49 protein-coding genes (1 of these 49 cut by a window edge) are annotated in these 55,857 nt (G+C 59.4%); 23 read left to right on the top strand and 26 right to left on the bottom strand.

Features of this window, described 5'->3' with window-relative positions; translation table 11 throughout:
- Positions 1–1,488 (top strand): RHS repeat-associated core domain-containing protein (locus AF70_RS29780; protein WP_231508972.1); only part of this gene is annotated, 1,488 nt, incomplete at its 5' end.
- 93 nt (positions 1,489–1,581) lie between these two features.
- Here AF70_RS29780 and AF70_RS06915 read toward each other — a convergent pair.
- The 13 genes from AF70_RS06915 to yaaA form a co-directional block, all read right to left on the bottom strand.
- The gene (locus AF70_RS06915; protein ID WP_028940349.1) at positions 1,582–3,033 is read right to left on the bottom strand and encodes a mannose-1-phosphate guanylyltransferase/mannose-6-phosphate isomerase; all 1,452 of its coding nucleotides are present in this window, start codon (positions 3,031–3,033) and stop codon (positions 1,582–1,584) included.
- A 146-nt stretch (positions 3,034–3,179) separates the two neighbouring features.
- Positions 3,180–3,836 carry an alginate O-acetyltransferase AlgF gene (locus tag AF70_RS06910; protein ID WP_019581115.1) on the bottom strand — a complete coding sequence of 219 codons (657 nt, stop codon included), beginning with the start codon at positions 3,834–3,836 and terminating at the stop codon, positions 3,180–3,182.
- Positions 3,837–3,851: 15 nt separating this feature from the next.
- Complete coding sequence (locus tag AF70_RS06905) at positions 3,852–5,027, bottom strand: alginate O-acetyltransferase (RefSeq protein WP_019581114.1); 1,176 nt, start codon at positions 5,025–5,027, stop codon at positions 3,852–3,854.
- An 11-nt stretch (positions 5,028–5,038) separates the two neighbouring features.
- Positions 5,039–6,604: an MBOAT family protein gene (locus AF70_RS06900; protein WP_028940348.1), complete on the bottom strand. Its 1,566-nt coding sequence runs from the start codon at positions 6,602–6,604 to the stop codon at positions 5,039–5,041.
- Between the two features lie 254 nt (positions 6,605–6,858).
- Positions 6,859–7,992, bottom strand: coding sequence for a mannuronate-specific alginate lyase (locus AF70_RS06895; RefSeq protein WP_019581112.1), 1,134 nt, complete (start codon positions 7,990–7,992; stop codon positions 6,859–6,861).
- 11 nt (positions 7,993–8,003) lie between these two features.
- On the bottom strand, positions 8,004–9,455 hold the full coding sequence (locus tag AF70_RS06890) for an alginate O-acetyltransferase (RefSeq protein ID WP_028940347.1): 1,452 nt from the start codon (positions 9,453–9,455) through the stop codon (positions 8,004–8,006).
- A 10-nt stretch (positions 9,456–9,465) separates the two neighbouring features.
- On the bottom strand, positions 9,466–11,055 hold the full coding sequence (algG, locus tag AF70_RS06885; RefSeq protein ID WP_028940346.1) for a mannuronan 5-epimerase AlgG: 1,590 nt from the start codon (positions 11,053–11,055) through the stop codon (positions 9,466–9,468).
- Positions 11,056–11,081: 26 nt separating this feature from the next.
- The gene (locus AF70_RS06880; RefSeq protein WP_019647721.1) at positions 11,082–12,569 is read right to left on the bottom strand and encodes an alginate export family protein; all 1,488 of its coding nucleotides are present in this window, start codon (positions 12,567–12,569) and stop codon (positions 11,082–11,084) included.
- Positions 12,566–13,990: an alginate biosynthesis TPR repeat lipoprotein AlgK gene (gene algK, locus AF70_RS06875; RefSeq protein ID WP_019581108.1), complete on the bottom strand. Its 1,425-nt coding sequence runs from the start codon at positions 13,988–13,990 to the stop codon at positions 12,566–12,568. Before algK ends, AF70_RS06880 begins: the two co-directional genes overlap by 4 nt.
- Before the next feature lie 9 nt (positions 13,991–13,999).
- On the bottom strand, positions 14,000–15,169 hold the full coding sequence (locus AF70_RS06870) for an alginate biosynthesis protein Alg44 (RefSeq protein ID WP_019581107.1): 1,170 nt from the start codon (positions 15,167–15,169) through the stop codon (positions 14,000–14,002).
- A gap of 35 nt (positions 15,170–15,204) precedes the next feature.
- Complete coding sequence (alg8, locus tag AF70_RS06865) at positions 15,205–16,686, bottom strand: mannuronan synthase (protein ID WP_371929186.1); 1,482 nt, start codon at positions 16,684–16,686, stop codon at positions 15,205–15,207.
- Positions 16,687–16,885: 199 nt separating this feature from the next.
- Entirely contained in the window at positions 16,886–18,202 is a 1,317-nt protein-coding gene (locus tag AF70_RS06860) for a nucleotide sugar dehydrogenase (RefSeq protein WP_028940345.1), read from the bottom strand.
- 835 nt (positions 18,203–19,037) lie between these two features.
- Positions 19,038–19,817 carry a peroxide stress protein YaaA gene (yaaA, locus tag AF70_RS06855; protein ID WP_019647726.1) on the bottom strand — a complete coding sequence of 260 codons (780 nt, stop codon included), beginning with the start codon at positions 19,815–19,817 and terminating at the stop codon, positions 19,038–19,040.
- A 343-nt stretch (positions 19,818–20,160) separates the two neighbouring features.
- Here yaaA and AF70_RS06850 point away from each other — a divergent pair, with 343 nt between their 5' ends.
- The 6 genes from AF70_RS06850 (at position 20,161) to AF70_RS06825 (ending at position 25,252) form a co-directional block, all read left to right on the top strand.
- Entirely contained in the window at positions 20,161–21,237 is a 1,077-nt protein-coding gene (locus tag AF70_RS06850; protein ID WP_371929190.1) for a polysaccharide deacetylase family protein, read from the top strand.
- Positions 21,238–21,572: 335 nt separating this feature from the next.
- Entirely contained in the window at positions 21,573–22,964 is a 1,392-nt protein-coding gene (locus AF70_RS06845; RefSeq protein ID WP_018927120.1) for a PhoH family protein, read from the top strand.
- 103 nt (positions 22,965–23,067) lie between these two features.
- The gene (moaC, locus tag AF70_RS06840) at positions 23,068–23,541 is read left to right on the top strand and encodes a cyclic pyranopterin monophosphate synthase MoaC (protein WP_028940343.1); all 474 of its coding nucleotides are present in this window, start codon (positions 23,068–23,070) and stop codon (positions 23,539–23,541) included.
- Positions 23,538–23,780, top strand: a complete 243-nt coding sequence (moaD, locus tag AF70_RS06835; RefSeq protein WP_018927118.1) for a molybdopterin converting factor subunit 1 — start codon at positions 23,538–23,540, stop codon at positions 23,778–23,780. The genes moaC and moaD overlap by 4 nt, the downstream gene beginning before the upstream one ends.
- A gap of 3 nt (positions 23,781–23,783) precedes the next feature.
- The gene (gene moaE / locus AF70_RS06830) at positions 23,784–24,236 is read left to right on the top strand and encodes a molybdopterin synthase catalytic subunit MoaE (protein WP_019581100.1); all 453 of its coding nucleotides are present in this window, start codon (positions 23,784–23,786) and stop codon (positions 24,234–24,236) included.
- A 239-nt stretch (positions 24,237–24,475) separates the two neighbouring features.
- Positions 24,476–25,252, top strand: a complete 777-nt coding sequence (locus AF70_RS06825; protein WP_019581099.1) for an ABC transporter substrate-binding protein — start codon at positions 24,476–24,478, stop codon at positions 25,250–25,252.
- Positions 25,253–25,338: 86 nt separating this feature from the next.
- On the opposite strand, the gene AF70_RS06820 is transcribed toward AF70_RS06825, so the two are convergent.
- The 5 genes from AF70_RS06820 to AF70_RS06800 form a co-directional block, all read right to left on the bottom strand.
- On the bottom strand, positions 25,339–25,980 hold the full coding sequence (locus AF70_RS06820) for a transcriptional regulator (protein WP_018927115.1): 642 nt from the start codon (positions 25,978–25,980) through the stop codon (positions 25,339–25,341).
- Positions 25,981–26,073: 93 nt separating this feature from the next.
- Entirely contained in the window at positions 26,074–27,201 is a 1,128-nt protein-coding gene (locus AF70_RS06815; protein WP_028940342.1) for an FAD-binding oxidoreductase, read from the bottom strand.
- A gap of 60 nt (positions 27,202–27,261) precedes the next feature.
- Positions 27,262–28,209, bottom strand: coding sequence for an ornithine cyclodeaminase family protein (locus AF70_RS06810; RefSeq protein ID WP_028940341.1), 948 nt, complete (start codon positions 28,207–28,209; stop codon positions 27,262–27,264).
- Between the two features lie 139 nt (positions 28,210–28,348).
- A complete protein-coding gene (gene rhlB, locus AF70_RS06805; RefSeq protein WP_019581096.1) occupies positions 28,349–29,836 on the bottom strand; it encodes an ATP-dependent RNA helicase RhlB in 1,488 nt (495 codons plus the stop codon).
- Between the two features lie 85 nt (positions 29,837–29,921).
- A complete protein-coding gene (locus AF70_RS06800; RefSeq protein ID WP_019581095.1) occupies positions 29,922–30,578 on the bottom strand; it encodes an alpha/beta hydrolase in 657 nt (218 codons plus the stop codon).
- Between the two features lie 469 nt (positions 30,579–31,047).
- Here AF70_RS06800 and AF70_RS06795 point away from each other — a divergent pair, with 469 nt between their 5' ends.
- From AF70_RS06795 to AF70_RS06780, 4 genes are all read left to right on the top strand, one after another.
- Entirely contained in the window at positions 31,048–32,079 is a 1,032-nt protein-coding gene (locus AF70_RS06795) for an amino acid ABC transporter substrate-binding protein (RefSeq protein WP_019581094.1), read from the top strand.
- 65 nt (positions 32,080–32,144) lie between these two features.
- Positions 32,145–33,326, top strand: coding sequence for an amino acid ABC transporter permease (locus AF70_RS06790; RefSeq protein ID WP_028940340.1), 1,182 nt, complete (start codon positions 32,145–32,147; stop codon positions 33,324–33,326).
- A 10-nt stretch (positions 33,327–33,336) separates the two neighbouring features.
- Positions 33,337–34,434, top strand: a complete 1,098-nt coding sequence (locus AF70_RS06785; protein ID WP_019581092.1) for an amino acid ABC transporter permease — start codon at positions 33,337–33,339, stop codon at positions 34,432–34,434.
- 11 nt (positions 34,435–34,445) lie between these two features.
- On the top strand, positions 34,446–35,210 hold the full coding sequence (locus AF70_RS06780) for an amino acid ABC transporter ATP-binding protein (RefSeq protein ID WP_007936266.1): 765 nt from the start codon (positions 34,446–34,448) through the stop codon (positions 35,208–35,210).
- Positions 35,211–35,352: 142 nt separating this feature from the next.
- On the opposite strand, the gene AF70_RS06775 is transcribed toward AF70_RS06780, so the two are convergent.
- Positions 35,353–35,811 carry a transposase gene (locus tag AF70_RS06775; RefSeq protein ID WP_018927107.1) on the bottom strand — a complete coding sequence of 153 codons (459 nt, stop codon included), beginning with the start codon at positions 35,809–35,811 and terminating at the stop codon, positions 35,353–35,355.
- A gap of 210 nt (positions 35,812–36,021) precedes the next feature.
- On the opposite strand from AF70_RS06775, the gene AF70_RS06770 reads away from it, so the two are divergent.
- From AF70_RS06770 to AF70_RS06750, 5 genes are all read left to right on the top strand, one after another.
- Complete coding sequence (locus AF70_RS06770; protein ID WP_028940339.1) at positions 36,022–36,681, top strand: FadR/GntR family transcriptional regulator; 660 nt, start codon at positions 36,022–36,024, stop codon at positions 36,679–36,681.
- Positions 36,671–37,987 carry a CynX/NimT family MFS transporter gene (locus AF70_RS06765; protein WP_028940338.1) on the top strand — a complete coding sequence of 439 codons (1,317 nt, stop codon included), beginning with the start codon at positions 36,671–36,673 and terminating at the stop codon, positions 37,985–37,987. Before AF70_RS06770 ends, AF70_RS06765 begins: the two co-directional genes overlap by 11 nt.
- A gap of 100 nt (positions 37,988–38,087) precedes the next feature.
- Positions 38,088–38,558: a nuclear transport factor 2 family protein gene (locus tag AF70_RS06760; RefSeq protein WP_019581088.1), complete on the top strand. Its 471-nt coding sequence runs from the start codon at positions 38,088–38,090 to the stop codon at positions 38,556–38,558.
- Between the two features lie 40 nt (positions 38,559–38,598).
- Complete coding sequence (locus AF70_RS06755) at positions 38,599–38,919, top strand: GIY-YIG nuclease family protein (protein WP_028940337.1); 321 nt, start codon at positions 38,599–38,601, stop codon at positions 38,917–38,919.
- Between the two features lie 88 nt (positions 38,920–39,007).
- Positions 39,008–39,943, top strand: a complete 936-nt coding sequence (locus tag AF70_RS06750) for a glutathione S-transferase family protein (RefSeq protein WP_028940336.1) — start codon at positions 39,008–39,010, stop codon at positions 39,941–39,943.
- A gap of 152 nt (positions 39,944–40,095) precedes the next feature.
- Here the strand turns inward: AF70_RS06750 and AF70_RS06745 are convergent, their stop codons facing one another.
- Together AF70_RS06745 and yejK are read right to left on the bottom strand one after the other, a co-directional pair.
- Complete coding sequence (locus tag AF70_RS06745) at positions 40,096–40,446, bottom strand: glutaredoxin family protein (protein ID WP_028940335.1); 351 nt, start codon at positions 40,444–40,446, stop codon at positions 40,096–40,098.
- Positions 40,446–41,450, bottom strand: coding sequence for a nucleoid-associated protein YejK (gene yejK / locus AF70_RS06740; RefSeq protein WP_019581084.1), 1,005 nt, complete (start codon positions 41,448–41,450; stop codon positions 40,446–40,448). Before yejK ends, AF70_RS06745 begins: the two co-directional genes overlap by 1 nt.
- A 397-nt stretch (positions 41,451–41,847) precedes the next feature.
- On the opposite strand from yejK, the gene AF70_RS06735 reads away from it, so the two are divergent.
- The gene (locus tag AF70_RS06735) at positions 41,848–42,129 is read left to right on the top strand and encodes an HU family DNA-binding protein (RefSeq protein WP_007905514.1); all 282 of its coding nucleotides are present in this window, start codon (positions 41,848–41,850) and stop codon (positions 42,127–42,129) included.
- 100 nt (positions 42,130–42,229) lie between these two features.
- On the opposite strand, the gene rlmF is transcribed toward AF70_RS06735, so the two are convergent.
- The 5 genes from rlmF to AF70_RS06710 all read right to left on the bottom strand — a co-directional run bounded on the left by rlmF (position 42,230) and on the right by AF70_RS06710 (position 48,882).
- Positions 42,230–43,252: a 23S rRNA (adenine(1618)-N(6))-methyltransferase RlmF gene (gene rlmF / locus AF70_RS06730; protein WP_028940334.1), complete on the bottom strand. Its 1,023-nt coding sequence runs from the start codon at positions 43,250–43,252 to the stop codon at positions 42,230–42,232.
- 175 nt (positions 43,253–43,427) lie between these two features.
- Positions 43,428–46,274 (bottom strand): valine--tRNA ligase, encoded by a 2,847-nt coding sequence (locus AF70_RS06725; RefSeq protein WP_028940333.1) that lies wholly within the window; start codon positions 46,272–46,274, stop codon positions 43,428–43,430.
- Between the two features lie 236 nt (positions 46,275–46,510).
- Positions 46,511–46,894 carry a hypothetical protein gene (locus AF70_RS06720; RefSeq protein ID WP_028940332.1) on the bottom strand — a complete coding sequence of 128 codons (384 nt, stop codon included), beginning with the start codon at positions 46,892–46,894 and terminating at the stop codon, positions 46,511–46,513.
- Between the two features lie 8 nt (positions 46,895–46,902).
- On the bottom strand, positions 46,903–47,331 hold the full coding sequence (locus AF70_RS06715; protein ID WP_018927096.1) for a DNA polymerase III subunit chi: 429 nt from the start codon (positions 47,329–47,331) through the stop codon (positions 46,903–46,905).
- A gap of 60 nt (positions 47,332–47,391) precedes the next feature.
- A complete protein-coding gene (locus AF70_RS06710; protein WP_018927095.1) occupies positions 47,392–48,882 on the bottom strand; it encodes a leucyl aminopeptidase in 1,491 nt (496 codons plus the stop codon).
- Between the two features lie 294 nt (positions 48,883–49,176).
- On the opposite strand from AF70_RS06710, the gene lptF reads away from it, so the two are divergent.
- The 6 genes from lptF to era form a co-directional block, all read left to right on the top strand.
- Positions 49,177–50,295, top strand: coding sequence for an LPS export ABC transporter permease LptF (gene lptF, locus AF70_RS06705; protein WP_028940331.1), 1,119 nt, complete (start codon positions 49,177–49,179; stop codon positions 50,293–50,295).
- Positions 50,288–51,349, top strand: coding sequence for an LPS export ABC transporter permease LptG (gene lptG / locus AF70_RS06700; protein ID WP_018927093.1), 1,062 nt, complete (start codon positions 50,288–50,290; stop codon positions 51,347–51,349). The genes lptF and lptG overlap by 8 nt, the downstream gene beginning before the upstream one ends.
- A gap of 237 nt (positions 51,350–51,586) precedes the next feature.
- Entirely contained in the window at positions 51,587–53,386 is a 1,800-nt protein-coding gene (gene lepA / locus AF70_RS06695) for a translation elongation factor 4 (protein WP_018927092.1), read from the top strand.
- Between the two features lie 5 nt (positions 53,387–53,391).
- Complete coding sequence (gene lepB, locus AF70_RS06690; RefSeq protein ID WP_018927091.1) at positions 53,392–54,246, top strand: signal peptidase I; 855 nt, start codon at positions 53,392–53,394, stop codon at positions 54,244–54,246.
- A 184-nt stretch (positions 54,247–54,430) separates the two neighbouring features.
- Entirely contained in the window at positions 54,431–55,120 is a 690-nt protein-coding gene (rnc, locus tag AF70_RS06685) for a ribonuclease III (RefSeq protein ID WP_018927089.1), read from the top strand.
- Positions 55,113–55,857: the 5' portion of a GTPase Era gene (gene era / locus AF70_RS06680; protein ID WP_007936226.1), read on the top strand. Its footprint extends 158 nt past the window's final position; only the first 745 of its 903 coding nucleotides appear in the window; the start codon lies at positions 55,113–55,115; its stop codon lies off the right edge, out of view. Before rnc ends, era begins: the two co-directional genes overlap by 8 nt.

Raw genomic sequence — 55,857 nt, 5'->3', positions numbered from 1 at the left:
GCTGCCCGGTACAGCAATCGTTGCTTGCCATACCGCAACGGGGTGCCGCCGACCGAAAATGAAATCGCCGCGGCATTCGATGCCAAGGGCAACTTGCTGGAGCTGGATCAGGGGCGGTTGTTGACGTGGGACCTGCGCAATCAATTGCAGTCGGTCAGCCCGGTGGAGCGCGCCTCCGGGCGCAATGACAGCGAATGCTATTGTTATGTTGGCACTGGTCAACGGGTGCGCAAGATTCGTTCATTGCAGACCAATGCCCGAACCGTGAAAGCCGAAGTGCGTTACATGCCAGGGCTGGAAATGCGCACTGACAGTGGCACTGGAGAAGTGCTNCACGTCATCACCGCGCAGGCCGGACTCAATACGGTTCGGGTGTTGCACTGGGTAAGCGACCCACCGTCCGGGGTCAACGATCAATACCGGTACAACCTGGTCGATCACCTGAAGTCTTGCACGGTGGAATTGGCCGATGACGCACACATCATCAGCCAGGAAGTCTTCTATCCCTTCGGCGGAACTGCATGGTTTACCGGTTCGGACGTCGACTATAAAACCATTCGCTATTCGGGCAAGGAACGCGATGCGACAGGTCTTTATTACTACGGTTTTCGATACTACATATCGTGGTTGCAGCGTTGGCTCAGTCCCGATCCGGCCTTGGCCATTGATGGTCTCAATCTTTACTGCATGGTTCGAAACAATCCGACAGGGTTGGTCGATCCGGATGGGCTCGCACCCAATAACGATAAGCCCCGGGTCCCCGCATGGCCTCCTCAATCGTCTGTTAATGCGCCGGTTGCAGTCAAGCCGGTGGGGCCATTGCGGCCGTTTCGGCCCAATTCGGCACTGACGGTTCAGCCCGCGAGTGCAGCGGCCGCACCTAAAAGACCGCCACCGATATCGTTGCCAACCGCGGCCAAGTCAAATAGAGCGCTTCCTGCCTATGCCGGTGGTTCAATGAATGTGGGCTCACATCAATTGTCGCTTGGCCCATCAGGCGCCGTCATCGTCATGAGGGGGGACAATCGTCCCCCCGGGGAAATCCGTAATGCGGGTGGCTTTTTCCCCAGGGATAACAGGGGACCCGAAATCAAGGATGAGTTCAGACAGACCGTGGTGGTCAAATCCATGAACACTTTGTCCCAGGAACACGTTAGAAGTCCTGTTGCTGGGTACGTATCCACTGGCATGGATGAAGATTCAGGGGGGTACGGTGACACAAGGGCCTACCTGTACCGGATGGAAATTCCGGGTCTTGAGGAGCGAGCCATCAATGATCAGACGCTGGGGCTCAATACGTCCTTCGAATTCATTCCCAAAGGCCGAATGCATGCGAGACTTTTGATGAGCAGTGAAACCCTTGACCAGTCGAAATTCGTGGCGATGATTCCGCCGATGACAGTGGAAATTACCTTTATTACTCCGATTCCGAGTGCCTACATCGTTGCCTACAGGGAGGCGAAAAGCACTGAGTGGACACCTTTTTAACGATGACGACCCAGATGTAAAAAAGCCCCCGACCAACCCGCTGCGGATAGGGAACGCAGCGGGCTGGACGGGGGCTTCTTGTATTACCGGCGCTTACTGCGCGATGGTTTTCACCGACACGCCGCGTTCGACCGGGGTGGAACGACCGTAGATATCTTCAAAGCGCTCGATATCGTCTTCACCCAGATAGCTGCCCGATTGCACTTCGATGATCTCGAGTGGAATCTTGCCCGGGTTGCGCAGGCGATGAACCGACGCGATAGGGATATAGGTCGACTGGTTTTCGCAAAGCAGGAACACGTTGTCGTCGCAGGTCACTTCAGCGGTGCCGCTGACCACGATCCAGTGTTCGGCGCGGTGGTGGTGCATTTGCAGCGACAGGCATGCGCCCGGTTTGACCGAGATGTGCTTGACCTGGAAACGACCGCCCATGTCCACCGAGTCGTAGGAACCCCACGGACGATAGACTTCGCAGTGGTTCTGGGTTTCGCTGCGGCCCTGTTCGTTGAGGGTGTTGACCATCTGTTTGACGCCTTGGACCTTGTCCTTGTGGACGATCATCATGGCGTCCTTGGTTTCGACCACCACGATGTTTTCCAGGCCGATCACCGACACCAGTTTGCCGTTGCCATGGATCATGCAGTTTTTGCTGTCCTGGATGACCACATCGCCTTTGGTGACGTTGCCGTTGGCGTCTTTTTCATTCACTTCCCACAGCGACGACCAGCAACCGACATCGCTCCAGCCCGCGGTCAGCGGTACGACGCAGGCGCGCTGGGTTTTTTCCATCACCGAATAGTCAATGGAATTGTCCGGGCAGCAAGCGAAGGTGGCGGGGTCGATGTCGATGGTGTCGGCATCCTGCGCGCTACGTTCCAGTGTCAGTACGCAGGTGTCGTAGATGTCCGGATCATGTTTTTTCAGCTCTTCGAGGAAGCGGCTGGCGCGGAACAGGAACATGCCGCTGTTCCAGAAATAACCGCCGGACTGGACGAACTCGGTGGCGCGTTTCACGTCGGGTTTTTCGACGAAGTGCGAGACACGGCTGACGCCTTCCGGCAGCAGGGCATCGTTGGTGGATTTGATGTAGCCGTAACCGGTTTCCGGTTTGGTCGCCGGCACGCCGAACAGCACCATCTCGCCACGCTCGGCCGCCACGGTGGCCAGGGCCAGGGCGCGTTGCAGGGCTTTCTGGTCTTCCAGGACGTGGTCGGCCGGCAGCACCAGCATCAACTCGTCGCGACCTTCATTGACCAGCATCATCGCGGTCAGGGCCACTGCTGGCGAGGTGTTGCGGCCGAAGGGTTCCATCAGCACGCGCTGCACGTCCAGGTTGCGGGCGCCCAACTGCTCGTTGACGATGAAACGGTGTTCCTTGTTGCAGACCACGATCGGAGTGTCCATGCCTTCGAACACCAGGCGTTCGAGGGTTTGCTGGAACAGCGTTTGCTCGCCGGTCAGGGCGAGGAATTGCTTGGGGAACTGCTTACGGGAAAGCGGCCAAAGACGTGAGCCACTACCACCTGACAAGATCACCGGAATCATGTTGTTACTCCTTTAAAATCGATTGGTTAGAGCCACGAACGTTCTGTCGTTTCACTCTTGTTTTTGTTCCGTACCGGACGGTTGACTCTCCCTGTGCAGGGGCCCGTTTCAAGGCCCCATTGGGGGTCAGCTGTTCGGAAAAATTATTAGCGCGTCGACACTGGGCGCTTGACCCAGACTGGCGACAGGCTGCTGCCGTTGCCGGTGACGTACAGCACCGCCGCTTCACCGCGCTCCAGGGCAACCGGCTTCACGTCGCCGACTTTCTTGTCGCCTTCGTACAGCGCCAGGCTGACTTTCACCGGGTTGATTTCACGCTCGCCACGGCCCTTCGCAGCCACGTTCGGCACCACATCGGTCTTGCCGTCGGCGGTTTTCAGGGTCAGGGCCTTGTCGCTCAGGTTCTGAACGCGTACCAGGGATTTCTGCTTGTTCTTGAACGGCGGTTCTTCGATCAGTTGCGGTGCGCCGCTGGCGTTGTTGACCAGGGTGTAATAGTGATCGCCGGCCAGTTTCACCGGCAGGGTCTGGCTACCGACCTTGGCGCTGTAGTCGCCGCCCGGCATGAAGCTGAAGTCAGTGCTGGACAGCGGCGCGACTTCGTTCAGGTTGGTGGTGCCGACTGTAGCACTGACTTCAGCGTTACCGGCGTTGTAGACCCGCACGAAGGTGGAGCCTTTCGGTGCGGTCGGGCCGTAGAGGGCTGCGTCGCCACCGGCGAAGGCTTGCATCGAGAGCACGCTCATGCCGGCAACGAGAGCAAAGGTCTTGGCGAGACGGCGAGGAGTAGTAGTGAAAGTCATGGGTGTACCTCTCTTTCAGTTTTGCGCCCGGTCGGGCGTCTCGGATTTGGTGTTTACAGCTACGTTTTGTTGGCGCGCGCCGGCTTGTTTAAGCTCTGCGACCCACTGCGGGTCGGCGTCACCGATTTCGTTGTTCACAGGCAGATATCGTTCAGGGAATTCCCAGATCAGCACTTGTGGCGGGCTGTTCTTGAAGGCATCGCTTTTCAGGTAGCTGAGCATCGGCAGAATCGGGCCATGGCCGTCTTCGGCGTAATTGACCACGTCGCTGTGCAGCGCTTCTTTCAGCGCACCGACGAAGTTCCAGTTAGGGTTGGCGCTGTAGCTGGTGCCGATCAGGGCCACCGGCACTTCCGTGTTGGCGAACAACGCGTCATCACCGGCCGGTTGATCCTGGGCCGCCACGGTGTTGCGCTTCTGCAAAGGTTCTGGCGCCGGCATCAGGTTCTCGAACAGCGGGTCCAGCGGGAGGAACAACCGCAAGTCACCCTTGTGCGTCACCTTCTCCGCCGGTTCGGTGACGAAGTTTTGCGGTTCGCCACTGAGCGGAGCCTTGTCGGCAATGGTCTTGGCCAGAGTCTGGGCAGCGACCTGTGCGCCTTCCGGGGTCCAGTGGGTGTCGGTGCGCAGGAACACTTGCTGACCGTCGTGCTTGGCTTGTTGCAGCGGGCCGAGCAGGTCAGGGGCGAGGATCTTGTCGGCCGCCACGCGAGCGTGGAAGTCCTTGTACAGATTGGTGTGGATACTCGCCGGCTTCACTTCACCCAGGTGTTCCGGGTACAGACGCGTCTTGGCCGGAACAATCGCCATCACCAGTTGCACGCCTCGCTTTTTCAGTTCCTGGCGCACGCCCTCTACCAGCGCGTAGTTGCCTTGCAGGTTCAACTCTTCGTTGACGATCGGGTGGAACTCTTCATCGCTGTAGAGCCACTGATCGCGACCGAGCACCACGCCCGGACGACCTTCGTTGAACAGTTTGAAATCCAGCGCGGCCCAAAGGTTGGTGCCCAGGCGCTTGATTGGGAACTCGTCGTCGTAGTGCGTCTCGACGGCTTTGGTCCAGCGTCCGTTGAGCACGGTGGCATCGGCGTTGGTACTGAAGCCGAAGAAGCTGCGTACCGACCACACGCCCAGGACCAGCAAGGTCACCAGGAACAGGGCGATGTAGAAGATGCGTAATGAGCGGGTCATGGTCAGATCCCTCAGAACTGGAAGTAAAGGAACGGCGAGAAGCTTTGCGCCGAGAGTTTGAGAATCGAGGCGATGAACAGCAGCAGTACCAGGGCGCGCATCACGTAACGGGACCAATCGGCGGTCCAGTAGGCCGGTTGCACAGTCGCTTCAACGCCGACGGTGTAACCCGGTTGGTGGATGCTGGCCGGGTTATCGCCCGGTACGGCCTTGATCGTTCCGGGTGTCGCCGCGGCCGGGCCGTCGGTTTCGATGTTCACTGCAGGCTTGGTCTTGACTGGCGGCTGGTTGGTGTAGAAATCACGCAGGCCGAAGAACGCCAGGGTCACGTAAGCCACCACCAGGGTTGCCACTTGCAGACCGGTGAGGCTGGCCTGGTTGAGTTCCGACAGCGACCATTCGCCGAAGCTGAACATTGCGCCGTACATGCGACCGGCGACGTGCAGGTTCTCTGCGCGGAAGATCACCCAGCCCATCACCACCAGCAGGAAGGTCAGGACCCAGCGGATCGGGTTGAAGCTGCGCGGCGAGGTGTTCAGGCCGATGGCTTTTTCGATTGCCAGCCACATGCCGTGCCAGGCGCCCCAGACGATGTAGGTGATGTTCGCGCCGTGCCACAGACCACCGAGCAGCATGGTCAGGAACAGGTTGCGATAGGTCATCAGCGTGCCTTTACGGTTACCGCCGAGGGTGATGTACAGGTAGTCACGCAGCCAGGTGGAGAGGCTGATGTGCCAGCGCCGCCAGAACTCGGTGATCGACTGGCTGACGTACGGCTGTTTGAAGTTTTCCATGAAGCGGAAACCCATCATCAAGCCCAGGCCAATCGCCATGTCGCTGTAGCCGGAGAAGTCGAAGTACAGCTGCGCGGTGTAGGCCAGGGCGCCGAGCCAGGCATCGCCCGTGGTCGGGTTCTGCAAGGCGAAGCAATGGTCGGCGACCACCGCCAGGGTGTCGGCGATGAACACCTTCTTGATGAAACCCTGCATGAACCGCGTGGCACCTTCGGAGAACTTGTCGAGGGTGTGGGTACGGTTGTTGAACTGGTCGGCCAGGTCGCGGAAACGCAGCACCGGGCCCGCGATCAAGTGCGGGAAGATCGCTACGAATGCGGCAAAGTCGATCAGGTTGCGGGTGGCCGGGGTATCGCCGCGGTAAACGTCGATGATGTAGCTGATGGACTCGAAGATGTAGAACGAGATCCCGATCGGCAACAGTACGTGGGTCAGGATGAACGGCGACAGACCGACCGAGGTCATCATCGCGTTGATGCTCTCCACGCCGAAGTTGGCGTACTTGAAGTAGCCCAGGATGCACAAGTCCACCGCGACGCCGAGCAGCAGCCAGCGTTGGGCCGGTTTGGTCCGGACACCGGCGGCGCCAACTTTCAGGCCGATCCAGTAGTTCCACAGCGTGACGGCTGCGAACAGCGCAAGGAAGTCCACACGCCACCAGGCGTAGAACACGTAGCTGGCGATCAGCAGCAGCAAGTTGCGATAGCGTTGCCCGCTCAAGTAGTACAAGCCGAGAAAGATCGGCAAGAACAGAAACAGGAACACGTTGGATGAAAATACCATCCCGATCTCTCCATGTTTAACCAACAGTCAAGGGCCAACGGCCCCCCCAAACCCCCCACGAAAATCCGGGGATGTATTACTCAATTCATGCCTGACACTGACCCTGTGGCGAGGGGGCTTGCCCCCGTTCGGCTGCGAAGCAGTCTTAAAACCGGTAAACGCGTTATGCCTGAGTCACCGCGCTGTCAGGTTTTGGGGGCGCTACGCACCCCAACGGGGGCAAGCCCCCTCGCCACAATGGATAGCGCTGAGCTTTAAGAGCCCTTGTTGCCTTTTTCATTGGCCGGGTCGTAGACCTTGGTCAAGTCCCCGCCGAGGCGGAAAGACTTGAACGGCTGCATCTTGTGCTTGAGTTCCAGCACATTCGGCGCGCAGGTGTAGAGCGAGCAGAACGGTTCGAGCCAGGCGAATTTCGAGTCGATCTTGAGATCGGTCATGTCCTGATCCTTGCCGTTTTTCTGCTCGAATTGATCCGGGTCTTTCACCCCGGCCAGCACGCGATCACCCAGGCGTTTCAAGGCGCCGTTGTTTTCCTGACGCAAATCCACACCGTTGGCCTGGGCGAAACTGGCGATCATCGCCAGCGGCGGCAGGGCGTAGTTGTGGTAGGCGAGGGCGCGTTGCTGGCGCTTGAGTTCGTTAGGCAGGAAGCCTTGGGCGTCGATTTGATTGGCGCCGACCTTGAATTCCTTCACGGCCCAGTCGAACAGGTCGCGGCGGTTGGTGGCGACCGACGTCGCCATCACCGACCAGGCGGCCCAATACGAGTGGTTGTTGGTCTGTTCGAGCGGCAGGTTGTCCCAATCGCTGACCACCTGGTCGGCCATTTTGCTGAACCAGGCTTCAATCACCTGCGCCTCTTCCTGGTGGGTGGCCAGTGGGTGCGAGTCAGAGAATTTCAGGCGGATATAGGACGACGCCATGCTGCCCAGCGCCCATTTGCGCATGGACTTGCCAGTGTGGTTGAAGTCCCTGGACATCAACGCGTCGGCCTTGGCCCAGGCGGTCAACCAGTCGAGGGTGCATTCCAGTTGTTCCGGGCGACCGTCACGCATGAACTGCATCACTCGCTTGCTGGTGCCACGCTCGATCTTGGTGATGTCGGCGGTGGTGTCGCGGAAGGCTTTTTCCGATGCTTCGTTCAGGGTCGAACGGGACTTGTCGGAGCCTTCGTATTTGCTGCGAAACTGCAGGGCGCCGGTGTAGGGCGTCGGCATTGCATCGCAGCCTTCGCTCTTGTCGCCGGTCTTGAATTTATCCACAGGCGCGAAGTAACCCTGGGGCGGGTGCAGTGGCGCGGCGGCCTGGGTGGCGCCAGCGAACATCGCCAGAGCCAGCAGGGAAGGCGCGAGTAACTGTTTCAAAGTTCGGGTTTGCATGCAGTTCATAAGAGGTAGCCTCATTGCCCGGCTTGAGCAGTACGCTGCCCGGTGCCGGAGAACACGTTGCGTTTGCAGATTTTCGCTTCGACTTTCTGCGGCGCGGCGCCTGGTGTTTCAGGCCCCTGGACTTCAACGGCCAGCAGATTCTGCGAGGCCCAGTCTTCGTCCGTGCGCAACTCGAAAGCGAAACGCCCGTCGGTTTCGGAGGTTTCCGGCTTCTCGATCTTGATGTCCTCATGACGCCCATTCATGTACCAGAGGGTGGCATGCAAGGTTTTCACCGACGTATCGGCGAAGCGGATGTCGACCTGGTGATCGCTGTTGCGCAGGTCCAGGTTCTTGCTGTTGACCATCAGTTCGTTTTTGCCCGGCTTCAGTGCGGCGCTGCCGCTCATCTGTGCATCCTTGCCTTCGCAACCGTTATCCAGCAGCGCCATCATCTGGCGGTAGATGGTTTCCTGGTCGAGGCGATAAAGCGGCGAGAACTCCCAGATGAGAATCTTCGGTGGCTTGGTCTGGAACTCTTCGCTGCCCAGGTACTGCAGCATCGAACCTTCCAGGCCACCGCCGGGGAATGCCACGTTGAGGATGTCGGCGCCGATGGCCTCTTCGAGGAAACCGGCGAAGTTGTAGTTCTTGCCGCTGTGGCTGGTGCCGACCAGGGTGATTTGCGGGTTGCCGGATTCACCGAACAGATCGCCATCCGCCGCTTCGCCCTTGGGCTCGGTGGTGAACTGATCCATGTACTGGATCGCGTAGCTGGTGCCACAGAGTTGACCCGCCATGTTGTGCAACGTTCCGGTCTTGCCCATGCGACCCGACTTATGGGTCTCGAATTCACGTTTGGGAATGTCGGCGAAGGCCGGCATTTGCTTGACCTTCTCGGCGACGATCTTCGCGGTGCGCTGGGCGCCATACGGGGTCCAGTGCTGGTCACCGCGGAAGTAGAAATCGTGGGCGGGCAGGGTGTCGGGCAGCGATTCGTTGGTCAGCGGTGACAGGTCAGGGACCACGTAGCCCATCTGCGCAAAACGCCCGAGCATGGTTTTGTAGTTGGTCAGTGCCTTGTCGAAATCGTATTTGGCTTTTTCTTCCGGGTTCAGCTTGTTGCGGTTCACCAGGCCACGGGTCGGCTGGTAAACGATGACCAGTTCCACGCCTTTGCTCTTGAACGCATCGTGCAGCTGCTTCATGCGTTTGTAGCCGGCGAGCGTGGTGTCGAATTCGGTGCGCAAGTCTTCTTGTGTACGGAACAGCCAATCGCCCTGGGCCTGCACCAGTGTGGTGAAGTTCTGCTGATAGCGGGTGGTGTAGTTCTTCGGGTCGTGGGCTGCCGGGCACAGGCTGCAGCACGGCTCGGCGCTGAAGCTCGGTGCCTTGGCGTCTTCGGCACGCACGCCAGTGCTGGCCGCGAGAATGCCCGCAGTCAGGGCCGACAGGCTGAGTAATTTGATCAAGTGTGGGTGCATAAAATTATCCTCAGTCCCGCATTTCGGTCTGGCGTTCGACAGGGTCGATCAGCACGGCTTTCTGCTGGCGCACCAGCAGGTCGAGAATTTCATCCTGACGCTCGCCGAGAATTCCCGAGAAGCTGATGCCGCTGGTTTTGGTCGGTGCGAGCATCGACACGCGATACAACTCCACGCTCAGCGGCGAGTCGATCGACAGCGGTCCGCTGCCGTTGGCAGCCAGTTCACCACCGACCACGATCAGCGACACTTCGGCATCGAACGGGTCGAGCTTGATGTCCCGGTCGGTGTCGCTCAGGTCTTTGATGTGCCCGTAGACACCGGTCAGGCCGTTGGCCATCGAGACGTTTTCGTACAGGCGGATGTTCACGCTGTTACGAATACGGATGCCGTGGCGTCGGTTGCTGATCACCTGGTTGCCCCACAGCAGGTTGTCGGCACTCTCGTAGAGGGTGATGCCGTCGGTGTGGTTCTTGTAGATCTCGTTGTAGGCGATCAGGTTGTTCACACTGTTACGGTCGATCACCAGGCCCGAGAGGTGGTTGTCGTAGCTGCGGTTGTTGAAGATGAAGCTGTCGTTGACCTCACGGGAAATAATGATCCCGTGCTTCTTCTTCGTACCGTACACCGTGTTGTCGGCGATGATCAGACCGTGGGAACGGTCATGGGGGTCGATGCCGTAGACGATGTTGTCTTTGTAGGTATTGCCCTTGACCACGAAGTCGCGGGTTTCGTAGCAGTAGAAGCCGTACCACATGTCCGAGAACTCGGAGCCGACGATCCAGCCGGTCGGTTCAGGACGCTTGAGCACCTTGGCCATGTTCGGCGTGTACTGGGAAATACTCACGCCGTAGGACTTACTGTTGGCGTAACCGAAACTGGCGATCTTGCTGTTGGCGATGTAGGTCTCGGTGCCGCCCCAGGACAACAGGAACGGCCGGAACTCCTTGGGCGACGAGAAGGCCGCCGGGCCGTTGGCCTTCTCGCTCCAACCGGTGATCTTGGTATCACGCACAAACAGCTGACCGTCGTTGACCAGGAACGAGCCGGCCTCCTGGGACAGGCGCAGTTCCTGGGTCTGTTTGTCGATTTCCAGAATGCCGTGTCTGCCCACCACGATCGGCAACTTCGCCAGGAACACACCTGGCGATGTTTCGCTGAGGTACTGCTTGGGCAGCTTCTTGGTCAGATCCTTGAGGTTCATGTAGCCGTCGTCGACGAAGATCGCCTGCGGGATGCCGTGCTGACGCACCACCCACTCGGCCATCTTGTTGTCGCCGCCGATGAAGTCCTTCAAGGCGTCTTCCTGCATCATCCGGCGCACGCTGATCTTACCGGGCTTGGTGCGCACGATTTTCGCGGCAATGGCTTCGGCGGTGTAGCCTGAAGTGTCCGGCAGTTTCGGCTTGGCCAAGTCCAGGGGCGCGGTTGGCGCGCTGCTGACGGTGTAGGTCTTGGCCTGTTGCAGCCCCTTGGCTATGGTCGTCGATTTGCCCTGTTGCACAGACTTGGCCGGTTCGACGGTGGCGAAGGCGGCTGCGCTGGCCAGCAGCAGCGCGCCGGCCAGCAGGCTGATCGAGCCTTTCTTGGCGCTGTTCATGTCGGGCACTCCCTTCGCGGTTTGCATCAGAAGCGCCAGATCACGTCGATAAACGCACGGTGCATGTACGAGTCGACTTCTTTGCCATAGGCATCGCCGGGCTTGAACACACCACCACGGAACCGCACCAGGGCCGAAGGCTCATCGATCGACTGGCTCAACGCTGCCGGCAACAGGCCTTGCTTGAAGTACTTGGTGACCACCAGGTCCATTTCCTGACCGAGGTCCTTGTTGCCATCTTCCAGCGGCAGGGAGGTGCTGGAGAGGATCGCGCCGGTCGCGTCGTCGGTGTTGTTTTCAACAGCGTTGATGCCGTTGTTGCCCACCGGCTTGTTGCCGTCCACACGCCAGAACTTGTGATAGATCAAGCTGGCGTCGTATTCATCGTTGAGCATCCAGGAGCCGAACAACGTAGCGGTCTGCATGTTGTTCATTTCGCCACGGAAGGCTTCGCCGAAACGGTGAACCCGCGAGCGCGTACCGGTGTAGTTCGAGCGGTTGCTTTCCAGGCCGTTCTGTTGGTACTCGGCGCTGGCGCGGGCATAGGCTGCACCGACTTGCCACTGTGGATCGAGGCGCAGACGAACACCCACGTCGGTAGCCCAGCCGTTCAGGTCTTCACCACGCTTGGCTTCTGCCGGGCGAGTGCCGTCGGCATTCAGCGGGTTGACCGTGTCACGGTCGCCGCTCATGCCGGTGATGCTGCCCCAGTAATTGACGGAGTTGGTGTTGCGCCAGTTGTAGGCATCACTGTCGGCGGTGAGGCCGAGCCAGCTGATGTCGCCGTTCTGTTTCTTGTCCAGGGTATCGCCGGCCACGCCTGGCTCCGGATAGTCGAGCTTGCCGTTATCGTGGGTGTGATGACCGCGAATGCCGACCCAGTTACCCGGCGTCCACTGATACGCCGCATCGGCGTAGGCGTGCAGGCGATCCTTGTCTTTGGGCGCCAGTTCTTTCAGGTCGGTACGGTATTCGCTGAAGCGTTCGGCGATACCGACGTTGGCGCGCAACAGGGTGGTGTCGAAGGTCCAGTTCAGGGCTTCGATGTTGGTGTCGCGCCATTGGCCGTCGTCGTTGCGCAGGCGTTGGCGACCGAACTTGAGGATCTCGCCAGGGTAAGGCGTGAGGCCCTGGTAACCGACCCAGAACTCGCGCATCGCCAGGTAGTTTTTCTTGGTCTTGCGATCACCGCTGTCGGTGGTCTGGGTGCCGCTGTTGTCGGACTGCTGCAGGGTGTCGGTTTCGATGATGTCGGTGGACGTCACGGCCTGACCCATCGCGTAGGCGCTCCACGCGCCGCTTTCGCCATAGACCCATGGGCGCAGGTCGAGGCCGACGCCGTTAACGTCGCCGCCACCGGCGGTGCCCAGATCACTGTCGTTCTCGGACTGGCCGGTAACTTTGACTTCGAGACCGAAGTTCTTGTCTTCGGTCAGGGCCGCCAGGGTCGGGCACGACCACAGCAGGGCGAATGTCAGGCCAATACCGGCCTGCACGAATGGATTGAGTTTCATAGGGATTCCTCGCCGTCTTCTTCTTGCAAAGCGTGCAGTTCCAGCGTGTCCGGACTCACGGTGCTACGAATGGCCTGTTCTTGTTTGAGCAGGCGTTGGGCCTCGGCCAGCCGATCAGGCGGCAGTTGCGCTTCGAGTGTTTGCGCAAGCTCAGTGGCTTGCGGGGTGTCTTGAGCCTTGGCCAATTGGCTGAAGACGTAAGCGTTGACCGGGTCGGGCCGGGTGCCCTTGCCTTGGGAGAACAGTTGGGCGATGGCGAAATCGGCGCTGTTCTGGCCGTTGCGCGCAGCGGTCAGCAGGTGATCCAGGGCTTTCTGCGGATAGACCTTGCCCAGGTAACCGCGACGGTAAATCTGGCCGAGGTAGTAATCGGCGGCGACTTCCCGGCCGACGGCTTTCTTGAAGTGCTCTTCGGCGACCTTGGCGTCGGCCGGCACCATCTTGCCTTCGTAGTAGAGCTTGCCCAGCAACAGTTCGGCGCGCGGCTGGTCGGCGGCGCGGCCGTTGTCCAGGTACTTCATCATCGTGTCGACGTCGCCCAGTTCAGGGAAGTCGTAGAGCAATTGCGCCAGGCTGACCCACGACGCCGGGTAGCCCGGGGCGATGCCTTCGAGCAGCGACTGAGCGGTTTTTTCGTCGGTCTTGCCCAGGCTCGCATCGCCCAGCACGCGGGCCACGCTGTCGACCCGTTGCGCGGAGACGGTGCCACGGCTGTGAGCAGCCTGCATCTGCTTGATCAACTCGGCCTGTTGTTCGGGCTGGCCACGTTTCTGATAGACCGTGGCCAGTTCGACGTAGCAGATGTCGGTGGTATTCAACGCCGCTTTGCAGATCTTTTCCACGTCATTCAGGTGTTGGTCGTAAGTGCCTTGGGTGCGATAGAGCAGCACCTGGGCCAGACCTGCTTCCGGTTTGCCTTCGGCGCGCCATTGGCTGATCTGCTGTTGTGCGTTGACGTTGGGGAAGCTGTGCGGGAATTGCAGATACAGCATCGCCAACGGGATCAGGGTGTTGCCTTCGCCATTGGTCGCGGCTTTCTTCAACAGTGTTTCGGCTTCGTGGTGTTCGGCTTCGGTGGCGCCAGGTTTGGCCACCAGCAGGCGACCCAGGCGAGCCTGAGCCCGCGGCGAGACGCTGGCTGCGGCGCGGTAAGTCGCCTCGGCCTTTTTGATCTGCGCCGGGTCGCGGCTGTCGACCTGAATGTCGGCCAGCCCAACCTGGGCTTCGCTGTAGCCCAGGTCGGCCAGTTGCTGATAGTTCTGCGCCGCCAGCGTGGTATCACCGCGCTTGAGGGCTTCATTGGCCAGGCGCTGGTCGGGCAGGCCGGCGCAACCGGCCAGGCTTACGGCCAGTGCAACTGCACACAGTGATCCTATGTGGGTGCGCGGTGTTCTGAGGATTTGTGGAGTCGTCACGGGCATGTCCTCTTTTTAAAGACCGGCGGCCATGGCTTTGTTGATCAGCCAGTTCAGGTTCGGGCCACGGGTGCTGTTCACTTCCGCCGGGCGACCGGCGAATGCGCTGTCCAGCGGCTCGTCAGGTTTGATCTGCACGCGGATATCGGATGACAGGTCTTCGCTTTTCAGGCTGGTGCTGCTGACGATCTTGCCGGTACGGGTCTGGTCTTCGCCGGCAATCTGGAAGCTGACCGAGGTGCCTGGGCGCACGTCGCCGAACTGGCGATAGGAGAAGCGTGCTTCAACGTTGGCTTCGGTATTGCGTGGCACCAGTTGGAAGATCACGTCACCTTTGTTGGCGTATTGACCGTTAGCCACCAGTTGCTGCGCCACGGTGCAATCGCACGGGGAGGTCAGGGTGCCGGTCATTTGCTTGCCGAAGAGCTCTTCAACCTTGGACGGTTGCAGTTGGTTTTCGTCCAGATGGCCCTTGAGCACGTCGAGCATGCTGGTGCTGAAGGTCGCCAGCGGTGCGCCTTTGGCAGCAACGCCGTCAGCCTTGATCAGGCTCTGCACGGTGCCGTCGCGCGGCATGGTGATGTTCATGCCTTGCACGCTGACCAGACCGGCCTGGGCGTGGCTGACGAAGTACATGCCGTACACCGATTTGAAAATGAAACCGAACGCTACCAGGCCGACCACGAAGATGCCGGCGCTGAAGGTCACCGCTTTCAGACGGCCGAGCGCGGTCATGCCGTGGCCGCCGTCCTTGACCTTGCGCGCCTTGGTGAAGTTGTCGCGCTGCAGGGTCGCCAGCACTTCACCGATGCTGACGATGTCGCCGGCCAGGTGCGAGGTGATCAGGTGGCGCAGGGTGGAAATGTCCCGCGGCTCCAGGTTCTGGAACTGGCAACCGGTGCGACCGGTCTGGCGGTCGACGGAGCGGATCTGCAATTCCACGTCCATGGCCAGGCCAAGGTTATCGATGACGAATTGCAGGCGGGCCTTGTGCACATCGCCAACCTTCAGTGGCAGCTGACCGGCGTTGAACGCCAGGCCGCCTGCGGAAAGGTCGATGACCCGGGCTTCGACCGGGGTCCGGTCAGGGCCGAAGAAACGCAGCTTGGCCGGAATTTTCACACGGGCGTGTTGGCGCTGGGCTTCGGATTCGTGCACTACGTTGCTGTTGACGGCGGTATTCATATGGGCGATTTCCTAGTTAATTCAGGCGAGTTCGGTCAGACCATCATCAGCAGCACGGCGACAAAGATGCTGCCGGCGGAGAAGGTCATGGTCCGAGACGACCAGGTGTTGAACCAACGTTGAAAGCTGGCGAGATCACGGGTCAGAGAAGTGGGCTGGCGAGTCCAGGATTGTTTGTCGAGGCGGAAGAACACGTAGATCTTCACCAGCGCGCCGACGATCTGGTTGTAATAGAGAATGGCCGGGTACGCCGGGCCGATCCGGTGACCGGAACAGGACAGCAACAGGGTCAGGATCAGGCGGGTGATGCCGATCCACAGCAGGTAAACCAGGATGAACGCGGTGCCGTACTTGAAGGTGGCGATGAGCGCCACGGTCAGGCCCAGCAGGGACGTCCACATCGACACGCGCTGATCGAACAGCACCACCGAAGTGAACAGACCGAGGCGTTTCATCCCCAGGCCCAGGGCGCGGGAGTTCTGCCGCAGGTTGTTGCCGTACCAACGGAACATCAGTTTGCGACTGGCCTTGATGAAGCTCTTTTCCGGCGGGTGTTCCACGGTATGGATCGCGGCGTCGGGCACGTAGAACGTGTCGTAACCCAGGCGCATCAGGCTGAACCAGCTCGACTTGTCGTCACCGGTCAGGAACTTGAAGCGGCCCAGACGCCAGTGTTGCAGCGAGTCGCTTTCCACATCGGCGATGAAGTCCGGGTTGGTGACCACGGTGGCGCGGAACACCGACATCCGACCGGTCATGGTCAATACACGCTTGGACAGGGCCATGGAGCACATGTTGATGTGGCGCTGGGCGAATCGCAGTTTGTGCCATTCGCTCATGATGTAGCCGCCGCGCACTTCGCAGAACTCGTTGGTGGTCAGGCCGCCGACATTGCCGAACAGCTGGAACCACGGCACGGTCTTGAGCACGACGCCTTCGGCCAGCACGGTGTCGCCATCGATCACTGCAACCACGGCACGGTCGTCCGGCAGGTGGCGGGAGATGGCGCGGAAACCGTAGGCCAGGCCATCGCGCTTGCCGGTGCCGGGAATGCGCACGAAGTCGAGCTTGACGCTCGCCGGTGGGTTCATGCGTTTCCAGAGGCTCTTGACCAGCAGCTCATCGGACATTTCGACGATGGAGCACACCACGGTGGTCGGCAGGCCGCAGTCGATGGCCTCGCGGATGACCGAGCTGTAGACCTGCGCGGTGGTCAGCGCGTCGATACGGAAGCTGGTGACCATCAGGAACACATGGGAGGGGTCTGCCGCTTTACCCAGCTTGCGCACTTTGCGCCGCAGGTGCGGGTAGACCACGTACAGAAACAGCATGCCGCGCAGAAAGTGCGTGGCACCCATCGAGTAGCGCCAGATACCGACGATACCGACCAGGAAAATGAAGTCCTTCGACTCGGAGTCGAACGTGGACACAGGCAACGCAATGGCGATGCCCATCAATAAACTTAGGTAAAACAGCCAACCGGCGGCCTGAAGTAGGCCGTGCTTTAGCCTGTGCATAATCTGCATCCGTCTCGATCTCGGGCGGAGCCCGATTGGGTTAAGGCAGGCTTGTGAAAACTGGCGCCACCCGGTTTGGATAACGCCAGAATCCCTGTAGGAGCTGGCGAAGCCTGCGATCTTTTGATCTTTCGCTTGGGATTCAAGTGAGCTGGGAAAGATCGCAGCCTCGTTTCACTCGACAGCTCCTACAGGCGTGTTACCAGCAGATACCTTCGGTGCGCTTGCTGACGCTGGTGGCTTTGGACATGAAGCCGACCAGGTCGACCACTTGCTTGCCGTGCGGTGCTTCCAGCGCCAGGGCGCGGAATTTCTCGTCACGGTTACCGAGGATGATCACGTCGGAGTTGTTGATCACGTCCTCGAAGTTCGAGTTGAGCAAGGACGAGACGTGAGGGATCTTCGACTCGATGTAATCCTTGTTCGCACCGTGGACACGGGCGTACTCGACGTTGCTGTCGTAGATGCTCAGGTCGTAGCCCTTGCCGATCAGCATTTCCGCCAGATCGACCAGCGGGCTTTCGCGCAGGTCGTCGGTGCCGGCCTTGAAGCTCAGGCCCAGCAGGGCGACTTTGCGTTTGTCGTGGCTGGAGACGATGTCGAACGCGTTCTGTACCTGGGACTCGTTACTGCGCATCAGCGAGTTGAGCAGCGGTGCTTCGACGTCCAGGGAACCGGCGCGGTAGGTCAGGGCGCGCACATCTTTCGGCAGGCAGGAGCCGCCGAACGCGAAGCCAGGACGCATGTAGTACTGGGACAGGTTCAGTGTCTTGTCCTGGCAGACCACTTCCATCACTTCACGACCATCGACGCCGACAGCCTTGGCGATGTTGCCGATCTCGTTGGCGAAGGTCACCTTGGTGGCGTGCCACACGTTGCAGGTGTACTTGATCATCTCGGCAACGGCGATGTCCTTGCGGATGATCGGCGCGTCGAGTTCTTCGTACAGCGATTGCAGAACGTCGCCCGAAGCCTTGTCGAACTCACCGATGACGGTCATTGGCGGCTGGTCGTAGTCGGCGATCGCGGTGCTTTCACGCAGGAACTCAGGGTTCACGGCAACACCGAAGTCGACACCGGCTTTCTTGCCGGAGCAATCTTCGAGAATCGGGATGACCACGTTTGCCACGGTGCCCGGCAACACGGTGCTGCGCACGACGATGGTGTGGCGGGTGGTTTTGTCACGCAGAACAAAACCGATTTCGCGGCACACGGCCTCGATGTAGTTCAGTTCCAGGTCGCCGTTCTTTTTGCTCGGCGTGCCGACGCAGATCATCGACAGATCGGTGTCGCGAATCGCCTCGGCGAAGTTGGTCGTGCCGCGCAGACGGCCAGTCTCGATGCCCTGTTTCAGAAGTTCGCCCAGACCGGGTTCAACGATCGGCGAACGACCGGCGTTGATCATATCGATCTTGTCTTTGGCAACATCGACGCCAACGACGTCATGGCCCCGTGCAGACAGGCAACCGGCACAGACTGCACCGACGTAACCCAAACCAAATATGCTGATGCGCATCGCATTTACCTCTCAGTTAATCAAGACTGTGTTCAACAAGCCATTACATGGCCGGAGTTAATGGTGTTCAGCGGTCATAGTGCACTCGCAAGTGCGGCCTTAAAGGCGTCACAATGCCGGGTGCAGGCATACTAAGTTCCGAGTGTCTAAATAAGTGCACTCAAGATGTGCGCAACCAGGCCTTATTGTTATGACGTGCCCTGTTATGCAGCCGACCCTCTAATCAGAGGACGTTCGTGCAAAGGTCTTGCGCGCTCAATGCCAGGCCAGAAGCCCGTAAATCAAGCGGTTGGGTGCTCGGGTGAGCACGTTTATAGGGGCGCAGCCGTGGCCTTGTAGGGGATATTAATGGTGCGTTATCTCCTGTCCTTCATGTGTTTCCCAAACAAGTGATCCATAAGTTCAAGTTAATGTGACAACTTCGCTATCGGGACCGCTTCTCTGTGTAAGTTATCTCGTACGTTCGCCGAGAGAATCGTTACGGGTGGTATGAGCGGCGCATTTGGACATAGTTCCAGTCCGCCCATCGCGATTTCTGAAATTTCTTGAAATATTGAAAAAGATGGCACTGCTCTCATATTGATAGCACTTGCCGTTTCGCCCTTTATATATAGGGTGATTATTGCCTTGGATACTTTTTTGCCACTACCAACAAAAATTTTCAGTGCCACTACTGAAAAAAATCAGCAAAGTCGAGTGAAACAAAAGTTAGAAAATAGAGTGCTTGTTTTTTGGCGCCAATAAGTCGGCGAAAAGGGCGGGGATTGTTCGAGGATCGAAGGGGTAGCGCACGACGAAGTTGTTGATGTCGTGCGCGAATTGAGTGCGGGTCTGGTTACTCCGGTGCGTGATCGCGCAGGAACACCAGATTGTCCGGTTTAGACTGTTCGCTGCTGTAGCGATAACCCTGAACATCGAACTGCTTGAGGGCGACCGGGTCATTGATGCGTTCTTCAATGACGAAGCGGCTCATCATCCCGCGGGCCTTTTTCGCGTAGAAGCTGATGATTTTGTACTGGCCGTTCTTCAAGTCCTTGAACTCGGTATTGATGATGCGCGCGTTCAAGGCGCTGCGTTTGACCGCCGAGAAGTATTCGTTGGAGGCCAGGTTCAGCAGCACATCGTCGCCTTGATCGGCCAGCGCTTCGTTCAGCCATTCGCTGATCCGCGTGCCCCAGAAGGCATACAGATCCTTGCCACGGGCATTGGCCAGCTTGGTGCCCATCTCCAGCCGATAGGGTTGCATCAGGTCCAGAGGGCGCAGCAAGCCGTACAGGCCGGAGAGCATGCGCAAGTGCTGCTGGGCGTAATCGAAGTCGGCTTCGCTGAAGGTTTGTGCATTCAGGCCGGTGTACACGTCGCCCTTGAATGCCAGCAAGGCCTGCTTGGCGTTGGCAGGGGTGAAGGCCGGGGTCCAGCTGCCGAAACGTGCGGCATTGAGGCCGCCAATTTTGTCGGAGACGTGCATCAGCTCGCTGATCTGCGCCGGTGTGAGGTCGCGCAGTTGCAGGATCAGTTCCTGGGAGTGGTCGAGGTATTGCGGCTGAGTGAAGCGCTGGGTCGCCGGCGGTGTTTCGTAATCGAGGGTCTTGGCGGGGGAAATCACCATCAGCATGAAGTCGGCTCCTTTAATCGTGGGGGCGATTCTAGGGGGTTGTCTGTGTTGACTCCAGCTATGGCTGTCATAGGTGATCGGTGGTGTCGCCAGGTTTTGTGGCAGAAGAAGATCCTGTGGCGAGGGGGCTTGCCCCCGTTCGATCGCGAAGCGGTCGCAAACCGACACTTGCGTTCTATCTGAAGGAATGGGGGACGCAGTTTTGGGGGCTGCTTCGCAACCCAACGGGGGCAAGCCCCCTCGCCACAGGGGATCGGCTATAGTGCCGCGCGGGTTTTGTTATGGAGACATCCCATTGCGTATCGTTTTTCTATTCTTTGCCGGGTTGTTGAGCTTTGGTGTCATGGCGGCGCCGGGCGATGTGGCGACGCTGGATCGCAGCACCTGGCCTGAGCAGCTCAGCAACCCGACCCTGTTCGACGTTGCCTCCCGGGCCGAAATCCTCATGTTCGCTCGCGTCCTGCTCGCCAGCGAATCGCTCGATGAAGCAAGCCTGGCTCAACGCCTGGGCCTGCGCACCGTCAATCTGGAGTCGGTCAACCACCTGCGCCAACGCATGTGGCAGCGGTTGCTGAGCAACTACAACTTCGCCCAGCAGAGTTGCGATCAGGATGCCTCTTTCTGTTTCCTGGTCGAGGACATGGACACCCTGCGTGAGCAAGCGGCCAAGTTTCAGATCAGTGACGACAGCTACTACATCAAGTGGGCCGAGCCGAGCCGGCTGTTCCACGCCCAGTATCTGGACGAGCAATTGCGCAAGGCCGCGCTGTTTCCGCAGACCAGCAGCGAAGTCGATCGTTTTGGCGACTATGAGCGCAATGGCGATGCGATGAATGATCGCCTGTTCCTGCTGACTTTCGACAGCGCTGCCAATGCCGTGCCGGATAACACTGCCTGGGTCACCGAGTACCTGCGCAAATCGAACATGAGCGCGACGTTCTTCGTCCTCGGCAAGGACATCCAGGCCCGTCTGGCTGAAGGTTCGGCGACCAGCCTGCAAGGGACCTATTCGCAGCAATGCGTTGGCGTGCAGGGTTGGGAGTTCCGTTCCCACAGCCATTGGCAAGACTGGCAGGACTCGGTGCGGCGCAGCGCCGAGCTGGTCAAGGGCAAGCTGCCGGAGAATTACGTGCCGCTGTTTCGTCCGCCCGATGGCCAGCGTCGGTCCGATGCTGAAGGCTTCTTCAGGTCTCAGGGTTTGCAGGTGGCATTGTGGGACATCGATGCCCAGGACGGCGCCGGCAAGCTCAAGGGCAGCCAGAGTGCGCAACGGGTGCTGACGCTGATGCTGCTATGGCGGCACGGGGTGATCAATTTCAATGTGAAGCAGGATGCGCTGAAAACCGCGTTACCTTGGCTCATGACGCAAACGGCGCCGAGCGGGATCGGTTGGGAAAACTGTCAGGACGCGTTTCGCTGAAACGGAGAAAGCCCGTAAACATTAGGGCAGGGACGTTTTTGGAGGAGATTTCGATGCAGGCGGACTTCCGACTTTAGCGGGGTGCTGGCAGTCCGCCAAGTGCTATTGGTCATTCTGAAAAATAAACTTCAAAAAAACGTCAAAGTGCTTTTTTCTGTCATGTGTTTTGGAGTATTACGAAGACAGACCGCCGAAACCTGCAACACAGGTGGCGTCTTCCAAGACTCCGTTTGGGTTGCAATCACTTGAGTCTGAGCAGGTGATTTCGGTGGCCACTTCGAGGCGCAGCACTGTCATGGTATTGCGTCGACTGGCTCCCACAAAGGTGACCGAGTATGGATGATCACGGACGTAGCCCTTCCAACCAGCCAATCCTTTATGTACTCGATACCAACGTATTGATTCACGATCCAAACGCCCTGCTTAACTTCGAAGAACACCACGTCGCGATCCCGATGACCGTGCTTGAAGAGCTGGACAAGCTCAAGAGCGGGCCTCACAGCGTTGCAGCGGAATGCCGCCAGGCCATTCGGCTGATCGACAAGACCCTGGGCGATGCCAGCCCCGAAGACGTCGAACTCGGCGTTCCGATCCAGCGTGGCAAGGGTGGGCCCAAGGGCTTGCTGTCAATTCTGATGAGCAAGCGTGCCGAGCCGAACATCATTCTGCCCGAGCACCTTAACGACAACATCATCATCAACCAGTTGATCGACCTGCGCGCACGTGATGCAAAACTGCCCGTGGTGCTGGTTACAAAAGATATCAACATGCGCCTCAAGGCCCGGGCTTGTGGGATCGCGGCCGAGGACTACAGTACCGACCAACTGGTCGACGACGTTTCGTTGCTGCCCAACGGTTACCACAACATGACCGGCTCCTTCTGGGACCGGGTGAGCAAGGTCGAAACCCGGCAGGATCATGGCCGCACCTGGCATCAGGTGCAGCTGATCGACAACCTGCCTGCCGTGCACGTTAACGAGTTCATCATCGACGAACAGGGCTTTGTCGGCTGGATCAAGGAAATCCAGGTCGACAAGTTATTGATCCTCGACCTGCATCAGGAGCCTCTGTTGCACCAGGAAGCCTGGGGCCTGAAACCGCGTGACATCTATCAAAGCCTGGCGCTGTACGCCTTGCTCGATCCGGACATTCATCTGGTGAACCTGTCCGGCGCGGCCGGTTCCGGTAAAACCATCCTGGCCCTGGCGGCGGCCATCGAGCAGACCATGGTCAGCAAACGCTACCGGCGCATCATTGCCACCCGCAGCGTGCAGGGGCTCGACCAGGAAATCGGTTTCCTGCCCGGCACCGAAGCGGAAAAGATGGAGCCTTGGCTGGGCGCCATCACCGACAACCTCGAAGCCTTGCACATGGATGACGAAAACACCCATGGCAGCGTCGACTACATCCTCAGCAAAGTGCCGTTGCAGTTCAAATCCCTCAACTACATTCGAGGCCGTAGCTTCCAGCAGAGTCTGATCCTGATCGATGAATGCCAGAACCTCACGCCGCACCAGATGAAAACCATCATCACCCGTGCTGGCGCCGGTTCCAAAGTGGTGTGCCTGGGCAACCTGGCGCAGATCGACACCCCTTACCTGTCCGCGACCAGCTCCGGGCTGACGTACCTGACCGAACGCTTCAAAGACTTCCCCAACGGTGTACACATCACCCTGCAAGGGGTGCCACGTTCGATTCTGGCCGAATACGCCGAATCGCATCTGTAACCCTCACCACAGAACCGGGCGGCCCGAAGCCGCCCGGTTTTTTATGGGTGCGGAAAATTGACCCGCAGGTTTACAATCGATGCTCCTGATCAGGAGTAACGCTGTGCTGACTCATCTCGATTCCCAAGGTCGCGCCAATATGGTCGACGTCACCGAAAAAGCCGTGACGTTCCGCGAAGCGACGGCCCAAGCGCTGGTGCGCATGCTGCCCGAAACCCTGCAGTTGATCGTCAGCGGCGGCCATCCCAAGGGTGACGTGTTCGCCGTGGCGCGGATCGCCGGCATCCAGGCGGCGAAGAAAACCAGTGATCTGATTCCTCTGTGCCATCCGTTGATGCTCACCGGCGTCAAGGTCGAACTCAGTGCCGAAGGCGACGACACCGTGCGCATCGTGGCGCGCTGCAAGTTGTCCGGGCAGACCGGCGTCGAGATGGAAGCGCTGACCGCCGCCAGTGTCGCGGCGTTGACCATCTATGACATGTGCAAAGCCGTGGACCGCGGCATGACCATCGAGAGTGTGCGGCTGCTGGAAAAACTCGGCGGCAAGAGCGGCCATTTCCAGGCGGAGCAGCCATGAACGTGACCGTGAAGTTTTTTGCCCGTTACCGTGAGGCGCTCGGCGTGGATTCGGTGAAGGTTGAAGGTGATTTCGCCACGGTCGACGATGTGCGTGCACTGCTGGCCCAACGTGAAGGCGCCGAGGTGTTGAGCGAGCAGAACCTGATGTGCGCCCGCAATGAAGACCTCTGCCAGCTCGATGAACCGGTCGGCGATGGCGATGAAGTGGCTTTCTTTCCAACCGTGACCGGGGGCTGAGCCATGGCGATTCGTGTGCAGCCCACGCCGTTCGACCCGGGCGCTGAGGTCAACGCCATGCACGCGGCCAATGTGGGCGTTGGTGCGGTGGTGAGTTTTGTCGGCTATGTACGCGACTTCAATGACGGCCTGGACGTCGCCGGGATGTTTCTGGAGCACTACCCGGGCATGACCGAAAAAGCCCTGGGCAAGATTGCTGCGGAGGCCGAGCAGCGCTGGCCGCTGTTGAAGCTGGAAGTGCTGCATCGCATCGGCGCGCTGGAGCCGGGCGAGCCGATCGTCTTCGTCGGTGCCGCCAGCGCCCACCGTCAGGCAGCGTTCGATGCCTGCGCCTTTGTCATGGACTACCTGAAAACCCGCGCGCCATTCTGGAAGAAAGAAAACACCCGTGATGGCGCGCGCTGGGTTGAAGGGCGCGACAGCGATCATGCGGCGGCGGATCGCTGGAAGCAGTAATTCCTCTAGTGCTTTCGAATACGCCTTCGCGGTCCGACTTGCCCGCGAAGAGGCCTTCTGCATCACCCAAAAAACCACTGATTCCCCTCCCGACCAGAGGCTGGAAGATCTGTATGCGCCCGATTGACGGTTAATACATAAAAGTCCAGTATGGATTTATAAGTACAAAAAAAGGCGTTCCCTGTTTCAGCTTTTTCTTCTGTCTTGCCAAACCAACAACAACCCGCGAGAGAACGAACATGAAGAAATTCCCCCTCATCACCGGTCTGGCCCTGAGCCTGTTGGCGTGCAGTAGCGTGTTCGCTGCCGAGAAAAGCCTGCGTATCGGTATTGAAGCGGCTTATCCGCCGTTCGCATCGAAAACCGACAAAGGTGAAATTGTCGGTTTCGACTACGACATCGGCAACGCCCTGTGCGCGCAGATGAAGGTCAAGTGTGTGTGGGTCGAAGGCGAATTCGACGGTCTGATTCCTTCCCTGAAAGTGAAAAAAATCGACATGGCGCTGTCGTCCATGACCATCAATGAAGACCGTAAGAAGTCGGTGGATTTCACCCACAAGTACTACTTCACCTCATCGCGACTGGTGATGAAGGAAGGCGCGGCGGTCGATGACCAGTACGCCAGCCTCAAGGGCAAGACGGTCGGCGTACAACGCGCAACCACCACGGACCGTTACGCCACCGAGGTTTTCGAACCGAAGGGCATCAACGTCAAGCGTTACGGCAACAACGAAGAAATCTACATGGACCTGGCTGCCGGTCGCCTCGATGCCATTTTTGCCGACACCATTCCATTGAGTGATTTCCTGTCCATGCCGCGTGGCAAGGGTTACGCCTTTGTCGGGCCGGAACTCAAGGATCCGAAATACGTGGGTGAGGGCGCCGGGATTGCCGTGCGCAAGGGCAACACCGAGTTGGTCAGTGAACTGAACGCGGCCATCGACGGCATTCGCGCCAGTGGCGAATACCAGAAGATTTCGGAGAAGTACTTCAAGTCCGACATCTACGGCGATTGATCGGAGAAAGATCGCAGCCTTCGGCAGCGCCTAAAGAGGACCACATTTCTCTGTAGGAGCTGGCGCAGCCTGCGATCTTTTGATTTTCAGCCCTTCAATTCCTTCAAATGCTTGTACACCGTCGCCCGGCCCATGTTCAGCACATTGGCCACGTAGTTGGAGGCGCTTTTGCCTTTGAAGGCGCCTTCGGCGTGCAGCGCCAGCACCAGTTCGCGTTTATGGTCGCGGGTCAGCACATTCAGGCTCAACTGGCGCTCGCGCAGCCAGGCATGCAGAAAAGTGTTGATCCGTTCCTGCCAGTCATCGCGAAACAGTGAATCCGGTTGCGGAATCAGCTTGGTCGGCGACAGGAACAAATCCAGCGCCGCCTTCGCGTTCTCGAATAACGAGATATTCAGGTTGATGCACAGCACCGCCAGCGGTTGCCCCTCACTGTCGCGCAGTACGCTGCTGAGGCTGCGAATTTTCTGGCCGTCCCAGTTGAGCTTTTCGTACGGCCCGATGTTTCGTTCACTGACCTCTTCGCTGAGCATGTCCTCCAGCGACGAGTCGTCTCCAATTTCCCGTTTGGACAGGTTGTTGGCGATGTAGTCGACCTTTTGTGTGCGCAGGTCGTGCAGCACCACCTCGGCGTGAGGGAAGAACAACGTGGCGATGGCATCGGCAATCGCGCGGAAGTTGTCCATGGACACATTGTCCAGGGCCGAGTTTTTTTCAGGTGCGTTCATACAGTGGAGCTCCAGGCCAGCGTCAGTGCCCCTTTAAAAAGGGGCACTGGAAGTTTGCCGCAATCGTGTGGGCACGTCACCTGAGGATCAGGATCAACCCAGACGGGCGGGGGAGAGCATCGCGGCGTCCAGACCGAAACGAGTGAGCTGTTCGGGCAAGGCTTCGCCGCGTACCAGTGCAGCGCTGGCCTGGCCCATGGCCGGTGACGTCTGGATGCCGTAGCCGCCTTGTCCCGCCACCCAGAACAGGCCCGGTACGTGTTGATCAAAGCCGGACAGCAAATCCCCGTCGTGCACGAAACTGCGCAAGCCGGCCCAGGTGCGGGTCGGGCGGCGGATGGTCAGGGTGGTCGCCTCTTCGATCTGGTAGATGCCCATGGCGATGTCCAGTTCTTCGGGCTGCACGTCGTGCGGCTCCACCGGGTCGGCGTTGGCCGGTGAGCCGAGGAACATGCCGGCGTCGGGTTTCATGTAGAACGATTCATCGAGGCTGACCAGCATTGGCCAGTCATGGCTATCCAGGCCCTCGGGGCCGGCGAAGATAAAGGCTGCCCGACGCTTGGGCTGCAGGCCCAGAGGCCGCGCGCCAGCCAGCACGCCAACCTTGTCGGCCCAGGCGCCGGCGGCATTGATAATGATCGGGGCGCTGAAGGTCTGAGTGGCGGTTTGAACCTGCCACAGCCCTTCGGCATCCCGGGTCAGGCTCAGCACTTCGCTGTCGGTATGCACCTCGCCTTTATTGCGCCGGATACCGCGCAGATAGCCTTGATGCAGGGCATCGGTATCGATGTCGCTGGCGGTTGGGTCGTAGATCGCGCCATGGACTTTTTCCCGACGCAGGATCGGCAGGCGCGCACAGGCTTCGTCGGCGCTGAGCAGTTGCATCTGCGGCACGGTGGCTTTGGCGCTCAGGTATTGATTGTTCAGCTCGGCCGGATCGCCCGTGAAGTCGACGGTCATCTCACCGCGCGGGGTCAGCAGCGGGTGTTCGCAGAAACCGGGCGGTGGTGCATCGAAGAAATCGCGGCTGGCCAGGGTCAATGCCCGAACCTGAGGCGTGCCGTAGGCGGCGGTGTAGAGCGCCGCCGAGCGTCCGGTGGAGTGATAGGCCGGATGGGATTCGCGCTCGAGCACAATCACCCGTCCGTGCTGCGACAACCAGAAACCGGTGGAAGCACCGGCAATCCCGCCGCCGATAATGATGAAATCTGCCTGGCTCATGAACGTCTCCTGATGGGGCGTAAATGCCGAAATTGTTGGGGATCCCTGTGGGAACGGGTGTTAGCCCAGTAGGCGGTAAATGGCATTGGCCAGTGCGATGTCTTCCAGGCCCAGGCCGATGGAGCGGAAGAACACAGGTCGGTTGTAGTCCGGGCGCTGCACTTTTCCGCTGAGCAAGTCGGGCAGGTCGCCGACTATCGAGCGCTTGTCCCAGCCATGCTGTTCACCGGCGATCAGCATTTCGCCGGCCGAGCCCGGGGTGGTCTGGCGATAGTCGCAGAATACCTGCATGTCATTGAGGCTCTGCGGCGGCACTTCATGGGCACGCGGAGCATTGGTGCTGATGGACGTGATCAACGCCGGTTTGCTCAACATGGACGGGTCGATCACCGGGCCGGCGGACGAAGTACAAAGCATGATCACGTCGGCGTCTTGAATCGCGGTTTCGCAACTGTCGGCGAGGGTCAGCCGTGGATCGAGGCTTTTGAGTTGCGCCAGCGCTTCGGCGTTCTTGCCGCGCAAGCTCGGCGAATACAGGCTGATGCTTTGCCAGTCTCGCAGGTTCTTCACATAGTGCAGGTGCGCCTGGGCCACCTTGCCGCTGCCGATGATTGCCAGGCGTTGGGCCTTGAGCGGGGCGAGGGCATCGACCGCCACCGCCGTCGTTGCCGCGGTGCGTGCGGTGGTCAGTTCACCGGCATCGCAGAGCAGCAGCGGCTGGCCGGTCTGCATCGACATCAACAGCGTCCAGGCGGTCACCAATGGGCCTTGCTCACGCACGATGTAGGGCGATGTCTTGACGCCATACACGCCGTCTTCGGCCAGCACGCCCAAGTAGTTGATGAAGTCCCCGGCACCTTTCGGGAATTCCACCAACTGCTGGGCCGGTTGCACGGCTTGCCCGGCGGCCAGGTCGCGGAACAGCTTGCGCAGGATCTGCGGCACGTCGACTTGCGCCAGCAGTTCGCGGGCCTGGGGTTGGGTGATGACGTAAGGCGTGCTGGGCATGGTCGGCTCCGGGTGCTGAAAGTAAACTAATTTGTCCATTATGGACTTTTAGTTGTCTCGAGCAAGCTCCTGTTGAAGAAACCGGACGAAAAAAAAGCGCAGTCCGTCTCCGGCTGCGCCTTTTATTCTGCGACCCGTGTTATGGGCGCTTGCGCTCAACCGCCCGCAGCAGATGCGTCGGTGGCGTTTCACAACTGATCTTGCGACCCAACAGCGCCTCGATGGACGGTAGCTGGTAGGAGTCGTCTTCACCGGCAAAGCTGATGGATACACCATCGGCGCCGGCACGACCAGTACGACCGATGCGATGCACGTAGTCGTCCGGGACTTCCGGCAGGGTGAAGTTGATCACGTGGCTGATGCCGTCGATGTGAATGCCGCGACCGGCCACATCGGTGGCGACCAGCACCCGGATCTTGCCTTCGCGGAAACCTTCCAGGGTCTTGATGCGTTTGTGCTGCGGCACATCGCCAGACAGTTGCGCGGCGTTGACGCCATCGCGCACCAGGCGTTCTTCGATGCGCCGCACTTCGTCCTTGCGGTTGGCGAAGACCATCACCCGTTCCCAGCCGTTATCGTTGACCAGGTTATAGAGCAGTTTGTATTTGTCGGCGCCGGCCACCGCGTAGATGTGTTGCTCGACGTTTTCGCTGGCCACGTTCTGCGCTTCGATCTCGACGATCGACGGGTCGGTGGTCCATTGCTTGGCCAGGTTCATCACGTCGTCGGTGAAGGTCGCGGAGAACAACAGCGTCTGACGCTCGCTCTTCGGTGGGGTCTGGCGAATGATCTGACGCACTTGCGGGATGAAACCCATGTCGAGCATCCGGTCGGCTTCGTCCAGCACCATGACTTCGACCATGTCCAGGTGCACGTCGCCGCGCTGGTTGAAGTCGAGCAAGCGGCCCGGAGTGGCCACGAGGATGTCGCAGTGACGGGCTTCGAGGTGCTTGAGCTGCTTGTCGAAGTCCATGCCGCCGACAAACGTCATGACGTTGAGGCCGGTGTACTTGGTCAGGTCGGCCGCGTCCTTGGCGATTTGCACTACCAGTTCCCGGGTCGGGGCGATGATCAGTGCTCGCGGTTCACCCATGTAGCGTTCTTTGGGCGGCGGGGTTTGCAGCAGCTGCGTGATGATCGAAATCAGGAACGCGGCGGTCTTGCCGGTACCGGTCTGGGCACGACCGATGGCGTCTTTGCCCGCGAGGGTGAAGCCAAGCACCTGTGCCTGGATCGGCGTGCAATAAGGAAAGCCCAGGTCCTGAATGGCGTGCATCAGCTCGGGGGCGAGTTTGAAATCGTGGAAGCGGGTTTTGCCTTCCTGGGGTTCGACGACGAAGTCTTCGAGTTTCCAGGGGATGACCGGCGCCTTTGGCTTCGGTTCGCGGCGTGGTTTTGCCGGTTTCGGGGCTTCGCTGCGCGGCTGTTCAGAGACAATGGCCGGAGCAGAGGGGGCGGTCGGTGTGGTCACCGGCTCGTGTTTCGGTGCCGCTACGGTTGCGGTCCGGCCAGGCTGATTACCGTCGGTACGGTGGCTGGGGGTATGAGAAGGAGCGCTGGAGCCTGGCGCGAGCTGCTCAGCCTCGCTTTTACCGAACATTTTCTTGAGTGCTTTGAGCACGGTCATCTCATCAATTGGTTAAGGAATGTACGCCGGCCAGTGTAATGCAAGAATCGGGCGCGGCGTAGTGCGATGGATCAAAGGGTAGCTTTTAGCGCAAACGCTCGGCGATCCAGACGCCGATGTCGCGAATTTCTTCGGGTAACACTTCGTGGCCCATTGGGTATTCCTGCCATGTCACGGTGACACCATGCTGCTTTAAATACTCGTAGGCGGTCCGGCCCATGGAGTTTTGCACGACGTCATCATACTGACCATGCAACGACAACACGGGAATGCGCTGCTGGCTGGCGGAAAGCTCCAGTTCATCGCTGAATGTCGGGGCATAAGTCGAGAGCGCAAGTACACCGCCCAACGGTCCCTGCCATTTCAGGAAGGCTGTGTGCAAAACCACGGCGCCGCCCTGGGAAAAACCGGCGAGAAAGATCCGCGAGGCGTCTATTCCGCTGGCCTTCTGCACTTCAATCAAATCCACGACCCGTTGCGCGGACTCCTCCAACTGCTCGCGGCTGATGGCGCGTGCCGGGCTCATGGCCAATATGTCGTACCAGCTTGGCATCTCGTAGCCACCATTAATGGTGACAGCGCGGGTCGGAGCCTGGGGCAAAACGAAACGGGTAGTGAGCAGGTTTTCCTGTAGCGCTTCAGCTACCGGCAAAAAATCGTAGCGGTCGGCACCCAGCCCATGCAGCCAGATTACGCAGGCGTCTGCGGGCTTGACGGGTTGAAGAATCAGGGGCTCGGTCATGTCTGCTCCATTGTTGTGCGTGCGCTCTCATTGTGTGCGAGGTTCGAGTGCGCAATCGGTTGATCAGTTAAGAAGATGTCGCAAGGTTGAAAGTTTTGCTATTGACCTGTCGCTGAATCGCTTTAGCGAGCGGTCTGGTACGGGCTTTGCTATGGGGAACCCTGTGCAACCAATCTCGTGCCTGGCGGTAACACTATCAGTGTATGGCTAGTCGTGGGATAGCAAAGAATCCGGTGATGGATGTTCGCCAGTGGCCGCTACGGGCTTCGCGAACGTGAAAGGGCTACAGCCCGTTCGGCCGATTGGTGAGAAGTGAGTTATCCATGATGTGGATTTTCTCCTACTAGACTCATAGCGACGGTCCTTACGTCGGTTGACCCTAAAAAAAGCCAACAAGGGTCAGCAACGCCTCAAAAGGGTGCGACAGGGCTCAAGCTCCGACACAACAAGAGCAAAACTGGAGGTTTGAATGAAGATGTTGAAATCCACCCTGGCCATCGTGACTGCAGCAGCAGTGCTCGGTGTCAGTGGGTTCGCTCAGGCGGGTGCAACCCTGGATGCAGTGCAGAAGAAAGGTTTTGTACAGTGCGGTGTGAGTGACGGTTTGCCGGGTTTCTCGGTTCCGGACTCTACCGGCAAGATCGTTGGCATCGATGCTGACTTCTGCCGCGCTGTAGCTGCTGCAGTGTTTGGTGATGCGACCAAGGTCAAATTCAGCCAGTTGAATGCCAAGGAGCGTTTCACTGCTCTGCAATCCGGCGAAATCGACATGCTGTCGCGCAACTCCACCATGACCAGCTCCCGTGATGCGGGCATGGGCCTGAAGTTTCCTGGCTTCATCACCTATTACGACGGCGTAGGCTTCCTGGCCAACAGCAAGCTGGGCGTGAAAAGTGCCAAGGAACTGGATGGCGCGACCATCTGTATTCAAGCCGGTACCACCACCGAGCTGAACGTGTCCGACTACTTCCGCGCCAACGGCCTGAAGTACACCCCGATCACCTTCGACACTTCCGATGAAAGCGCCAAGTCGCTGGAATCCGGTCGTTGCGACGTGCTGACCTCCGACAAGTCCCAGTTGTATGCACAGCGCAGCAAACTGGCCTCGCCGAAAGATTACATCGTGCTGCCTGAAACCATCTCCAAAGAGCCTTTGGGGCCGGTCGTGCGTAACGGCGACGATGAGTGGCTGGCAATCGTTCGTTGGGTTGGCTACGCGATGCTCAACGCCGAAGAAGCCGGTATCTCTTCGAAAAACGTCGAGGCAGAAGCCAAGTCGACCAAGAACCCGGACGTTGCTCGTCTGCTGGGCGCCGACGGTGAGTACGGCAAGGATCTGAAGCTGCCGAAAGACTGGGTGGTGAAAATCGTCAAGCAAGTCGGTAACTACGGCGAAGTCTTCGAGAGAAACCTCGGCAAGGGCACTCCGCTGGAAATCGACCGTGGCTTGAACGCCCTGTGGACCAACGGCGGCATTCAATACGCACCACCAGTGCGCTGATGGTTCTATCACCCGGTGGGCCAGCCACCGGGTGATGTTCTGTTCCATTATTTCCGGGGCACTTCATGCAAAATTCAATCGGCGCACCAAAGCAGAGGTTCAGCCTCAGCGATCCGCGAGTGCGTGCGTGGCTGTTTCAGATTATTACGGTTCTCGCCGTGGTCGGGATGGGTTGGTACCTGTTCGACAACACTCAAACCAACCTGCAACACCGGGGCATTACCTCCGGTTTTAGCTTTCTTGAGCGCAGCGCCGGTTTCGGCATCGCTCAGCACCTGATCGACTATACCGAATCGGACAGCTATGCCCGGGTGTTTGTCATCGGCCTGCTCAACACCTTGCTGGTGACGTTCATCGGCGTGATCCTGGCGACGATCCTCGGTTTCATCGTCGGTGTGGCACGACTGTCGAAGAACTGGATCATTGCCAAGATGGCGACGGTTTATGTCGAGGTCTTCCGTAACATTCCGCCGCTGCTGCAAATCCTGTTCTGGTACTTCGCGGTGTTCCTCACCATGCCGGGGCCGCGCAATAGCCATAACTTCGGCGACACCTTCTTCGTCAGCAGCCGCGGCCTGAACATGCCGGCAGCGTTGACAGCGAACGGTTTCTGGCCGTTTGTGGCGAGCATCGTCGTGGCCATTGTCGCGATCGTGCTGATGTGCCGCTGGGCCAACAAGCGTTTCGAAGAGACCGGCGTACCGTTCCACAAATTCTGGGTAGGCCTGGCGATGTTCCTGGTGATCCCTGCGTTGTGCGCATTGATCTTCGGCGCGCCGCTGCATTGGGAAATGCCACAGCTGCAAGGTTTCAACTTTGTAGGCGGCTGGGTGCTGATCCCTGAACTGCTGGCATTGACCCTGGCCCTGACGGTGTACACCGCGGCGTTCATCGCCGAAATCGTGCGTTCGGGCATCAAGTCGGTCAGCCACGGCCAGACCGAAGCGGCTCACTCGCTGGGGCTGCGCAACGGTCCGACCCTGCGCAAGGTGATCATCCCGCAAGCCCTGCGCGTGATCATTCCGCCGCTGACCAGCCAATACCTGAACCTGGCGAAAAACTCCTCGCTGGCGGCCGGTATCGGTTATCCGGAGATGGTGTCGTTGTTTGCCGGTACGGTGCTGAACCAGACCGGACAGGCGATCGAAGTCATTGCCATCACCATGAGCGTGTACCTGGCGATCAGTATCAGCATTTCCCTGCTGATGAACTGGTACAACAAGCGCATTGCGCTGATCGAGCGGTAAGGAAGAGCGCATGACGACTCATACTTTCAAACCCGACATGCCTCCACCGAGCAGTAGCATCGGTGTCGTGGCGTGGATGCGGGCGCACATGTTTTCCAGCTGGATCAACACCCTGCTGACACTGTTCGCGTTCTATCTGATTTACCTGATAGTTCCGCCTCTCGTGAGCTGGGCGATCCTCGATGCCAATTGGGTCGGCACCACCCGTGCCGACTGCACCAAGGCCGGCGCCTGCTGGGTGTTCATTGAGCAGCGCTTTGGCCAGTTCATGTATGGCTACTACCCGATGGACTTGCGCTGGCGCGTGGACCTGACCGTGTGGCTGGCGGTGATTGGCGTAGCGCCGTTGTTCATCGCACGTGTTCCGCACAAGGCAATCTACGGCCTGAGCTTTCTGGTGCTCTATCCGATCATTGCCTACCTCCTGCTGCACGGTGGCGTATTCGGTCTGAGCCAGGTGGCGACCAGCCAGTGGGGCGGCCTGATGCTGACCCTGGTGATCGCTACCGTCGGTATCGTCGGCGCACTGCCGCTGGGTATCGTGCTTGCCCTGGGCCGTCGTTCGAACCTGCCGGCGATTCGCGTGGTCTGCGTGACCTTCATCGAGTTCTGGCGCGGTGTGCCGTTGATCACGGTGCTGTTCATGTCGTCGGTGATGTTGCCGTTGTTCCTGCCCGAAGGCATGAACTTCGACAAATTGCTGCGGGCGCTGATCGGCGTGATCCTGTTCCAGTCGGCCTACATCGCCGAGGTGGTGCGTGGCGGTCTGCAAGCGATCCCTAAAGGTCAGTACGAAGCGGCTGCGGCGATGGGCCTCGGTTACTGGCGCAGCATGGGCCTGGTGATTTTGCCGCAAGCCCTGAAGCTGGTAATCCCTGGCATCGTCAACACCTTCATTGCGCTGTTCAAGGACACGAGCCTGGTGATCATCATCGGCCTGTTCGACTTGCTCAACAGCGTCAAACAAGCCGCCGCCGACCCGAAATGGCTGGGCATGGCCACAGAAGGCTATGTGTTCGCGGCCCTGGTGTTCTGGATTTTCTGTTTTGGTATGTCCCGCTATTCCATGCATTTGGAACGCAAGCTGGACACTGGCCACAAGCGTTAGGAGCGTAGTTTATGAGTGAAGCGATCAAACAGCCTGTGAGTCCTCAAGGCATTATTCAGATGCAGGGCGTAAACAAGTGGTACGGCCAGTTCCACGTGTTGAAAGACATCAACCTGAACGTCAAGCAGGGCGAGCGTATCGTGCTGTGCGGCCCGTCGGGTTCCGGCAAATCCACCACCATCCGTTGCCTCAATCGCCTGGAAGAACACCAGCAGGGCCGTATCGTGGTCGATGGCGTGGAACTGACCAACGACCTCAAGCAGATCGAAGCGATCCGCCGTGAAGTCGGCATGGTGTTCCAGCACTTCAACCTGTTCCCGCACCTGACCATTCTGCAGAACTGCACCCTGGCGCCGATGTGGGTACGCAAGATGCCCAAGCGCAAGGCCGAAGAAATCGCCATGCATTACCTGGAGCGCGTACGCATTCCAGAGCAGGCGCATAAATACCCGGGGCAACTGTCCGGTGGTCAGCAACAGCGTGTGGCGATTGCCCGTGCCCTGTGCATGAAACCGAAAATCATGCTGTTCGACGAACCGACGTCGGCACTTGACCCGGAGATGGTGAAAGAGGTTCTGGACACCATGATCGGCCTGGCCGAAGACGGCATGACCATGCTCTGCGTGACCCACGAAATGGGCTTCGCCCGTACCGTGGCCAACCGCGTGATCTTCATGGACAAGGGTGAAATCGTCGAACAGGCCGCGCCGAACGACTTCTTCGACAACCCGCAGAACGAGCGGACGAAGTTGTTCCTGAGCCAGATCCTGCATTGATAGACGCTTGGCAGTGAAATAAACCCGGACTCTGTTCCGGGTTTTTTTTGCTCCAATGAAACGCTCCACCTGCTGACCGCGAACCCTGTAGGAGCCGGCTTGCTGGCGATGGCGGCATACCAGACGCCACCGAGTATCCCGGCTATAGCCATTTGGCATCCCACAATGGGTAATCGTGCACACGTGTGACAAGCCCCGCACGCAATGGATTGGCAACGATGTATCGGGCGACCGCTTGCAGATCCGCTTCACGGCGAATCGCGCGATCATGGAAACCTCTCTGCCATACCATCCCTCTGCGCTCCAGTCGCGCGTTTACCGCCCGCGCGCTGCGCGATTTGGTTGCCAGCACCAACGCCGACAACGAGTTGTTCTTCAGTTCGACCAGCCAATGAAAATGGTCGGGCATCACCACCCAGGCGAGGGAATCGACCCATTCTTCTGTCTGCGCCTGACGAAAGTGGTCTACCACCAGACGTCCTGCCCGCCAGTCAGTAAAAAACGGGGTGCGATTCCAGGTGACAGCTGTCAGCAGGTAGATTTGGCCGGTTTGGGAATAACGTCCGGCGCGTAAGCGATTGGCATGGGGAAGATCGGGCATTCCATTGCCCTCCTGTGTTTTGAGAGAAACAGAAGGCTAGTACGCAATAGTGAGGGGCATTGCCAAAGTTCAGTTCTGAATGTGTCGGTACGATCGCCATCGCCAGCAAGCCGGCTCCTACAGGGTTTGCGTGAGCCCGTTGCCTTGTCGGACGAAGCTGACTAACATGTCAGAAAATTCATCCTATGATTGGATGAAAGGGCGAATTCTATGTCAGATATTTCTCCATTAATTAAACGGTCCTTGGTCGATCAGGCCCTGGACCAGCTGCGCCTGCGCATTAATCAAGGTGTCTGGACGGTCGGCCAGCGCTTGCCCACCGAGCCGGAATTGGCGACTGAGCTGGGCATCAGCCGCAACACCGTGCGCGAAGCCATGCGCGTGTTGGCGTTTTCCGGGTTGATCGAGATCCGCCAGGGCGACGGCAGCTACGTGCGGGCGGTAGTCGATCCTTTGGATACGATGAAGGCGCTGTCCCGCTGCTCTCAGGAACAGGCTCGGGAAACCCGGCACATTCTGGAAGTCGAAGCCATCGGTCTGGCTGCGTTACGCCGCACCGATGAAGACCTGGTGGCGTTGCGCGAGGCGCTGGGCGTCAGCGGCAGTCACTACCACGGCGATCTTGACACCTACATCGCCTGTGACCTGGTGTTCCACCGTCGTCTGGTGGACGCGGCGCACAACCCGACCCTCAGCGAGCTGTATCGCTATTTCTCCAGCGTCGTGGGCGCGCAGTTGCGTCAGACCCTGAACGTCACCCCCCGACGCCAAGCGGTGTTCGACCTGCATATCGAGCTGCTCGATGCCGTCGAACAACGCGACCCGGAACGGGCCAAAGCCCTGATGAGGCAATTGATCAATGAACCTTGAAACCGAGAGTCCGATGTCCAGTCAGCAGGCGAGCCACAGCCGCATCACCGAGCTCAAGCGGACGGCGGAGCTCGAAGAGCTGTTGATCGACGCCGAGGCCGATGATGCAGAGGTTCAGCGAAGTCACCCGCTCTTGCGGCGCCCGTGGCTGTTGCTGCTGGGGCTGATTCTGGTGGCGCTGAACTTGCGTCCGGCGCTGTCGAGCATGGCACCGATGCTCAGCGAGGTCTCGAAAACACTGGGGCTATCGGCTGCCCAAGCCGGTTTGCTGACCACCTTGCCGGTGCTTTGCCTCGGTCTGTTCGCGCCGTTGGCGCCGGTGCTTGCGCGACGTTTTGGTGCCGAGCGGGTGGTGTTGGGGATTCTCCTGATGCTGGCCGGCGGGATCATTTTGCGCAGCTCGTTCGGCGAGGTCGGCCTGTTCGCCGGCAGCGTGCTGGCCGGCGCCAGCATCGGGGTGATCGGCGTGCTGCTGCCCGGTATCGTCAAGCGCGACTTCCCGAAACAGGCCGGCACCATGACCGGCGTCTACACCATGGCGTTGTGCCTGGGCGCGGCCATGGCGGCCGGCGCGACCGTACCGTTGAGCGAACATTTCGACAAGAGTTGGGCGCTGGGCCTCGGCTTCTGGGTGGTTCCTGCCTTGGTCGCAGCCATGTTCTGGCTGCCGCAAGTCGGTCAGAAACACGGCGCACATAACGTTGCCTATCGGGTCCGAGGCCTGTTGCGCGATCCGCTGGCCTGGCAAGTGACCTTGTACATGGGCCTGCAATCGTCTCTGGCCTACATCGTATTCGGTTGGCTACCGTCGATTCTGATCGGTCGCGGTCTGACGCCAACCCAGGCCGGTCTGGTGCTGTCGGGTTCGGTGATCGTCCAGTTGATCAGCTCGCTGGCCGCACCGTGGCTGGCGACCCGTGGCAAGGATCAGCGGCTGGCCATCGTAATCGTCATGGCAATGACCCTCGGCGGCTTGTTCGGTTGCCTTTATGCGCCGATCGACGGCCTGTGGGGCTGGGCAATCCTGCTGGGACTGGGGCAGGGCGCTACGTTCAGCCTGGCATTGACCCTGATCGTGCTGCGCTCGCGGGATGCTCATGTCGCCGCCAATCTGTCGAGCATGGCACAGGGCTTCGGCTACACCCTGGCCTCCATGGGCCCGTTCGCGGTCGGTGTGGTGCATGACTGGACCGGCGGCTGGAGCGCCTTGGGCTGGATCTTCGGTGTCATCGGCCTCGGCGCGATCATCGCCGGCCTCGGTGCCGGGCGTTCGTTGTACGTGCAGGTCGAAAGCGAAAAGATCTGATTCGCGCACACTGTCGGTATTCGGGGGGCGAATGCTGATGGTGTTTCGTCCGTTTGCAGATTATCGTGCTGGCAATCTGCCTATTTTCCGGAGCCTGCCCATGAGTGATGCCCACAACGCCTTGATCACCCGGTTCTATCAAGCCTTCCAGCGGCTGGATGCCGAGGCCATGAGCGCCTGCTACACCGACGACGTGGTGTTCAGTGATCCGGCGTTCGGCGAACTGCGCGGGCGCGATGCCGGCGATATGTGGCGCATGCTCACCACCCGCGCCAAGGACTTCTCCCTGACCTTCGATAACGTGCGCAGCGATGAGCGCACTGGTGGCGCCCATTGGGTGGCGACGTACCTGTTCAGCCAGACCGGCAATATCGTGGTCAATGACATTCAGGCGCGATTCGTGTTCCGCGACGGCAAGATCTGCGAGCACCACGACAGTTTTGATCTGTGGCGCTGGTCGCGTCAGGCGCTGGGTTTCAAAGGGTTGTTGCTGGGCTGGACGCCGGTGGTGAGAAACGCCGTGCGTGCTCAAGCCTTGAAGGGCCTGAAGGCATTCCAGGCCAGTCGCTGATAAGATCGCAGCTTGTTTTCTTTCAAGCCTTGATCGTCACGTGAGCACCTCGAGCGAATCTTCCGTCATTGCCGCCGAACCGTCGCTGTCTGTCAGCAAACCCTGGTTCGTCTACCTCGTTCGCGCGGCCAATGGTTCGCTCTACTGCGGGATCAGCGACGATCCCGTACGTCGCTTCGCCACCCATCAGAGTGGCAAGGGCGCGCGCTTCTTCCTGTCGAGCCCGGCCGTGGCGCTGGTTTATACCGAGCGCTGCCGCGATAAAGGCGAAGCGCTGCGCCAGGAGCGTTTGATCAAGAAACTCAAGAAAAGCGCCAAGGAATGTCTGGTGGCGAGTGCGGCCGCGAGCTTATCAATCTGACTGATAAGCGCCCATCAGGCAGATGGGTAGGCTGCCTGCCGATTGCGCGTTAAGCTGCGGGCTCCTTATCCGAGCGGCGGAGCCGAGCATGTCCGAGTTGATTCTGCATCATTACCCGACGTCCCCTTTTGCCGAAAAGGCCCGCTTGCTGCTGGGCTTCAAGGGGTTGTCCTGGCGCTCTGTGATGATCTCGCCGGTGATGCCAAAACCCGACCTGACGGCCCTGACCGGCGGCTACCGCAAGACGCCGGTGTTGCAGATCGGTGCTGATGTCTATTGCGACACCGCGTTGATCGCTCGTCGTCTGGAGCAGGAAAAAGCTTCACCGGCGTTTTTCCCGGAAGGCCAGGAAATGGTCACGGCGACCTTTGCGGCGTGGGCCGATTCGGTGGTGTTCCAGCATGCGGTCAGCCTGGTGTTCCAGCCAGAATCGGTAGCGGTGCGCTTCGGCAAATTATCGCCGGAAGCGATCAAGGCATTTCTGGCCGATCGTGCCGGCTTGTTCAGCGGTGGCAGTTCCACTCGGTTGTCGGCCGAGCAGGCAAAGCATCAGTGGCCAACGATCATGGCGCGCCTGGAGCAGCAGCTTCAACGCGAGCAGGGGGACTTCCTGTTCGGCGAACCGTCGATTGCCGACTTTGCCCTGGCTCACTCGCTGTGGTTCCTCAAGGCGACGCACGTGACTTCACCGTTGGTGGATGCTTATCCGGCCGTGTCGGCGTGGTTTGGCCGCGTGATGGGGTTTGGTCATGGCGCGTTCAGTGAGATGACGGCCGAGCAAGCGCTAGAGATTGCCCGCAATGCTACACCGGCCGCATTGCCGGATGAGCAGTTCGATGAGCCGAACGGGTTCGAGGTTGGCCAGCAGGTGGTGATTGCAGCGACCGATTACGGGGTTGATCCGGTGGCGGGTGAGTTGATGTTTGCCGGCAGCGAAGAGTTGATTCTGCGCCGTGAAGACGAGCGGGCCGGTGTGGTGCATGTGCACTTTCCGCGGTTCGGGTTTCGCATAGAGGCTTGCTGACGTACGCACCTGTGGCGAGGGGGCTTGCCTCCGTTGGGTCGCGAAGCGGCCCCAGCATTTCGATGAGAAAACCGTATCCACGGGAAATTGCGACTGCTGCGCAGCCGAACGGGGGCAAGCCCCCTCGCCACAGGATTGTGTGAAGCTGATGGTTATTTCAATGCCGCAATCACCTGGTCCGGGTCATACCCGCGAATCAACGTTCCATTCACATCGATGATCGGAATCCCGCGTCCCCCCAGCGCCTCATAGGCTTTGCGCGCCACGGCATCCTTCTCGATATCGAATTCCTTGTACGGAATACCTTTCTGATCGAGGAAGCGCCGGGTCAGCTTGCAGTAACCGCACCAGTCAGTGGCGTAGAGCACGACGTTGGCCTTGGCCTGGGTCTGCTCGGACACCACCTGCGAGGGGTGAAGTACCCGCTCGATCTTGCCCCAGTTCTGGTAGACCACTACCACCAGCAGGATCAGCAGGAATTTTTTCAACACGCCACCGAGCATCAGTTGCGTCGCTTGAGCTGGTCGGTCAGTTGGGTCGGCAGGCCCTTGATGATCAGCGTGCCGGCTTCTTCGTCGTATTCGATCTTCGAGCCCAACAGGTGCGCTTCGAAGCTGATCGACAAGCCTTCGGCGCGACCGGTGAAGCGGCGGAACTGGTTCAGGGTACGCTTGTCCGCCGGGATCTCCGGGGACAGGCCGTAGTCCTTGTTGCGGATGTGATCGTAGAAGGCTTTCGGGCGATCTTCGTCGATCAGTCCGGACAATTCTTCCAGGCCCATGGGCTCGCCCATTTTGGCCTGGCTGCTGGCGTAATCCACCAGGGTCTTGGTCTTCTCGCGCGCGGACTCTTCCGGCAGGTCTTCGCTTTCGACGAAGTCACTGAATGCCTTGAGCAAAGTGCGGGTTTCACCGGGGCCGTCGACGCCTTCCTGGCAACCGATGAAATCGCGGAAATACTCCGAAACTTTCTTGCCGTTCTTGCCCTTGATGAACGAAATGTACTGCTTGGACTGCTTGTTGTTCTGCCATTCGGAAACGTTGATCCGCGCTGCAAGGTGCAACTGGCCAAGGTCCAGATGTCGCGAAGGGGTCACGTCCAGCTGATCGGTCACCGCCACGCCTTCGCTGTGGTGCAGCAGGGCGATGGCCAGGTAATCGGTCATGCCTTGCTGGTAATGCGCGAACAGCACATGGCCACCGACCGAGAGGTTGGATTCTTCCATCAGCTTTTGCAGATGCTCGACCGCCACCCGGCTGAAGGCCGTGAAATCACGACCACCGTCGAGGTATTCCTTCAGCCAGCCGCTGAATGGAAACGCACCGGACTCCGGATGGAACAGCCCCCAGGCTTTGCCCTGTTTGGCGTTATAGCTTTCGTTCAAGTCGGCGAGCATGTTCTCGATGGCCGCGGACTCAGCCAGTTCAGAGTCGCGGGCGTGAAGAACTGCGGGTGTGCCGTCGGGTTTTTTGTCGATCAGGTGGACGATGCAATGACGGATCGGCATGGGCTTCTCGGCTGATTGGAGAGAGGAGGGCGTGCTCCCCCGAAAAAGCGCCCAGTGTACCGCAACCACTGGTTTTGGCGTGGTCCGAAGGGCAATTCGAAGCTCTGCGGCGACCCTGATGTGATTTTTTCCCGATTTAGAGCAATAAAGCTGACCAAATGGGTAGCTAGAGGCGGATATTTCCCCGTCTCTGTGCTAGTTTTGCCCGGTCTTACGCGAAGTCACTGCGTTAAGCGTGCATTCAGCATTTGTCAGGTCGAACCAAACCCTGATTTCGGTATCTATAACCCCGACTCGTCGTGGTTATGGCCGAGGGTGCCAGATCCAGAAGATCGGGCTCGATGGCTGACACTGCACTCTGCAATCCATATGAATTTGATAGGGAAGGAACACTACAATGGCTCTTACTAAAGACCAACTGATCGCCGACATCGCTGAAGCTATCGACGCGCCAAAAACCACCGCGCGTAACGCTCTGGACCAACTGGGCCAAATCGTTGCCGATCAGCTGGAAAACGGCGGCGAAATCACTCTGCCAGGTATCGGCAAGCTGAAAGTGACTGAGCGTCCTGCCCGTACCGGCCGCAACCCTTCGACTGGCGCTGCCATCGAAATCGCTGCCAAGAAAGTGATCAAGCTGGTTGTGGCCAAAGGCCTGACCGACGCTGTCAACAAGTAAGACTTGTTAAAAAAACCGTGCTCCGGAGCAATCCGGGCACGGTTTTTTTGTGTCTGCGATTCAGCGATTGATCAGGCTCAATCGCTGTCTCGGTTGTTACTCAGCTTTTGCGGGCCCAGCGCTCGCGCCAGACCTGCTGCTCGGATTTGGTCTGGAAGGTCCAGGCGACGAAGCGGCTTTGCTTCTGCCCTTGGGACATTTCCACGACCTGGCTTTCCAATACGCCGGCCTTTTTCAGCGCCGTCTGGATCGCCGGCAGGTTCGAGGCTTTCGAGACCAGGGTGCTGAACCAAAGCACTTTGTGTTGAAAGTGCGCGCTCTCGGCGATCAGTTGCGTCACAAACCGTGCCTCGCCACCTTCACACCATAGTTCGGCCGATTGCCCGCCAAAGTTCAGCACCGGCAGTTTGCGTTTTGGGTCGGCGCGGCCCAGCGCGCGCCATTTACGCACGCTACCCTTGGTCGCCTCGTCCATCGAGGCGTGGAACGGCGGGTTGCACATCGTCAGGTCAAAGCGTTCGCCGGGTTCGAGCAAGCCCAACAGAATGTGCTTGGGATTAGTTTGCTGGCGTAGCTGGATGGCTTTGTTCAGCCCGTTGGACTGCACGATGGCTTTGGCTGAGGCTACGGCTATCGGGTCGATTTCCGAGCCGAGGAAGTGCCAGCGGTAGTCGCTGTAGCCGATCAGCGGATAGACGCAGTTGGCGCCCATGCCGATATCGAGCACCTTGACCGGCGCGCCGCGAGGGATCTCGCCGTCGTTGACGCTGGCCAGCAGGTCGGCCAGGAAGTGCACGTAGTCGGCACGGCCCGGAACAGGCGGGCACAGGTAATCGGCCGGGATGTCCCAATGGGCGATACCGTAGAACGCCTTGAGCAGCGCCCGGTTGAACACCCGCACCGCGTCCGGGCTGGCGAAGTCGATGCTCTCTTTGCCGTACGGATTGATGATCACGAACTTCGCCAGTTCCGGCGTGGTCTTGATCAGCGCCGGGAAGTCGTAACGACCCTGATGGCGATTGCGCGGGTGCAGGCTGGCCTTCTCGCGTGGCTCCACGGCTTTGGCCGGGGTCGCGGGTTTAGGCTTTTTGCGCGCAGGTTTGGGTGTGCTGGGGGCGGTCATGGGCGAGGTCGATTCGGGTATGGCTAAAAGTGGCGGGTATTGTCCCACATCCAGCTGCTGGTCACCCAATTGTGAAGATCGCTGCATGTCCCTGTGGCTGCGGGTGTTTGGGATTTTGTGGCGGGCATAAAAAAGGGAGGCCGCTGGGGCCTCCCTGTTTCATTGCGATGTGCCGTTACAAACTGGCAATCCGCGCATGTTGCTCCGCCAGCTTGCCCAAAGCCTGTTCAGCTTCAGCCAGTTTGGCGCGTTCCTTCTCGATGACTTCGGCCGGGGCCTTGTCGACGAAACCGGCGTTGGACAGCTTGCCGCCGACGCGCTGAACTTCGCCCTGCAGACGCAGGATTTCCTTGTCCAGGCGCGCCAGTTCGGCGTCCTTGTCGATCAGGCCGGCCATCGGCACCAGCACTTCCATCTCGCCAACCAGTGCGGTGGCGGACAGTGGAGCTTCTTCGCCAGCCTTCAGAACAGTGATCGATTCCAGACGCGCCAGCTTCTTCAGCAAGGCTTCGTTCTCGGTGAGTCGACGCTGATCTTCGGCGCTGACGTTTTTCAGGAACAGGTTCAGAGGTTTGCCTGGACCGATGTTCATTTCACCGCGGATGTTACGGGTGCCGAGCATCAGGCCCTTGAGCCATTCGATGTCGTCTTCGGCAGCCTGGTCGATGCGTGCCTCAACGGCCACTGGCCACGGTTGCAGCATGATCGTCTTGCCTTTGATACCGGCCAGCGGTGCGACGCGTTGCCAGATTTCTTCGGTGATGAACGGCATGAACGGATGAGCCAGGCGCAGAGCGACTTCCAGTACCCGAACCAGGGTACGACGGGTGCCGCGCTGACGCTCGACCGGCGCGTTTTCGTCCCACAGCACAGGCTTGGACAGTTCCAGGTACCAGTCGCAATACTGGTTCCAGATGAACTCGTACAAGGCTTGTGCCGCCAGGTCGAAACGGAACTGATCGAGTTGACGGGTCACTTCGACTTCGGTGCGTTGCAACTGCGAGATAATCCAGCGATCCGCCAGTGAGAGCTCGTAGGCTTCGCCGTTCTGGCCGCAGTCTTCGCCCTTGTCCAGCACGTAGCGCGCGGCGTTCCAGATCTTGTTGCAGAAGTTGCGATAGCCTTCGACGCGACCCATGTCGAACTTGATGTCACGCCCGGTGGACGCCAGCGAGCAGAAGGTGAAGCGCAGGGCGTCAGTGCCATAGCTGGCGATGCCTTCGGCGAACTCGTCGCGGGTCTGCTTCTCGATCTTCTTCGCCAGTTTCGGCTGCATCATGCCGGAGGTGCGTTTCTGCACCAGATCTTCCAGCTCGATGCCGTCGATGATGTCCAGCGGATCCAGGACGTTGCCCTTGGACTTGGACATTTTCTGGCCTTGGCCATCACGTACCAGGCCATGCACATAAACGGTCTTGAACGGAACCTGCGGCGTGCCGTCTTCGTTTTTCACCAAGTGCATGGTGAGCATGATCATCCGGGCAACCCAGAAGAAAATGATGTCGAAACCGGTCACCAGCACATCGGTGGAGTGGAATTTCTTCAGGAATTCGGTCTGCTCCGGCCAGCCGAGGGTGGAGAAGGTCCACAGGCCCGAACTGAACCAGGTATCCAGAACGTCGTTGTCTTGTTGCAGCGCAACGTCCGGCCCGAGATTGTGCTTGGCACGCACTTCGGCTTCGTCGCGACCGACGTAGACCTTGCCCGACTCGTCGTACCAGGCCGGAATCCGGTGGCCCCACCACAGCTGACGGCTGATGCACCAGTCCTGGATATCGCGCATCCACGAGAAGTACATGTTTTCGTACTGCTTTGGCACGAACTGAATGCGGCCGTCTTCAACCGCGGCGATGGCCGGCTCGGCCAATGGCTTGGTGGACACGTACCACTGGTCGGTCAGCCACGGCTCGATGATGGTGCCGGAGCGGTCGCCTTTAGGCACTTTCAGGGCGTGGTCGTCGACGCTGACCAGCAGGCCGGCGGCTTCGAACGCTGCCACGATCTGCTTGCGCGCTTCGAAGCGGTCGAGGCCGGCGTATTCGGCCGGGATCTTGCCGTCGATGCTCTCGTTCAGTGTGCCGTCGAGATTGAACACCTGGGCCGCAGGCAGCACATGGGCGTTTTTGTCGAAGATGTTCAGCAGCGGCAGGTTGTGGCGCTTGCCGACTTCGTAGTCGTTGAAATCGTGGGCCGGGGTGATTTTCACGCAGCCGGTGCCGAATTCAGGGTCGCAGTAATCGTCGGCGATGATCGGGATGCGGCGGCCAACCAGCGGCAGCTCGACAAATTTGCCGATCAGGGCTTTGTAGCGTTCATCGTTCGGGTTAACGGCCACGGCGGCGTCGCCGAGCATGGTTTCCGGACGCGTGGTCGCGACGATCAGGTAGTCGTTGCCTTCAGCGGTTTTGGCGCCATCGGCCAGCGGGTACTTCAGGTTCCACAGGAAACCTTTCTCGTCGTGGTTTTCCACTTCAAGGTCGGAAATCGCCGTGTGCAGCTTGGTGTCCCAGTTGACCAGACGCTTGCCGCGATAGATCAGACCGTCTTCGTGCAGGCGCACGAAGGCTTCTTTCACCGCCTCCGAGAGGCCGTCGTCCATGGTGAAGCGCTCACGGCTCCAATCCACGGACGAGCCGAGGCGGCGGATCTGACGGCTGATGTTGCCGCCGGACTGATCCTTCCATTCCCAGACTTTCTCGAGGAATTTCTCACGGCCCAGATCGTGGCGATTCTGGCCCTGAGCTTCGAGTTGACGCTCCACCAGCATTTGCGTGGCGATACCGGCGTGGTCGGTGCCTGGCTGCCACAGGGTGTTGCGACCCTGCATACGGCGGAAACGGATCAGGGCGTCCATGATCGCGTTGTTGAAGCCGTGACCCATGTGCAGGCTGCCGGTGACGTTCGGCGGCGGGATCATGATGGTGTAGGACTCGCCCTCGCCTTGAGGGGCGAAGTAGTTCTCGGACTCCCAGGTGTTGTACCAGGAAGTTTCAATGGCGTGCGGCTGGTAGGTCTTATCCATGCGCGGCGGGACCCTATTGGCATTTATTCAGGAAAAGCCGGGAAGTATAGCGGGGCACGGGGCGTAGGGCGAGCAGGGGCGGACTGTGGCGAGGGGGTTTACCCCCGTTCGGCTGCGAAGCAGTCGTAAAACCGATGTGTGGGTGCGCCAGATGCACCACGATGGCAGATATTGGGGCCGCTTCGCGACCCAGCGGGGGTAAACCCCCTCGCCACAGAAGCCCGCTCGGCTCAGGGTTACTCGTACTGGCTAAGCAACCGTTCCATCCGTGCATCAAGGCGGCGTTTGATTTCGGTTTCGATGTGCGGGGCGAAGTCGTCGATCACGTCTTGCATGATCAATTGCGCGGCGGCGCGCAGCTCGCTATCCAGGTGCAACAGGGCATCGGGGCCCTTGTTGGCGGCAGGAGCCGGCTGGGCGGCCGGGGCGGGTGGTGGCGGTTCGGCCTGGGGCGCATGGCCGACGGTGTCGAACAGCATGGGAATCTGTTCCTGGTCGCCTTCAATGACGGCGTCGGTCAGCAACGGCGGTTGCAGGTTGTCATCGCCGAGCAGTTGGCGGATCGACTCAAGGTCTTCCAGCAGGTGCACGGACTTTTGCGGTGGTTTTGGAGTGTCCATCGGAATGCTCAGAGTCGCTGTAAACGGTGATCTTGCAGAGGATAGCCCTGTTCGCGGTAGAAACGAAAACTCTCCCGCGCAGCCGCACGAATCGCCGGGTCTTCCACCACCACTTCCGCCACGCGGGCGAATTGTCTGGCAAAGGCCGGGACTTTCAGGTCGAGATTGACCAGCAGATCCTGATGCTGACCGCAGTCATCGCCAAGACCCAACACAATCAAACCGTCCGGCTCGCTTTCGGCAGGACCGTGGGGCACGAAGCTTTCGCCCTTGAACGCCCACAACCGCGCATCGAGCGCATCACGCTGGGCGGCATCGCTGCAATGCAGGTAAATGCGGTGGCCCATGCGCCAGGCTTTTTCGGTGAGCTTGCAGGCGAAATCCAGCCGCGCCGAAGGATCGGCGCTGGGCAGGATATAGAAGTCGACTTTGGTCATTGCGGTTCCTGAGTTGCAAGCGGCGTCACCCGAGAGTGACGCCGCTGCAAGTCATCGGTTTCAGGCTTTGGCGCGGTCCAGCAGGTATTGGGTCAGCAGGGGAACCGGACGGCCAGTGGCGCCCTTGTCCTTGCCGCCGCTGGTCCAGGCTGTGCCGGCGATGTCCAGGTGTGCCCAGTTCAGGTTCTTGGTGAAGCGCGACAGGAAGCAGGCGGCGGTGATGGTGCCGGCTTTCGGGCCGCCGATGTTGGCGATGTCGGCGAACGGGCTGTCCAGCTGCTCTTGATACTCATCGAACAGCGGCAGTTGCCAGGCGCGGTCGTCGGCGGCTTGGCCGGCGCTCAGCAGCTGGCCGATCAGTTCGTCGTTGTTGCCCAGCAGGCCCGAGGTGTGGGCGCCCAGTGCCACGACACAAGCACCGGTCAGGGTGGCGATGTCGATCACCGCTTGCGGCTTGAAGCGTTCGGAGTAGGTCAGGGCATCGCACAGCACCAGACGGCCTTCGGCGTCGGTATTGAGGATTTCAACTGTCTGGCCGCTCATGGTGGTGACGATGTCGCCCGGACGCGAAGCGTTGCCGCTCGGCATGTTCTCGGCGCAGGCCAGGATGCACACCAGGTTGATCGGCAGTTTCAGCTCAAGCACGGCACGCAGGGTGCCGAACACGCTGGCGGCGCCGCCCATGTCGTACTTCATCTCATCCATGCCGGCGCCTGGCTTGAGGCTGATGCCGCCGGTGTCGAAGGTGATGCCTTTGCCGACGAGGGCGTACGGCTTCTCGGATTTCTTGCCGCCGTTGTATTGCATGACGATCAGGCGCGGTGGCTGGGCGCTGCCCTGGCCAACGGCGTAGAACGAACCCATGCCCAGGTCCTTGATCTTCTTCTCATCGAGGACTTCGACCTTCAGGCTTTTGAACTCTTTGCCCAGGTTCTTGGCTTGTTCACCAAGGAACGTCGGGTGGCAGATGTTCGGCGGCAGGTTGCCCAGGTCACGGGTGAAGGCCATGCCGTTGGCGATCGCGGTGGCGTGGGCCACGGCGCGTTCGACTTCAGCCTGTGCCGCCTTGATGGTCACCAGAGTGACTTTCTTCAGGGAGCGCGGGTCGGCTTTCTGGCTCTTGAACTGTTCGAAGATGTACTCGCCGTCCACCAGTGTTTCGGCCAGCAGGCGGGTCTTGCCATAGCTGTCACGGCCCTTGACCACCACTTCGTCCAGGGCCAGCACTGCATCGCTGCCGCCCAGGCCTTTCAGGGTATTGAGGATGCCGGCGATGATTTTGCGGAACGGGCGATCGCCCAGTTCTTCATCCTTGCCCACGCCCACCAGCAGCACGCGTTCGGCCTTGAGGTTGGGCAGGCTGTGCAGCAACAGGCTTTGGCCGACTTTGCCGGCCAGGTCGCCGCGCTTGAGCACTGCGCTGATAGCGCCGCCGCTCAGTTCGTCGAGCTGCTTGGCAACGGTGCCGAGCTTGCGGCCTTCGCGGACGGAGACCACCAGGGTGGCGGTCTTCAACGTTTCCGGGCTAACGCTTTTTACAACCAGTTCCATGTCCGGGTCCCTGAATTAATGGTCAAACTGCGCGACGCGCAGAGGCTTGCTTATAAGTAGAAAGGCGCCGGTGTGTTGCCAGCGACAAAGGCCGCAGTTTGAACCTCGCTGCCTGCGCCTGACAACCCTCGGTTATGCGAACTTAAGCGGTTCAGGTGCCTGCTTGAGCATGCGCAGTGACAGGCGCACTCAATCACAGGATAATGCGCATCTTTTTCGGCGGCTCTGCCCTGCGGGCCGGCTGATATGTTTGCTTGTTTGGCCGCTTAGCCTGACAACCCTGGAGTGTCTGGTTTGATTGTCTTCCGTTATCTATCCCGCGAAGTCCTGTTGACCTTGAGCGCCGTCAGCGCCGTGCTGCTGGTCATCATCATGAGCGGACGCTTCATCAAATACCTCGCCCAGGCGGCCTCTGGGCTCCTGGACCCGGGCTCGCTGTTCCTGATCATGGGCTTTCGTCTGCCGGGTTTCCTGCAGCTGATTCTGCCTTTGGGGCTGTTTCTCGGGATCCTGCTGGCCTACGGTCGTCTGTATCTTGAAAGCGAAATGACCGTGTTGTCTGCCACTGGCATGAGCCAGCAGCGTCTGTTTGCCATGACTCTTTTTCCGGCGACCCTGGTTGCCCTGATCGTGGCGTGGCTGAGCCTGAGCCTGGCGCCACAAGGTGCCAACCAGTTCCAGCTGCTGCTGAACAAACAGGATGCACTGACCGAGTTCGACACCCTCGAGCCGGGTCGCTTCCAGGCCTTGCGCGACGGCACTCGGGTGACCTACACCGAGCAACTGTCGGATGACCGCATCAATCTGGGCGGCGTGTTCATCTCGCAAAAGAATGTCAGTTCCGACAACAAGGATCGGGGGATTTCCGTGCTGGTAGCCGAGAAGGGCCGTCAGGAAATCAGGCCCGATGGCAACCGTTACCTGATTCTCGACAACGGCTACCGCTACGACGGTAATCCGGGTCTGGCCGACTACCGCGCCATCAAGTACGACGAATACGGCGTATTACTGCCAAAACCGGACGTCAGCGACGAAGTGACCGACCGTGATGCGATGACCACCAGTTCCTTGCTGGCCAGCGACGACATCCGTTCGCGTACCGAACTGCAATGGCGCCTGTCCCTGCCGTTGCTGGTCTTCATCGTGACCCTGATGGCGGTGCCGCTGTCGCGGGTCAACCCGCGCCAGGGCCGTTTCCTCAAGCTGCTGCCGGCGATTCTTCTTTATATGGCTTACCTGACCATCCTGATTGCCGCTCGCGGCGCCCTTGAAAAGGGCAAAATCCCGGCCGCATTGGGCTTGTGGTGGGTGCATGCGGTTTTCCTGGTGATCGGTCTGGGCTTGCTGTACTGGGAGTCGCTGAGCTTGAAGATGGCGAGTCGCCGCAGCGCGCTGGAGGTGGCCCGTGGATAAGCTCGATCGCTACATCGGTAGCAGCGTGTTCATCGCGATCCTGGCGGTGCTGGGGATCATTCTGGGCTTGGCAACGCTGTTCGCCTTCATCGATGAGATGAGCGAAGTCAGCGATACCTACACGCTGATGGATGTCCTGAGTTACGTGTTGCTGACCGCGCCGCGCCGCCTGTACGACATGTTACCGATGGCGGCGCTGATCGGTTGCCTGATTGGTCTCGGCAGTCTGGCCAGTCACAGCGAGCTGACCATCATGCGTGCCGCCGGTGTGTCCATCGGTCGGATCGTCTGGGCCGTGATGAAGCCGATGCTGATCCTGATGGTGGTAGGGCTGGTGATTGGCGAGTACGTCGCGCCGGCCACGGAAATCACCGCTCAAGCCAACCGTTCGCTGGCCCAGGGCAGTGGCGATGCGCAAAGCGCCAAGCACGGTTTGTGGCACCGTCAGGGTGATGAGTTCATTCACGTCAACTCCGTGCAACCCAACGGTCTGCTGTACGGCGTGACCCGTTATCGTTTTGACGATCAACGCCACATGCTGTCTTCGAGCTTCGCCAAACGTGCGGAATTCGATACCGATCACTGGCAACTGACCGATGTCACGACCACGCTGTTCCATGACAAAAGTACCGAAGTGGTGACTGCCCCTGTGGAACGCTGGGAAATCGCCCTGAGCCCGCAGCTGCTGAGTACTGTGGTGATGGCGCCCGAGTCGTTGTCGATCAGCGGTCTGTGGAATTACATCCACTACCTGGCTGACCAGGGCCTGAGCAACGGTCGTTACTGGCTGGCGTTTTGGGTCAAGGTATTGCAGCCGCTGGTGACCGCTGCATTGGTGTTGATGGCGATTTCCTTCATCTTCGGTCCGCTGCGTTCGGTGACCCTCGGTCAGCGGGTCTTCACTGGTGTACTGGTGGGCTTCACCTTCCGTATCGTCCAGGATTTGCTCGGGCCTTCGAGCCTGGTGTTCGGTTTCTCGCCGCTGTTTGCGGTGCTGGTGCCGGCCGGTGTCTGCGCCCTGGCCGGGGTCTGGTTGCTGCGCCGGGCCGGTTGATTGTAGGAGCCGGCTTGCTGGCGATGGCATCGCTGCGGTCATCCAGACCCACCGCGGCGTCCCCATCGCCAGCAAGCCGGCTCCTACAAAAGTCGCCCAAAACGCCCCTGTCGCAAGACCGGGGCGTTTTTGTAGGCGCCGTCTGACCTGCAAACGTGACGCTTGCGCCGTGGATCAGGTACAATTCCCGGCTATTTTTCGGCGGGCTATGCCTGCAGCCTTTTTGAGTGTTGATCCGTGAGTGATTTGAGTCATATCCGCAATTTCTCCATCATCGCCCACATTGACCATGGCAAGTCGACGCTGGCCGATCGCTTCATCCAGATGTGCGGCGGCCTTGCCGAGCGCGAAATGGAAGCCCAGGTGCTGGACTCCATGGACCTGGAACGTGAACGCGGGATCACCATCAAGGCCCACAGCGTCACCCTGTATTACAAAGCCCGCGATGGCATCAACTACCAGCTGAACTTCATTGATACCCCGGGCCACGTCGACTTCACCTATGAAGTCAGCCGGTCGCTGGCGGCGTGTGAAGGTGCGTTGCTGGTGGTCGATGCCGGTCAGGGCGTCGAGGCGCAATCGGTTGCCAACTGCTACACGGCGATCGAACAGGGCCTGGAAGTCATGCCAGTGCTGAACAAGATCGACCTGCCACAGGCCGATCCGGAGCGCGTCAAGGAAGAAATCGAAAAAATCATCGGCATCGATGCCACCGACGCTGTCGAGTGCAGTGCCAAGACCGGCCTGGGCGTCGATGAAGTGCTCGAGCGTCTGGTTCACACCATTCCTGCGCCGACCGGCAACATCGAAGATCCGCTGCAAGCGTTGATCATCGACTCCTGGTTCGACAACTACCTGGGCGTTGTTTCCCTGGTTCGTGTGCGCCACGGTCGGGTGAAGAAGGGCGACAAGATTCTGGTCAAATCCACCGGCAAGATCCACCTGGTGGACAGCGTCGGTGTATTCAATCCAAAACACACTCCTACCGTCGACCTGAAGGCCGGTGAAGTGGGCTTCATCATCGCCAGCATCAAGGACATTCACGGTGCGCCGGTGGGCGATACCCTGACCTTGAGCTCGACGCCGGACGTCGACGTGCTGCCAGGCTTCAAACGCATTCAACCGCAGGTGTACGCCGGCTTGTTCCCGGTCAGCTCCGACGACTTCGAAGACTTCCGCGAGGCGCTGCAAAAGCTCACCCTCAACGATTCGTCGCTGCAATACACACCGGAAAGCTCTGACGCACTGGGCTTCGGCTTCCGTTGCGGCTTCCTCGGCATGCTGCACATGGAAATCATCCAGGAGCGCCTCGAGCGCGAATACAACCTGGACCTGATCACCACGGCGCCGACGGTAATCTTCGAGCTGCTGCTCAAGACCGGCGAGACGATCTACGTCGATAACCCGTCCAAGCTGCCAGACTTGTCTGCCATCGAAGATATGCGCGAGCCAATCGTGCGCGCCAATATTCTTGTGCCGCAAGAGCACCTGGGTAACGTCATTACCCTGTGTATCGAAAAACGTGGCGTACAGGTCGATATGCTGTTCCTCGGCTCCCAGGTACAAGTGACCTACGACCTGCCGATGAACGAAGTGGTGCTGGACTTCTTTGATCGTCTGAAGTCCACCAGTCGCGGCTATGCTTCTCTGGACTACCATTTCGATCGTTACCAATCGGCCAGCCTGGTGAAACTGGACGTGCTGATCAACGGCGACAAGGTCGACGCTCTGGCGCTGATCGTGCACCGTGACAACTCGCACTACAAAGGTCGCCAGTTGACCGAGAAGATGAAAGACCTGATTCCGCGGCAGATGTTCGACGTGGCAATCCAGGCCGCCATTGGCGGTCAGATTGTGGCGCGTACAACCGTCAAGGCACTCAGAAAGAACGTATTGGCCAAATGCTACGGTGGTGACGTCAGCCGTAAGAAAAAGCTGCTGGAAAAGCAAAAGGCCGGTAAAAAACGCATGAAGCAGGTCGGTAACGTGGAAATTCCACAAGAAGCCTTCCTTGCCGTGCTCAGGTTGGATAGTTAGGTCCTATGTCACTAAATTTCCCGCTGTTGCTGGTCATCGCCGTGTTCGTCTGCGGCCTGTTGGCGTTGCTCGATCTGCTGTTCCTGGCGCCACGGCGCCGGGCTGCCATCAACTCCTATCAGGGGAGCGTCAGCCAGGCTGACATGGTAGTGATCGAGAAACTGAACAAAGAGCCGCTGCTGGTCGAATACGGCAAGTCGTTCTTCCCGGTGTTGTTCATCGTGCTGGTGCTGCGTTCGTTCCTGGTGGAACCGTTCCAGATTCCTTCCGGCTCGATGAAACCAACCCTGGATGTCGGTGACTTCATTCTGGTGAACAAGTTTTCTTACGGGATCCGCCTGCCGGTGATCGACAAGAAAGTCATCGAAGTCGGTGATCCGCAGCGCGGCGATGTGATGGTGTTCCGCTACCCGAGCGACCCGAACGTCAACTACATCAAGCGTGTAGTGGGCCTGCCGGGCGACCAGATTCGCTACACCGCCGACAAGCGCCTGTTCGTCAACGGTGAGTCGATTGCCGAACAACTGGTCGGCTCCGAGCCGGGCACGTTGGGTAGCGCCGAGCTCTACAAGGAAAAACTCGGTGCCGCCGAGCACCTGATCCGCAAGGAAATGAGCCGCTACCGCGCAACGCCGGACCATTCGTGGACCGTGCCGGCCGGGCACTACTTCATGATGGGCGACAACCGCGACAACTCGAACGACAGTCGCTACTGGGATGATCCGAGCATTCCCAAGGATCTGCTGGGCATGGTTCCCGACAAGAATATCGTCGGCAAGGCCTTCGCAGTCTGGATGAGCTGGCCGGAACCCAAACTCGGTCACCTGCCGAATTTCTCGCGGGTTGGTCTGATCAAGTAATCACACACGGCGCTGTTGAACACAGCGCCGAATGCATTTCTGGAGTCGGCACAATCGGCGACAGGAGCATGAAAACAACGATATTCAGGACGTTATTTTTGAACACAGCGTTAATTGTCCCAAGCCTGCGCCGCATCAAGGCCCTGGCGGTGGAATCCAACCACGAACTCAGCGTGGGTAAACCGTGAGCGTCTCCTTAAGCCGTCTCGAGCGTCAGCTCGGTTACACCTTCAAGGATCAGGAACTGATGGTCCTGGCCCTGACTCACCGCAGTTTTGCCGGGCGCAACAACGAACGCCTGGAATTCCTCGGCGATGCCATCCTCAATTTCGTCGCGGGCGAGGCGCTGTTCGATCGCTTCCCGCTGGCCCGCGAAGGCCAGTTGTCGCGTTTGCGCGCACGCCTGGTGAAAGGTGAGACCCTGGCCGTACTGGCCCGTGGTTTTGACCTGGGTGAATACCTGCGCCTGGGCTCCGGCGAATTGAAAAGTGGCGGTTTCCGTCGCGAGTCGATTCTGGCCGATGCCCTCGAAGCGCTGATCGGTGCGATCTACCTGGACGCCGGCATGGAGGTGGCGCGCGAGCGTGTGCTGGCCTGGCTGGCCGGAGAGTTCGAAGGCCTGACGCTGGTCGACACCAACAAAGATCCGAAAACCCGCCTGCAGGAATTCCTGCAGTCCCGTGGTTGTGAGCTGCCGCGTTACGAAGTGGTGGATATCCAGGGTGAGCCGCATTGCCGGACGTTCTTCGTCGAATGTGAAATCATCTTACTGAATGAAAAAAGCCGAGGTCAGGGTGTGAGTCGTCGTATTGCCGAACAGGTAGCGGCCGCCGCAGCACTGATTGCCCTGGGTGTGGAGAATGGCAATGACTGATTCAACCGCAACTCGCTGTGGCTATGTTGCCATCGTCGGCCGTCCCAACGTGGGCAAGTCCACGCTGCTGAACCACATTCTGGGTCAGAAACTGGCGATCACCTCACGCAAGCCGCAGACCACCCGCCACAACATGCTCGGCATCAAGACCGAAGGTGACGTCCAGGCGATCTACGTCGACACCCCGGGTATGCACAAGGGCGGCGAAAAGGCCCTGAACCGTTACATGAACAAGACCGCTTCGGCGGCGTTGAAAGACGTCGACGTGGTGATCTTCGTGGTTGACCGTACCAAGTGGACCGACGAAGACCAGATGGTCCTCGAGCGCGTTCAGTACGTGACCGGTCCGCTGATCGTGGCGCTGAACAAGACCGACCGCATCGAAGACAAATCCGAGCTGATGCCGCACCTGACCTGGTTGCAGGAACAGCTGCCGAACGCGCAGATCATGCCGATCTCGGCCCAGCACGGGCACAACCTCGACACGCTGGAGCGAGTGATCGCCGAGCACCTGCCGGAAAACGATCACTTCTTCCCGGAAGATCAGATCACCGACCGCAGCAGCCGCTTCCTTGCCGCTGAACTGGTACGCGAAAAAATCATGCGCCAGTTGGGTGCCGAGCTGCCGTACCAGATCACCGTGGAAATCGAAGAGTTCAAGCAGCAGGGCAAAACCCTGCACATCCACGCCTTGATCCTCGTCGAACGTGACGGCCAGAAGAAAATCATCATTGGCG

Origin of the sequence: Pseudomonas sp. KD5 (assembly GCF_012932895.1) — a bacterium.
In the GTDB taxonomy this organism is placed as follows: domain Bacteria; phylum Pseudomonadota; class Gammaproteobacteria; order Pseudomonadales; family Pseudomonadaceae; genus Aquipseudomonas.
Note: the sequence above shows the minus strand (reverse complement) of the source record. Positions and strands in the feature narration are given on the sequence as shown.

Excerpts from the sequence above, each read along its gene's own strand:
- AF70_RS06770 (WP_028940339.1), top strand. The coding sequence starts at position 36,022 with ATGTCAGATATTTCTCCATTAATTAAACGGTCCTTGGTCGATCAGGCC.
- moaD (WP_018927118.1), top strand. The coding sequence starts at position 23,538 with ATGAACGTGACCGTGAAGTTTTTTGCCCGTTACCGTGAGGCGCTCGGC.
- AF70_RS06780 (WP_007936266.1), top strand. The coding sequence starts at position 34,446 with ATGAGTGAAGCGATCAAACAGCCTGTGAGTCCTCAAGGCATTATTCAG.
- lepB (WP_018927091.1), top strand. The coding sequence starts at position 53,392 with ATGTCACTAAATTTCCCGCTGTTGCTGGTCATCGCCGTGTTCGTCTGC.
- AF70_RS06860 (WP_028940345.1), bottom strand. The coding sequence starts at position 18,202 with ATGCGCATCAGCATATTTGGTTTGGGTTACGTCGGTGCAGTCTGTGCC.
- AF70_RS06880 (WP_019647721.1), bottom strand. The coding sequence starts at position 12,569 with ATGAAACTCAATCCATTCGTGCAGGCCGGTATTGGCCTGACATTCGCC.
- AF70_RS06845 (WP_018927120.1), top strand. The coding sequence starts at position 21,573 with ATGGATGATCACGGACGTAGCCCTTCCAACCAGCCAATCCTTTATGTA.
- AF70_RS06775 (WP_018927107.1), bottom strand. The coding sequence starts at position 35,811 with ATGCCCGATCTTCCCCATGCCAATCGCTTACGCGCCGGACGTTATTCC.
- AF70_RS06720 (WP_028940332.1), bottom strand. The coding sequence starts at position 46,894 with ATGGACACTCCAAAACCACCGCAAAAGTCCGTGCACCTGCTGGAAGAC.
- AF70_RS06910 (WP_019581115.1), bottom strand. The coding sequence starts at position 3,836 with ATGACTTTCACTACTACTCCTCGCCGTCTCGCCAAGACCTTTGCTCTC.
- AF70_RS06765 (WP_028940338.1), top strand. The coding sequence starts at position 36,671 with ATGAACCTTGAAACCGAGAGTCCGATGTCCAGTCAGCAGGCGAGCCAC.
- AF70_RS06900 (WP_028940348.1), bottom strand. The coding sequence starts at position 6,604 with ATGGTATTTTCATCCAACGTGTTCCTGTTTCTGTTCTTGCCGATCTTT.
- AF70_RS06815 (WP_028940342.1), bottom strand. The coding sequence starts at position 27,201 with ATGAGCCAGGCAGATTTCATCATTATCGGCGGCGGGATTGCCGGTGCT.
- AF70_RS06785 (WP_019581092.1), top strand. The coding sequence starts at position 33,337 with ATGACGACTCATACTTTCAAACCCGACATGCCTCCACCGAGCAGTAGC.
- rlmF (WP_028940334.1), bottom strand. The coding sequence starts at position 43,252 with ATGACCGCCCCCAGCACACCCAAACCTGCGCGCAAAAAGCCTAAACCC.
- AF70_RS06850 (WP_371929190.1), top strand. The coding sequence starts at position 20,161 with ATGGCGGCGCCGGGCGATGTGGCGACGCTGGATCGCAGCACCTGGCCT.
- AF70_RS06915 (WP_028940349.1), bottom strand. The coding sequence starts at position 3,033 with ATGATTCCGGTGATCTTGTCAGGTGGTAGTGGCTCACGTCTTTGGCCG.
- AF70_RS06820 (WP_018927115.1), bottom strand. The coding sequence starts at position 25,980 with ATGAACGCACCTGAAAAAAACTCGGCCCTGGACAATGTGTCCATGGAC.
- AF70_RS06825 (WP_019581099.1), top strand. The coding sequence starts at position 24,476 with ATGAAGAAATTCCCCCTCATCACCGGTCTGGCCCTGAGCCTGTTGGCG.
- AF70_RS06800 (WP_019581095.1), bottom strand. The coding sequence starts at position 30,578 with ATGACCGAGCCCCTGATTCTTCAACCCGTCAAGCCCGCAGACGCCTGC.
- AF70_RS06790 (WP_028940340.1), top strand. The coding sequence starts at position 32,145 with ATGCAAAATTCAATCGGCGCACCAAAGCAGAGGTTCAGCCTCAGCGAT.
- alg8 (WP_371929186.1), bottom strand. The coding sequence starts at position 16,686 with ATGCACAGGCTAAAGCACGGCCTACTTCAGGCCGCCGGTTGGCTGTTT.
- AF70_RS06795 (WP_019581094.1), top strand. The coding sequence starts at position 31,048 with ATGAAGATGTTGAAATCCACCCTGGCCATCGTGACTGCAGCAGCAGTG.
- AF70_RS06745 (WP_028940335.1), bottom strand. The coding sequence starts at position 40,446 with ATGCTCGGTGGCGTGTTGAAAAAATTCCTGCTGATCCTGCTGGTGGTA.
- algG (WP_028940346.1), bottom strand. The coding sequence starts at position 11,055 with ATGAACAGCGCCAAGAAAGGCTCGATCAGCCTGCTGGCCGGCGCGCTG.
- AF70_RS06895 (WP_019581112.1), bottom strand. The coding sequence starts at position 7,992 with ATGAACTGCATGCAAACCCGAACTTTGAAACAGTTACTCGCGCCTTCC.
- AF70_RS06905 (WP_019581114.1), bottom strand. The coding sequence starts at position 5,027 with ATGACCCGCTCATTACGCATCTTCTACATCGCCCTGTTCCTGGTGACC.
- algK (WP_019581108.1), bottom strand. The coding sequence starts at position 13,990 with ATGCCCGTGACGACTCCACAAATCCTCAGAACACCGCGCACCCACATA.
- AF70_RS06750 (WP_028940336.1), top strand. The coding sequence starts at position 39,008 with ATGTCCGAGTTGATTCTGCATCATTACCCGACGTCCCCTTTTGCCGAA.
- AF70_RS06890 (WP_028940347.1), bottom strand. The coding sequence starts at position 9,455 with ATGCACCCACACTTGATCAAATTACTCAGCCTGTCGGCCCTGACTGCG.
- AF70_RS06870 (WP_019581107.1), bottom strand. The coding sequence starts at position 15,169 with ATGAATACCGCCGTCAACAGCAACGTAGTGCACGAATCCGAAGCCCAG.
- moaE (WP_019581100.1), top strand. The coding sequence starts at position 23,784 with ATGGCGATTCGTGTGCAGCCCACGCCGTTCGACCCGGGCGCTGAGGTC.
- yaaA (WP_019647726.1), bottom strand. The coding sequence starts at position 19,817 with ATGCTGATGGTGATTTCCCCCGCCAAGACCCTCGATTACGAAACACCG.
- AF70_RS06725 (WP_028940333.1), bottom strand. The coding sequence starts at position 46,274 with ATGGATAAGACCTACCAGCCGCACGCCATTGAAACTTCCTGGTACAAC.
- AF70_RS06760 (WP_019581088.1), top strand. The coding sequence starts at position 38,088 with ATGAGTGATGCCCACAACGCCTTGATCACCCGGTTCTATCAAGCCTTC.
- yejK (WP_019581084.1), bottom strand. The coding sequence starts at position 41,450 with ATGCCGATCCGTCATTGCATCGTCCACCTGATCGACAAAAAACCCGAC.
- rhlB (WP_019581096.1), bottom strand. The coding sequence starts at position 29,836 with ATGACCGTGCTCAAAGCACTCAAGAAAATGTTCGGTAAAAGCGAGGCT.
- AF70_RS06735 (WP_007905514.1), top strand. The coding sequence starts at position 41,848 with ATGGCTCTTACTAAAGACCAACTGATCGCCGACATCGCTGAAGCTATC.
- AF70_RS06710 (WP_018927095.1), bottom strand. The coding sequence starts at position 48,882 with ATGGAACTGGTTGTAAAAAGCGTTAGCCCGGAAACGTTGAAGACCGCC.
- AF70_RS06715 (WP_018927096.1), bottom strand. The coding sequence starts at position 47,331 with ATGACCAAAGTCGACTTCTATATCCTGCCCAGCGCCGATCCTTCGGCG.
- AF70_RS06810 (WP_028940341.1), bottom strand. The coding sequence starts at position 28,209 with ATGCCCAGCACGCCTTACGTCATCACCCAACCCCAGGCCCGCGAACTG.